This window comes from Streptomyces sp. NPDC048192 (assembly GCF_043202415.1).
In the GTDB taxonomy this organism is placed as follows: domain Bacteria; phylum Actinomycetota; class Actinomycetes; order Streptomycetales; family Streptomycetaceae; genus Streptomyces.
This window is the reverse complement of record NZ_JBIDAL010000009.1, coordinates 57,672-114,754: the sequence shown is the minus strand read 5'-3', so window position 1 is coordinate 114,754 and position 57,083 is coordinate 57,672. Positions and strand designations below refer to the sequence as shown.

The following is a 57,083-nucleotide window of genomic DNA, read 5'->3' as shown; positions in this document are numbered from 1 at the left end:
CGGAAGCCCTGCCGCCGCTGACCGGACACGGGGTCGGACTCGAAATCGACGAGGACCCGCAGTTGGCCCCCGCGGCCATGGGTAAACTGGACGCTTGCGTGCCGGTCACCGTCGAACCGGGGGTCCACCTCCCGGGCCGGGGCGGTGTCCGGATCGATGACACGCTCGTCGTGCGCCCCGAGGCGGACGGCGGACCCGAGCTACTCACCATCACGACCAAGGAGCTGCTCGCGCTGTAGCGGCAACCCACCGCGGCGCCTGCCCCGGGGTCGTACGTCAGTCCAGGAGATTCCGCAACCGTGGCTTCCACGAACGACCTCAAGAACGGCATGGTGCTCAAGCTCGAAGGCGGCCAGCTCTGGTCCGTCGTCGAGTTCCAGCACGTCAAGCCCGGCAAGGGCCCGGCCTTCGTGCGCACCAAGCTCAAGAACGTGCTGTCCGGCAAGGTGGTCGACAAGACCTTCAACGCCGGCGTCAAGGTCGAGACGGCCACTGTCGACAAGCGCGACATGCAGTTCTCGTACATGGACGGCGAGTACTTCGTCTTCATGGACATGGAGACCTACGACCAGCTGCACATCGACCGGAAGGCCGTCGGCGACGCCGCGAACTTCCTGGTCGAGGGCTTCACCGCCACCGTCGCGCAGCACGAGGGCGAGGTGCTCTTCGTCGAGCTGCCGGCCGCGGTCGAGCTGACCATCGCCGAGACCGAGCCGGGCGTCCAGGGCGACCGCTCCACCGGCGGCACCAAGCCCGCCACCCTGGAGACCGGCCACCAGATCCAGGTCCCGCTCTTCATCACCACCGGTGAGAAGATCAAGGTCGACACCCGCACCAGCGACTACCTCGGCCGGGTGAACAGCTAACCGTGGCTGCCCGCAACACGGCCCGCAAACGCGCCTTCCAGATCCTCTTCGAGGGCGACCAGCGCGGCGCCGACGTCCTGACGGTCCTCGCGGACTGGATCCGGCTGTCCCGGTCCGACACCCGGCAGCCGCCGGTCAGCGAGTACACGATGCAGCTCGTCGAGGGCTACGCGGAGCACGCGCGGCGCATCGACGAGCTGATCGCCCAGTACGCGGTCGGCTGGACGCTGGACCGGATGCCGGTCGTGGACCGCAACATCCTGCGGCTCGGCGCGTACGAGCTGATCTGGGTGGACGAGACCCCGGACGCCGTCGTGCTGGACGAGATGGTGCAGCTGGCGAAGGAGTTCTCCACCGACGAGTCGCCGTCGTTCGTCAACGGCCTGCTGGGCCGCCTGAAGGAACTCAAGCCGTCCCTGCGCCGGGACCAGGCCTGAAAGCCCGGTACGACCTCGCCGGAGGGCCCGCAGCACGCTGGTGCTGCGGGCCCTCCGGCGTTGTGCCCCGCCCGTGGCAACGCCCATGAGAACGCCGCCGGGGTGGCCGGAACCGCAAAGTTCCGGCCACCCCGGCGGCACGTTTCTGCTCGGGTGTCGAGCGGCTCAGCTCTCCTCGTGCGCGGCCACCGCGCGGCGGGCGTCCGCGTCCAGCACGCCCCAGCTGATCAGCTGCTCCGTGAGGACCGAGGGGGACTGGTCGTAGATGACGGCGAGTGTGCGCAGGTCGTCCTGGCGGATGGAGAGCACCTTGCCGTTGTAGTCGCCGCGCTGGGACTGGATCGTCGCCGCGTAACGCTGCAGGGGTCCCGCCTTCTCGGCCGGCACGGTGGCCAGCCGCTCCAGGTCCAGGACCAGCTTCGGCGGCGGCTCGGCGGCGCCGCCCGGCGTGGTGCCCGGCAGCAGCTCCTGCACCGGAACGCCATAGAAATCGGCCAGCTCGGCGAGCCGCTGGACGGTCACCGCACGGTCGCCACGCTCGTAGGACCCGACCACCACGGCCTTCCAGCGCCCCTGGGACTTCTCCTCGACACCGTGGAGGGAAAGGCCCTGCTGGGTGCGGATGGCCCGGAGCTTGGCCCCGAGCTGTTTGGCGTATTCGCTGGACATATAGCTCCCCGGACACTGTGTCGACGCGACTGGGCTGGGTTCCCGCCGCGCGGCTGGTAACTCACTGTGAGGTTACGCAGCGTGATTCTTCTGCGTCAAGCCGAATGGTCCACACCGACTCTTCCGTGGTAGTGGCAACCGGTTGGGCCAGGGGGGTGACCGGAGCCCTCCGGATGACCTGCTACGGTGGATGGCGCAAATCAGGCGTCCTTTAAGGTCCGTCCCGTGAGGCGGAGAAGGAGGTCCTTTTCGTATGGACAAGCAGGACTCGCACGCGACTTCGCCCGCGTCCGATGCGCGGCCCGTTCTCGAGGGCCCCGACATCGCGCGGGTACTGACCCGCATCGCCCACGAGATCGTCGAGCGCGCCAAGGGCGCCGACGACGTGGTGCTCCTCGGCATCCCCACCCGGGGTGTCTTCCTCGGCCGGCGGCTCGCCGCCAAGCTGGAGCAGATCACCGACCGCAAGATCCCGGTCGGCTCCCTCGACATCACCATGTACCGCGACGACCTGCGCATGCACCCGCCGCGTGCGCTGGCCCGCACCGAGATCCCCGGTGACGGCATCGACGGCAAGCTGGTCGTCCTCGTCGACGACGTGCTGTTCTCCGGCCGCACCATCCGCGCCGCCCTCGACGCCCTGAACGACATCGGGCGCCCCCGTGCGGTCCAGCTCGCGGTCCTGGTCGACCGCGGCCATCGCGAACTGCCCATCCGCGCCGACTACGTCGGCAAGAACCTCCCCACGTCGCTGCGGGAGACGGTCAAGGTCCAGCTCGCCGAGGAGGACGGTCGCGACACCGTGCTGCTCGGTGTGAAGGCCGGCCAGTAGCACGTCAGGCGCAGGGCGCGCTCCGGCGTACCCACGCACGCGCCCGTCTGCCCCGAATCTCCCGATTGAACTGCCTTACGGAGCCTGACAGATGCAGCGTCATCTCATCTCGGCCGCCGACCTCACCCGCGACGACGCCGTCCTGATCCTCGACACCGCCGAGGAGATGGCCCGGGTCGCCGACCGGCCGATCAAGAAACTGCCGACCCTGCGCGGCCGCACCGTCGTCAACCTCTTCTTCGAGGACTCCACGCGCACGCGGATCTCCTTCGAGGCCGCGGAGAAGCGCCTGTCCGCCGACGTCATCAACTTCTCCGCCAAGGGCTCCAGCGTGTCCAAGGGCGAGTCCCTGAAGGACACCGCCCAGACGCTGGAGGCCATGGGTGTCGACGCCGTCGTCATCCGGCACGGCGCCTCCGGAGCGCCGTACCGCCTGGCGAACTCCGGCTGGATCGACGCCGCAGTCATCAACGCCGGCGACGGCACCCACCAGCACCCCACCCAGGCCCTGCTGGACGCCTTCACCATGCGCCGCCGGCTCGTCGGCCGCGACGCCGGGCTCGGCCAGGACCTGTCCGGCCGGCGGATCACCATCGTCGGCGACGTCCTGCACAGCCGGGTCGCCCGCTCCAACGTGGACCTGCTGCACACCCTCGGCGCCGAGGTCACCCTCGTCGCCCCGCCCACCCTGGTGCCGGTGGGCGTCGAGACCTGGCCCTGCGAGGTGTCGTACGACCTCGACAGCGCGCTGCCCAAGTGCGACGCGGTGATGATGCTGCGCGTCCAGCGCGAGCGGATGAACGCCGCCTTCTTCCCGACCGAGCGCGAGTACTCCCGCCGCTACGGCCTCGACGGCGACCGCATGGCCAAGCTGCCCGAGCACGCCGTCGTGATGCACCCCGGCCCGATGGTCCGCGGCATGGAGATCACCGCGGAGGTCGCCGACTCCGAGCGCTGCACCGCCGTCGAGCAGGTCGCCAACGGCGTCTCCATCCGGATGGCCGTCCTGTACCTGCTGCTCGGTGGCAACGAGCCCGCCCAGACCCGCACTGAGGAGAAGTGACACCCATGAGCAAGATCCTGATCCGTGGTGCGAAGGTGCTCGGCGGGGAGCCGCAGGACGTCCTGATCGACGGCGAGACGATCGCCGAGGTGGGCACGGGCCTGTCCGCCGAGGGCGCCGAGGTCGTGGAGGCCGGCGGCAAGGTGCTGCTGCCGGGCCTGGTCGACCTGCACACCCATCTGCGGGAGCCCGGTCGCGAGGACTCCGAGACCGTCCTGACCGGCACCCGCGCGGCCGCGTCCGGCGGCTACACCGCCGTCTTCGCCATGGCCAACACCTTCCCCGTCGCCGACACCGCCGGCGTGGTCGAGCAGGTGTGGCGGCTCGGCCAGGAGCACGGCTACTGCGACGTGCAGCCCATCGGCGCCGTCACCGTCGGCCTGGAGGGCAAGAAGCTCGCCGAGTTGGGCGCCATGCACGACTCGGCGGCCGGCGTCACCGTCTTCTCCGACGACGGCAAGTGCGTGGACGACGCGGTGATCATGCGCCGCGCGCTGGAGTACGTGAAGGCCTTCGGCGGGGTCGTCGCCCAGCACGCGCAGGAGCCGCGGCTGACCGAGGGCGCCCAGATGAACGAGGGCGTCGTCTCCGCCGAGCTGGGCCTGGGCGGCTGGCCGGCCGTCGCCGAGGAGTCGGTCATCGCCCGGGACGTGCTGCTCGCCGAGCACGTCGGCTCCCGCGTCCACATCTGCCACCTGTCCACCGCCGGCAGCGTGGAGATCGTCCGCTGGGCCAAGTCCCGCGGCATCCAGGTCACCGCCGAGGTGACCCCGCACCACCTGCTGCTCACCGACGAGCTGGTGCGCACCTACAACCCCGTCTACAAGGTCAATCCGCCGCTGCGCACCGAGCGCGACGTGCACGCCCTGCGCGAGGCCCTGGCGGACGGCACGATCGACATCGTCGCCACCGACCACGCCCCGCACCCGCACGAGGACAAGGACTGCGAGTGGGCCGCCGCCGCCATGGGCATGGTCGGCCTGGAGACCGCGTTGTCAGTGGTCCAGGAGACCATGGTCGAAACGGGCCTGCTGGACTGGGCCGGCGTCGCCGACCGGATGTCCGTCAAGCCCGCGCAGATCGGACAGGCCACCGGACACGGCCGTCCCGTCTCGGCTGGTGAGCCCGCCAACCTCACCCTCGTCGACACGGCATACCGTGGCCAGGTGGACCCCGCGGGCTTCGCCTCGCGCAGCCGCAACACCCCGTACGCGGGACGCGAGCTGCCGGGCCGTGTGACGCACACGTGGCTGCGGGGCAAGGCCACGCTCGTCGACGGGAAGCTCACGTGACACCTGTAATCCTGCTGGCCGAGGCGGAGAAGTCGGCCCCGGTCACCGACTGGCCGGCCCGCATCGGCTGGCTCGTCGGACTCGCCCTCTTCGTCGCGCTCGTCTACTGGCTGATGCGCGAGGGCTGGAAGTGGCGCGGCACGCTCCAGAGCGACCTGCCCGCGCCGCCCGGCGCGCCGGAGGAGACCGGCCCGGTGAAACTGAGCATGAGCGGCCGCTACCACGGCTCCACCACGGCCGGCCAGTGGCTGGACCGCATCGTGGCCCACGGCCTGGGCACCCGAAGCCGGGCCGAGCTCACCCTGACCGACGCGGGCCTGGAGGTCGAGCGCCCCGGCGCGAGCGACTTCTTCGTCCCCGCCGCCGCACTGCGCGGCGCCCGGCTGGACAAGGGCATCGCCGGCAAGGTCCTCACCGAGGGCGGACTGCTGGTGGTGACCTGGACGCTGGGCGACAAGCTGATCGACTCCGGCTTCCGCTCCGACCACGCGGCCGAGCACGCCGAGTGGGTCGACACCCTGAACCACATGATCAACGACACGGAAGGCGCACGATGACGACCTCCACAAGGGGAGCTGACAGGGTTCCCGCCGTACTCGTCCTGGAGGACGGCCGCATCTTCCGCGGCCGCGCCTACGGGGCCGTGGGGGAGACCTTCGGCGAGGCCGTGTTCTCCACCGGCATGACCGGCTACCAGGAGACCCTCACCGACCCGTCGTACGACCGCCAGATCGTCGTCGCCACCGCCCCCCAGATCGGCAACACCGGCTGGAACGACGAGGACGACGAGTCCGGCCGCATCTGGGTCTCCGGCTACGTCGTGCGCGACCCCGCGCGCGTGCCGTCCAACTGGCGCGCCAAGCGCTCCCTGGACGACGAGCTGGAGCGCCAGGGCGTGGTCGGCATCTCCGGCATCGACACCCGGGCGCTCACCCGCCATCTGCGCGAGCGCGGCTCCATGCGCGCCGGCATCTTCTCCGGCGCGGCGATCGCCGCCGACTCCGAGCTGGTCGCGCGCGTGCAGGCCCAGCCGCACATGAAGGGCGCGAGCCTGTACGAGGAGGTCGCGACCAAGGAGGCGTACGTCGTCCCCGCGATCGGCGAGAAGAGGTTCACCGTCGCCGCGATCGACCTCGGCATCAAGGGCATGACCCCGCAGCGCATGGCCGAGCGCGGCATCGAGGTGCACGTCCTGCCCGCCACCGCCACGGCCGACGAGGTCTACGCGGTCGGCCCGGACGGCGTGTTCTTCTCCAACGGCCCCGGCGACCCGGCGACCGCCGACGGCCCGGTGGCGCTCATGACCGCCGTCCTGGAGCGCAGGACCCCGCTGTTCGGCATCTGCTTCGGCAACCAGATCCTCGGCCGCGCCCTCGGCTTCGGCACCTACAAGCTGAAGTACGGCCACCGCGGCATCAACCAGCCGGTCCAGGACCGTACGACCGGCAAGGTCGAGGTGACCGCGCACAACCACGGCTTCGCCGTCGACGCGCCGCTCGACAAGGTCAGCGAGACGAAGTTCGGCCGCGCCGAGGTCTCGCACGTCTGCCTGAACGACAACGTCGTGGAGGGGCTGCAGCTGCTCGACCAGCCGGCCTTCTCCGTCCAGTACCACCCCGAAGCGGCCGCCGGTCCGCACGACGCCGCCTACCTGTTCGACCGCTTCGTCTCCCTGATGGAGGGCCAGCGTGCCTAAGCGCACCGATATCCAGTCCGTCCTGGTCATCGGCTCCGGCCCGATCGTCATCGGCCAGGCCGCCGAGTTCGACTACTCAGGCACCCAGGCGTGCCGCGTGCTCAAGGCCGAAGGCCTGCGCGTCATCCTCGTCAACTCCAACCCGGCGACGATCATGACCGACCCGGAGATCGCCGACGCCACCTACGTCGAGCCGATCACCCCGGACTTCGTCGAGAAGATCATCGCCAAGGAGCGCCCCGACGCCCTGCTGCCCACCCTGGGCGGCCAGACGGCGCTGAACACCGCCATCGCCCTGCACGAGAACGGCGTTCTCACCAAGTACGGCGTGGAGCTGATCGGCGCCCGGCCCGAGGCCATCCACAAGGGCGAGGACCGCGACCAGTTCAAGGAGGTCGTGGAGGAGGTCCGCAGGAAGATCGGGCACGGCGAGTCCGCCCGCTCGGTCATCTGCCACTCCATGGACGACGTCCTCAAGGGCGTCGAGACCCTCGGCGGCTACCCGGTCGTCGTCCGCCCGTCCTTCACCATGGGCGGCGCCGGCTCCGGCTTCGCGCACGACGAGGAGGAGCTGCGCCGCATCGCCGGGCAGGGCCTCACGCTCTCGCCGACCACCGAGGTGCTCCTGGAGGAGTCCATCCTCGGCTGGAAGGAGTACGAGCTGGAGCTGATGCGCGACAAGAACGACAACGTCGTGGTCGTCTGCTCCATCGAGAACTTCGACCCGATGGGCGTGCACACCGGCGACTCGATCACCGTGGCGCCCGCGATGACCCTGACCGACCGCGAGTACCAGATCCTGCGGGACATCGGCATCGCCGTGATCCGCGAGGTCGGCGTCGACACCGGCGGCTGCAACATCCAGTTCGCGGTGAACCCCGAGGACGGTCGCGTGATCGTCATCGAGATGAACCCGCGCGTGTCGCGCTCGTCGGCCCTGGCCTCCAAGGCCACCGGCTTCCCTATCGCCAAGATCGCCGCCAAGCTGGCCGTCGGCTACACCCTGGACGAGATCCCGAACGACATCACGGCCGAGACCCCGGCCTCCTTCGAGCCCACGCTCGACTACGTCGTCGTCAAGGCCCCCCGGTTCGCCTTCGAGAAGTTCCCGCAGGCCGACTCGTCGCTGACCACCACCATGAAGTCGGTTGGCGAGGCCATGGCCATCGGCCGCAACTTCCCCGAGGCGTTCCAGAAGGCGCTGCGCTCGCTGGAGAAGAAGGGCAGCCAGTTCACCTTCGTCGGCGACCCGGGCGACAAGCAGGCGCTGCTGGAGGAGTCCCGCCGCCCCACCGACGGCCGGATCAACACCGTCATGCAGGCCATCCGCGCGGGCGCCACCCCCGAGGAGGTCTTCGAGTACACGAAGATCGACCCGTGGTTCGTGGACCAGCTCTTCCTGATCAAGGAGATCGCGGACGAGCTGGCCGAGGCCCCCGAGCTGACCCGCGACCTGCTCGCCGAGGCCAAGCGGCACGGCTTCTCCGACCAGCAGGTCGCCGAGATCCGCGGCCTGCGCGAGGACGTCGTCCGCGAGGTGCGGCACGCGCTCGGCCTCCGCCCGGTCTACAAGACGGTCGACACCTGCGCCGCCGAGTTCGCCGCGAAGACGCCGTACTTCTACTCGGCCTACGACGAGGAGTCCGAGGTCGCGCCCCGCGAGAAGCCGGCCGTCATCATCCTGGGCTCCGGCCCGAACCGCATCGGCCAGGGCATCGAGTTCGACTACTCCTGCGTCCACGCCTCCTTCGCGCTGTCCGAGGCCGGGTACGAGACCGTGATGGTCAACTGCAACCCGGAGACCGTCTCCACCGACTACGACACCTCCGACCGGCTGTACTTCGAGCCGCTCACGCTGGAGGACGTGCTGGAGATCGTCCACGCCGAGCAGCAGGCCGGGCCGGTCGCCGGTGTGATCGTGCAGCTGGGCGGCCAGACCCCGCTCGGCCTGTCACAGGCCCTGAAGGACAACGGAGTGCCGATCGTCGGCACCTCCCCGGAGGCCATCCACGCCGCCGAGGACCGGGGCGCCTTCGGCCGCGTCCTCGCCGAGGCGGGCCTGCCCGCCCCGAAGCACGGCACGGCCACCACCTTCGCCGAAGCCAAGGCCATCGCCGACGAGATCGGCTACCCCGTGCTGGTCCGGCCGTCGTACGTCCTCGGCGGGCGCGGCATGGAGATCGTCTACGACGAGACCCGCCTCGCCGCGTACATCGCCGAGTCCACCGAGATCAGCCCCTCCCGGCCCGTCCTCGTCGACCGCTTCCTGGACGACGCCATCGAGATCGACGTCGACGCCCTCTACGACGGCGAGGAGCTGTACCTCGGCGGCGTGATGGAGCACATCGAGGAGGCCGGCATCCACTCCGGCGACTCCGCGTGCGCCCTGCCCCCGATCACCCTCGGCGGCTTCGACATCAAGCGGCTGCGCGCCTCCACCGAGGCCATCGCGCGCGGTGTCGGGGTCCGCGGCCTGATCAACATCCAGTTCGCGATGGCGGGCGACATCCTCTACGTGCTGGAGGCCAACCCGCGCGCCTCCCGCACGGTCCCCTTCACCTCGAAGGCGACCGCGGTGCCGCTGGCCAAGGCCGCCGCCCGGATCTCGCTGGGCGCGACCATCGCCGAGCTGCGCGCCGAGGGGCTGCTGCCGAAGAACGGCGACGGCGGCGAGCTGCCGCTGGACGCGCCGATCTCCGTCAAGGAGGCCGTCATGCCGTGGTCGCGGTTCCGCGACATCCACGGCCGCGGCGTCGACACCGTCCTCGGCCCGGAGATGCGCTCCACCGGCGAGGTCATGGGCATCGACTCCGTCTTCGGCACGGCGTACGCCAAGTCGCAGGCCGGCGCGTACGGCCCGCTGCCCACCAAGGGCCGGGCGTTCATCTCGGTCGCCAACCGCGACAAGCGCTCGATGATCTTCCCGGCGCGCGAGCTGGTCGCGCACGGCTTCGAGCTGCTGGCCACCTCCGGCACCGCCGAGGTCCTCAAGCGCAACGGCATCAACGCCACGGTCGTGCGCAAGCAGTCCGAGGGCACCGGCCCGAACGGCGAGCGGACCATCGTCCAGCTCATCCACGACGGCGAGGTCGACCTCATCGTCAACACCCCGTACGGCACCGGCGGCCGCCTCGACGGCTACGACATCCGTACGGCGGCCGTGGCCCGCTCGGTGCCGTGCCTGACGACCGTGCAGGCCCTCGCAGCGGCCGTCCAGGGCATCGACGCCCTCAACCACGGCGACGTGGGCGTCCGCTCGCTCCAGGAACACGCGGAGCACCTGACCGCCGCCAGGGACTAGCGGCCGGCCCCGAGGGGGACACCGGAAACGGTGTCCCCCTCTTCATGAGGACTACTGAGGACTTTCCGAGATGTACAAGCTGTTCTTCCGTCTGGTGTTCACCCGGATGGACCCCGAGAAGGCCCACCACCTCGCCTTCCGCTGGATCCGCCTCGCCGTCCGCGTCCCCGTGCTGCGCACCTTCCTCGCCGCCGCCCTCGCGCCCCGCTACAAGGAGCTGCGCACGGAGGCCTTCGGGCTGCGGATGCACGGCCCCTTCGGGCTGGCCGCCGGCTTCGACAAGAACGCCGTCGCCGTCGACGGCATGTCGATGCTCGGCTTCGACCATGTGGAGATCGGCACGGTCACCGGCGAGCCGCAGCCGGGCAACCCGAAGAAGCGGCTGTTCCGCCTCGTCGCGGACCGTGCGCTGATCAACCGCATGGGCTTCAACAACGACGGCTCGCTGGCCGTCGCGGCCCGCCTCGCGACCCGCGAGCCCGTCTTCAGGACGGTCGTCGGCGTCAACATCGGCAAGACCAAGGTCGTCCCGGAGGCGGAGGCCGTCGCCGACTACGTGAAGTCGGCCGAGCGCCTCGCGCCGTACGCGGACTACCTGGTCGTCAACGTCTCCTCGCCGAACACCCCCGGCCTGCGCAACCTCCAGGCCACCGAGGCGCTGCGCCCGCTGCTGACCGCCGTCCGCGAGGCCGCCGACCGCACGGTCGCGAACCGGCGCGTCCCGCTGCTGGTGAAGATCGCCCCCGACCTCGCCGACGAGGACGTCGACGCCGTCGCCGACCTGGCGGTGGAGCTGGGCCTGGACGGCATCATCGCCACCAACACCACCATCGCCCGCGAGGGGCTCGGCCTGACGTCCGCGCCCGCGCTGGTGAAGGAGACCGGCGGCCTGTCCGGCGCCCCGCTCAAGGCGCGCTCCCTGGAGGTCCTGCGCCGCCTGTACGCGCGCGTGGGCGACCGGATCACCCTGGTGGGCGTCGGCGGCATCGAGACCGCCGAGGACGCCTGGCAGCGCATCCTGGCCGGCGCCACGCTGGTCCAGGGCTACAGCGCCTTCGTCTACGAGGGCCCCTTCTGGTCCCGCGCCATCCACAAGGGCCTCGCCGCCCGCCTGCGCACCAGCCCCTACGCCACCCTCGCCGACGCGGTCGGCGCCGACGTGAGGAAGCCCGCATGAGCCCGATGGAGCCCTTCGGCGCCCGGCTGCGCCGCGCCATGGACGAGCGCGGCCCGCTGTGCGTCGGCATCGACCCGCACGCCTCCCTGCTCGCCGAGTGGGGCCTGGACGACGACGTGGCCGGCCTGGAGCGGTTCAGCCGCACGGTCGTCGAGGCCGTCGCCGGCCGGGTCGCCGTGATCAAGCCGCAGAGCGCCTTCTTCGAGCGGTTCGGCTCGCGCGGGGTCGCCGTGCTGGAGAAGGTCGTCCGGGAGGCCCGCGCGGCCGGCGCCCTCGTCGTGACGGACGCCAAGCGCGGCGACATCGGCTCGACCATGGCCGGGTACGCCGAGGCCTACCTGCACAAGGACGCCCCGCTGTTCTCCGACGCCCTGACCGTCTCGCCGTACCTCGGCTACGGCTCGCTCAGCCCGGCGGTGGCGCTGGCCCGGGAGAGCGGCGCCGGGCTGTTCGTGCTGGCGCTGACCTCCAACCCGGAGGGCCCGGAGGTGCAGCACGCGGTCCGCTCGGACGGCCGGACCGTGGGCGCGACCATGCTGGCCCACCTGGCCGCCGAGAACGCCGGGGAGGAGCCGCTGGGCTCCTTCGGCGCCGTGGTCGGCGCCACGGTCGGCGACCTGTCGTCGTACGACCTCGCGATCAACGGTCCGCTCCTCGCGCCCGGCGTCGGCGCGCAGGGCGCCACGGCGGCCGACCTTCCGAAGGTGTTCGGGGCGGCGGTGCGCAACGTCGTGCCGAACGTCAGCCGGGGTGTGCTGCGGCACGGTCCCGACGCCGGGGCGCTGCGCGCGGCCGCGGAGCGCTTCGCCGAGGAGGTCCGGGCGGCCGTTTCCGGTGCCTGAGACCACCGGGGAGCGCTCGGGTGAGCTCTCTCGCGGCGACTTGAGTGTGAATACATCCTCAAATCGGGGGCAGAATGTCGGAAATGTCCGGCCTGGCGGAGGCTGACCAGGACTTTTCCGCTGTTCTCGCTGACTCTGGCGGCCTTGACCGCTAGTCTCCGAGCTGTGGGGACACCCCCACACCCATGAGGTAGTGGGGGAGAACGGGCGAAGCGTGTTGCTCGTAGCTCCCCAGGTGTGGGGCGACTAGGTTCCTCACCGGTCCGTATCCGACAGTTCGACATCCGAGGTGACGTAGGCGTGGCTCTTCCGCCCCTTACCCCCGAACAGCGCGCAGCCGCGCTCGAAAAGGCCGCCGCGGCTCGCCGGGAGCGGGCCGAGGTCAAGAATCGACTCAAGCACTCCGGCGCCTCCCTGCACGAGGTCATCAAGCAGGGCCAGGAGAACGACGTCATCGGCAAGATGAAGGTCTCCGCACTGCTCGAGTCGCTGCCGGGCGTGGGCAAGGTCCGCGCCAAGCAGATCATGGAGCGTCTGGGCATCTCCGAGAGCCGCCGCGTGCGCGGTCTCGGTTCCAACCAGATCGCTTCCCTGGAGCGTGAGTTCGGCAGCACCGGCTCCTGAGCCCGCCTCCCCGCGCAGGGGGAGTCGAACCGGGAGTCCCGGGCACACCGGGATTGCTGGAATAATCGCTGCATGAGTGAACGTCCGCGGCTGACCGTGCTCTCCGGCCCCTCGGGGGTCGGCAAGAGCACGGTCGTCGCCCATATGCGCAAGGAACACCCCGAGGTCTGGCTCTCGGTGTCGGCCACCACCCGCAAGCCCCGCCCCGGCGAGCAGCACGGAGTCCACTACTTCTTCGTCACCGACGACGAGATGGACAAGCTGATCGCCAACGGCGAGCTGCTGGAGTGGGCCGAGTTCGCCGGCAACCGCTACGGCACGCCCCGCGCGGCCGTGCAGGAGCGGCTGGAGAAGGGGGAGCCCGTCCTCCTGGAGATCGACCTCCAGGGCGCCCGCCAGGTGCGGGAGTCCATGGGGGACGCCCAGCTGGTGTTCCTGGCTCCGCCCTCCTGGGAGGAGCTGGTGCGCAGGCTGACCGGCCGGGGGACCGAGCCGCCCGAGGTCATCGAGCGCCGCCTGGAGGCGGCCAGGACCGAGCTGGCGGCCGAGCCGGAGTTCGACACCACCCTGGTCAACACCTCCGTCGAGGACGTGGCGCGCGAGCTGCTAGCCTTGATGGATGTCGTGTGATCACGTTGCGTGGTCATGAATGATCTTTTCCCATCCATCGGAAGGTAGAGTGTGTCCTCTTCCATCACCGCGCCCGAGGGCATCATCAACCCGCCGATCGACGAGTTGCTTGAGGCCACCGACTCGAAGTACAGCCTCGTGATCTACGCGGCCAAGCGGGCCCGCCAGATCAACGCGTACTACTCGCAGCTCGGCGAGGGCCTGCTCGAGTACGTCGGTCCCCTCGTCGACACCCACGTCCACGAGAAGCCGCTGTCGATCGCCCTGCGTGAGATCAACGCCGGCCTGCTGACCTCCGAGGCCGTCGAGGGCCCGGCGCAGTAACCGTTCGTTCTCGCAGACAGGCCCGGCGGCGCGACCGCCGGGCCTGTGGTGTGTCATGGGGTGTGCAGGATTCCGAGTCCGGGGAGTGAGCGTGGACAAGCCGAAGGTCGTTCTGGGGGTCAGCGGCGGCATCGCCGCCTACAAGGCCTGTGAGCTGCTGCGCAGGTTCACGGAGTCCGGCCATGACGTGCGCGTCGTGCCCACCGCCTCCGCGCTGCACTTCGTCGGCGCCGCCACCTGGTCCGCTCTGTCCGGCAACCCCGTGGCGACGGACGTCTGGGACGACGTCCACGAGGTCCCGCACGTCCGCATCGGCCAGCACGCCGACCTGGTCGTGGTCGCGCCCGCCACCGCCGACATGCTCGCCAAGGCCGCCCACGGCCTCGCCGACGACCTGCTGACCAACACCCTGCTCACCGCCCGCTGCCCGGTCGTCTTCGCGCCCGCCATGCACACCGAGATGTGGGAGCACCCGGCCACCCAGGAGAACGTGGCCACGCTGCGCCGCCGCGGCGCCGTCGTCATCGAGCCCGCCGTCGGCCGGCTCACCGGCGTCGACACCGGGAAGGGCCGGCTGCCCGACCCGGTGGAGATCTTCGAGGTCTGCCGCCGGGTGCTGGCCCGGGGCGTCACCGAGCCCGACCTGAAGGGGCGGCACGTCGTCGTCTCGGCCGGCGGGACCCGCGAGCCCCTCGACCCGGTGCGCTTCCTCGGCAACCGCTCCTCCGGCAAGCAGGGCTACGCCCTCGCCCGTACCGCGGCCGCCCGGGGCGCCCGGGTCACCCTGATCGCCGCCAACGCAGGGCTGCCCGACCCGGCGGGCGTGGACGTCGTACCGGTCGGCACGGCCGTCCAGCTGCGCGAGGCCGTCCTGAAGGCGGCGGCGGACGCCGACGCGGTCGTCATGGCCGCCGCCGTCGCCGACTTCCGCCCCGCGGCCTATGCCACCGGCAAGATCAAGAAGAAGGACGGCCAAGACCCCGAGCCGGTCGTCCTCGTGCGCAACCCGGACGTCCTCGCGGAGATCTCCGCCGAGCGCGCCCGTCCTGGCCAGGTGGTCGTCGGGTTCGCCGCCGAGACCGACGACGTCCTCGCCAACGGACGCGCCAAGCTCGCCCGCAAGGGCTGCGACCTGCTCGTGGTCAACGAGGTCGGGGAGCGCAAGACGTTCGGCTCCGAGGAGAACGAGGCGGTGGTGCTGGGCGCCGACGGCAGTGAGACCCCGGTGCCGCACGGGCCCAAGGAAGCCCTCGCCGACGTCGTCTGGGACCTCGTCGCACAGCGCCTGACCTGAGGTGCGCCCGGCGCCGGCGGCAGGTGCACGACAGGCGCAATCGGGGCGTGGCGGGCCTGGCCAATGCCGCCCGGCATTGGGCAGAATGCCCGTGCCGCAGGTCACAGCGCTCCCGAGAGGCGAGACAGGTGGCCCATCGGCCGAGTGCGACCGATAAACTGTTCACGGCCGACGCCGGGCGCAGCCCTGTGCGTCGACCGCAAATGATCAGCCAGCAGCCGCTGCAACCCCAGGGAGCGTTGTGTCCCGTCGCCTGTTCACCTCGGAGTCCGTGACCGAGGGTCACCCCGACAAGATCGCTGACCAGATCAGCGACACCATTCTCGACGCGCTTCTGCGCGAGGACCCGACCTCCCGGGTCGCCGTCGAGACGCTGATCACCACTGGCCTGGTGCATGTGGCCGGCGAGGTGACGACCAAGGCCTACGCGGACATCGCGACCCTGGTCCGCAGCAAGATCCTCGAGATCGGCTACGACTCCTCCAAGAAGGGCTTCGACGGCGCCTCCTGCGGTGTGTCGGTCTCCATCGGCGCGCAGTCCCCGGACATCGCGCAGGGCGTCGACGCGGCCTACGAGGCCCGGGTCGAGGGCGACGACGACGAGCTGGACCGGCAGGGCGCCGGCGACCAGGGCCTGATGTTCGGCTACGCCTCGGACGAGACGCCGACCCTGATGCCGCTGCCGATCTTCCTGGCCCACCGCCTGTCCAAGCGGCTGTCCGACGTGCGCAAGAACGGCACCATCCCCTACCTGCGCCCGGACGGCAAGACGCAGGTCACCATCGAGTACGACGGCGACAAGGCCGTCCGCCTCGACACGGTGGTCGTCTCCTCCCAGCACGCCTCCGACATCGACCTGGAGTCGCTGCTCGCCCCCGACATCCGCGAGTTCGTCGTGGAGCCGGAGCTGAAGGCCCTGCTGGACGAGGGCATCAAGCTCGACACCGAGGGCTACCGCCTGCTGGTCAACCCGACCGGCCGTTTCGAGATCGGCGGCCCGATGGGCGACGCCGGCCTGACCGGCCGCAAGATCATCATCGACACGTACGGCGGCATGGCCCGCCACGGCGGCGGCGCCTTCTCCGGCAAGGACCCGTCCAAGGTGGACCGCTCGGCGGCGTACGCGATGCGCTGGGTCGCCAAGAACGTCGTCGCCGCGGGCCTCGCCTCCCGCTGCGAGGTCCAGGTCGCCTACGCGATCGGCAAGGCCGAGCCGGTCGGCCTGTTCGTCGAGACGTTCGGCACCGCCAAGGTCGACGCCGAGAAGATCGAGAAGGCGATCGACCAGGTCTTCGACCTCCGTCCGGCCGCGATCATCCGCGACCTCGACCTGCTCCGCCCCATCTACGCCCAGACGGCCGCCTACGGCCACTTCGGCCGCGAGCTGCCCGACTTCACCTGGGAGCGCACGGACCGCGTGGACGCCCTGCGCGCCGCAGTGGGCCTGTAAGCCCGGCCCAGCCCGCACACCGAGGCCCGGTTCCCTTTCTCGGGGGCCGGGCCTTGGCGTCTGTCGCGGGACCGGGTCGTCGGTGAAAGTCCGTTGTCGGTGGCGTTTGGTAAGAATGCAAGGGTGAGCAGCGACAACGAGCCGGGGGACGGCGGGGCCGACGGGGCGCCGCCGGAGCAGCTCGCGCTGATCCGGGAGAGCGTGCGCAAGGCACGGGCGCCGCGGGCGAAGCCGCGTACCTGGCGGGGGGCCGCGCTCGCCGAGGAGCTGCCCGTCGCCCGGGTGCTCGTCGACAAGGGCGTGCTGCACCTCGACCGGTACTTCGACTACGCGGTCCCCGCCGAGCTGGACGCCGACGCTCAGCCGGGCGTGCGGGTGCGGGTGCGGTTCGGCGCGGGGCGGCACCGGGTGCGCGAAGGGCGCCGCGAGGGCGGCGGGCTCATCGACGGCTTCCTCGTCGAGCGCCGCGCAGAATCCGACTACAGCGGGCCGCTGGCCGCACTGGCCCAGGTCGTCTCCCCGGAGCGCGTGCTGAGCGAGGAACTGCTCGGCCTCGCGCGAGCCGTCGCCGACCGCTACGCCGGAAGCCTCGCCGACGTCCTCCAACTGGCCGTGCCGCCCCGCAGCGCACGAGCGGAGCAGCGGCCGTCCCCCGCGCCACTGCCCCCGCCCGAAGCCCCCGAGGCGGGCCCCTGGGGGCGCTACGAGCACGGCGCCGCCTTCCTCCACGCCCTCGCCACGGGCAAAGCTCCCAGGGCCGTCTGGAACGCGCTGCCGGGCCCCCTGTGGAGCGAGGAACTGGCCCGCGCCGTCGCCGCCACGCTCGCCTCCGGCCGCGGCGCCCTGGTCGTCGTACCGGACGGGCGGGCCGCCGCGCGCGTCGACGCCGCGCTCACCGGCCTGCTCGGCGCCGGCCGGCACGCGCTGCTCACCGCCGACGCCGGGCCCGAGAAGCGGTACGCGCAGTGGCTCGCCGTTCGACGGGGCTCCGTACGGGCCGTGGTCGGGACCCGGGCCGCCATGTTCGCGCCCGTGCAGGACCTGGGGCTCGTCGCCATCTGGGACGACGGCGACGACAGCCACAGCGAGCAGCACGCCCCGCAGCCGCACGCCCGCGACGTGCTGCTGCTGCGCGCCGCGCTGGACAAGTGCGCCTTCCTGCTCGGCGGCTTCGCCTGCACCGTGGAGGCCGCCCAGCTCGTGGACAGCGGCTGGGCCCGGCCGCTGGCCGCCGGCCGCGACCAGGTGCGCCGGGCCGCGCCCCTGGTCCGCACCGTCGGGGACGGCGACCTCGCGCGCGACGAGGCCGCCCGCGCCGCCCGGCTGCCCACCCTGGCCTGGCAGACGGCCCGCGAGGGGCTGCGGCACGGGCCCGTGCTGGTCCAGGTGCCCCGGCGCGGTTACGCACCCCGCCTGGCCTGCGCCCAGTGCCGTGCTCCGGCCCGCTGCCGGCACTGCTCCGGGCCGCTCCAGGGGCAGGACGCGGGCGTGCTGCGGTGCGGCTGGTGCGGACGCGAGGAGAGCGGCTGGCACTGCCCCGAGTGCGGCGGATTCCGGCTGCGTGCCCAGGTCGTGGGGGCCCGGCGTACGGCCGAGGAGCTGGGGCGGGCCTTCCCCGCCGTCCCGGTGCGCACCTCGGGGCGGGAACACGTGCTGGACACGGTGCCGGGCACGCCCGCGCTGGTGGTGAGCACCCCGGGGGCCGAACCGGTCGCCGAGGGCGGATACGCGGCGGCCCTCCTGCTGGACGGCTGGGCCATGCTCGTACGGCCCGACCTGCGGGCCGGCGAGGACGCGTTGCGCCGGTGGATCGCGGCGGCCTCGCTGGTGCGGCCGCAGAGCGAGGGCGGCACGGTGGTCGTGGTGGCCGAGCCGACCCTGCGGCCGGTGCAGGCGCTGGTGCGCTGGGACCCCGTCGGACACGCGGTGCGCGAACTGGCCGAACGCGCCGAACTGGGCTTCCCGCCCGTGTCGCGGATGGCGGCCGTGTCCGGGACGCCCGCGGCCGTCGCCGAGTTCCTCGCCTCGGTCGAACTGCCGCCGGACGCCGAGGTGTTGGGACCAGTGCCGATACCACCGGCGCCGCCCGGCGGGTCCCGCAGACCGGGAGCGCCGCCGCCGGGTGAGCACTGGGACCGGGCGCTGATCCGGGTCCCGCCGGGCAGCGGATCCGCGCTGGCCTCCGCTCTGAAGGCCGCACAGGCCGCACGGATGGCGCGGGGGAGCGGAGAGCCGGTGCGGGTGCGGATCGATCCCCCGGACATCGGCTGACGGGCGGCAGACGTGCTGCCGGTCGCGGCGCCAGTCGCGCGCTGGCCGGGGGCGTCGACCGGAGGGCGCCGAGCAGGGGGCGTCGGGGCGGCTGGGCCCTCCTGCGCACGCCTGGCCGCTCGGTAGCCGACGCCTGCGCACGCCTGGCTCCGGTCGGCCTCATGCGCAGGTCTGTCTCCGGTCGGCCGCCTGCGTGCGTGTGCTCCCCGCTCGGTAGGCGGCCTGTGCGTGCCTGGCCCCGGTCCGCCGCCCGTGCGCGTCCGTGGTCCCGGTCGGCCGCCTGCGCACGCCTGGCCTGGGTCCGCCGCCTGCGTCGGTTTGCCGCCGGTCCGGCCCCTGCCCAGGTTTGCCCCCCGTCGGCCTCTTGCGTACGTCTGCCTCCGGTCGGCCGCGCGTGCGCGTCCTCCCCGCTCGGTAGGCGGCCTGCGCGCATCCGGCCCCGGTCCGCCGCCCGCGCGTGTCCGTGGCCCCGGCCGGCCGCTTGTGTGGACCTGGCCCCGATCCGCCGCCCGCGCCTCTGTGCGCGCGGGCCCGGCCCTCCAGGACGGCGTCCTAGGCACGTCTGCCCTCCCGGGGGCCGGGAGGGCAGGGAAGGCGTCGGCGGGCGGTGCGCCGTGGGTCAGGGGTTGCGCGGTCCGGGGAAGGCTGTCGGGCGGGCGTCGTCGCGCAGGGACTGGCTGCCCGCGGTCGGCTGCGTCGGCATGGAACGGGCTGCGGGGACCGTCGGGACGGTCGGCAGGCCGGTGTTCGCGCCGACCGTGCGGGTGCCGGACGGCTCCGTGGCCCGCTCGGCCTCGGCCGCCGCCTGGGCGGCGGCGCGGCGTGCGCCGTAACGGCGGTGCACCGCCTGCTTGGTGACGCCGAGCGCCGAGCCCACCGCGTCCCACGAGAAGCCGAGGGAGCGGTCGAAGTCCACGGCCGCCGTGACGAGGGTCTCGACGCTGTCCCGGAGCTCCTGGGCGAGGCGCACCGTCGGGGCGGGAGCGCGTCCGTAGACGACGAAGCCCGTGGAGGGGCCGGAGCGGCGCGGGCGGTAGACGTTGCCCAGCTGGGCGGTGAGCGTGCGCAGCGCGTCCACCTGCCGGCGGACCCGCTCGATGTCCCGCACCAGCAAGTGCAGGCTGGCCCGGGCCTGGGCGTCGTGGGTTGCGTGGTCGGCCATGAACAAGCCTCTCGAACCGGCGTTGAAAGGAATCGGGCCGAGAAAGCGGCCCTGTGTGGTCAACTCTCTCTTGACCAACGCGTGGGCGCTCCGCTGGTCACGGGGTGGGGGCGTACGGGCATATGCATACGCCGGTGCGGTCCGGTGCGCGCCGCCGGTCGGCATAGGGCCGTCCCCGTCGTGGTCATAGACTGGTGCGCTGCCCGGTCAACCCCCGCCCGAGAGGCCCGATCCCGCCCATGAAGCTCGTCTTCGCCGGTACCCCCGAGGTCGCCGTTCCCGCTCTGGACGCTCTGATCGCCTCCGGGCGGCACGAGGTCGCCGCCGTCGTCACGCGGCCCGACGCGCCGGCCGGGCGCGGGCGCAGGCTGGTCGCGTCGCCCGTGGCCGAGCGGGCGGAGGAGGCCGGGATCGAGGTGCTGAAGCCGGTCAAGCCGCGGGACCCCGAGTTCCTCGAGCGGCTCAGGGAGATCGCCCCGGACTGCTGCCCGGTCGTCGCCTACGGCGCCCTGCTGCCCCGCGTCGCCCTCGACGTCCCCGCCCACGGCTGGGTCAACCTGCACTTCTCCCTGCTGCCCGCCTGGCGCGGGGCGGCGCCGGTGCAGCACGCCATCATGGCCGGCGACGAGATCACCGGGGCGTCGACGTTCCTCATCGAGGAGGGGCTGGACTCCGGCCCCGTCTACGGCACCGTGACCGAGGAGATCCGGCCCACCGACACCAGCGGCGACCTGCTCACCCGGCTCGCCTTCGCGGGCGCGGGACTGCTCGCCGCGACCATGGACGGCATCGAGGACGGCACCCTGAAGGCCGTGCCGCAGCCGGCCGAGGGCATCACCGTCGCGCCGAAGATCACCGTCGAGGACGCCCAGGTCGACTGGGCCGCGCCCGCGCTGCGCGTGGACCGGGTCGTGCGCGGCTGCACCCCGGCCCCCGGCGCCTGGACCACCTTCCGCGGCGAGCGGCTCAAGCTCATCCAGGTCACGCCGGTGCCCGAGCGCACCGACCTCGCGCCCGGGCAGCCGGCCGTCGGCAAGAACAGCGTGCACGTCGGCACCGGTTCGTACGCCGTCGAGCTGCTGTGGGTGCAGGCCCAGGGCAAGAAGCCGATGCGCGCGGCCGACTGGGCGCGCGGCGTGCGCATCGGCGAGGGCGAGACGCTCGGCGGCTGAGCCCCGGCGGCAGGAGGCGGGGACGCGCCGACGTACGCTGGGAGGCGCATCCCCTTCTTCACCTCCGGAGCACCTTTTTCGTGAGCGAGCAGCAGTCCCGGCGCCCCCGCAGGCCCGCCAAGCCCTACCGCCGTCCGCAGAAGGACCCCGTGCGCATCCTCGCCTTCGAGGCGCTGCGCGCGGTCGACGAGCGGGACGCCTACGCCAACCTCGTGCTGCCTCCGCTGCTGCGCAAGGCCCGCGAGAAGGGCGACTTCGACGCGCGGGACGCCGCCCTCGCCACCGAGCTGGTGTACGGCACGCTGCGGCGGCAGGGGACGTACGACGCGGTGATCGCCGCGTGCGTCGACCGGCCGCTCGGCGAGGTCGACCCGCCGGTGCTCGACGTGCTCGGCCTCGGCGTGCACCAGCTGCTCGGCACCCGGATCCCGGCGCACGCCGCCGTGTCGGCCACCGTGGAGCTGGCGCGGGTGGTGCTCGGCGACGGGCGCGCCAGGTTCGTCAACGCCGTCCTGCGCAAAGTGGCCCGGGACGACCTCGACGGCTGGCTGGAGAAGGTCGCGCCGCCGTACGACGAGGACCCCGAGGACCACCTCGCGGTCGTGCACTCGCATCCCCGCTGGGTCGTCTCCGCGCTCTGGGACTCCCTCGGCGGCGGGCGCGCCGGCATCGAGGAGCTGCTGGAGGCCGACAACGAACGGCCCGAGGTGACCCTGGTGGCGCGGCCGGGCCGGGCCACCGCCGAGGAACTGCTGCGCGAGGACGCCGCCGTGCCGGGGCGCTGGTCGCCGTACGCGGTGCGGCTCGCCGAGGGCGGCGAGCCGGGCGCGGTCGAGGCCGTCCGCGAGGGGCGGGCCGGCGTGCAGGACGAGGGCAGCCAGCTGGTCGCCCTCGCACTCGCGGGCGCGCCGATCGAGGGGACCGACACCAAGTGGCTCGACGGGTGCGCGGGGCCCGGCGGCAAGGCCGCGCTGCTGGCCGCCCTCGCCGCCGAGCGCGGCGCCACCCTGCTCGCCTCCGAGAAGCAGCCGCACCGGGCGGGCCTGGTCGCCAGGGCGCTGGCCGGCAACCCGGGGCCGTACCAGGTCATCGCCGCCGACGGTACCCGGCCGCCGTGGCGGCCCGGCACCTTCGACCGCGTGCTCATGGACGTGCCGTGCACCGGACTCGGCGCCCTGCGCCGGCGCCCCGAGGCCCGCTGGCGGCGCCGCCCCGAGGATCTGGACAACTTCGCGCCGCTCCAGCGCGCCCTCCTGCGCACCGCCCTCGACTCGGTGCGCGTCGGCGGAGTCGTCGGCTACGCCACCTGCTCCCCGCACCTCGCCGAGACCCGCGCGGTCGTCGCCGACGTCCTCAAGCAGCACCCCGACACGGAGCTGATCGACGCCCGTCCGCTGCTGCCGGGCGTACCCGAGCTGGGCGAGGGCCCGGACGTACAGCTCTGGCCCCACCTCCACGGCACGGACGCGATGTACCTGGCGCTGATCCGCAGAACCGCTTGAGACGCCGCTGGGACCAGCCGACCCGGGGGCGCGGGGCTGTATCGATATCCGGCTCGGCCGCGGGGCGCGGGCAACCCACCACCGGCCCGCAGACAAAACACAACCTCACAGGACCGCCGTTACAGCCCGGCGCAGCGGCATGGCAGGCTTGGGTCATGGCCCAGATCAACCCCAGCATCCTGTCCGCCGACTTCGCCCGCCTCGCGGACGAGGCAAAGGCGGTCCAAGGCGCCGACTGGCTCCATGTCGATGTCATGGACAACCACTTCGTCCCGAACCTCACGCTCGGCGTGCCGGTCGTGGAGTCCCTGGCGCGAGCGACGGACACCCCGCTGGACTGCCATCTGATGATCGAGGACCCCGACCGCTGGGCGCCCCAGTACGTCGAGGCGGGCGCCTCCTCCGTCACCTTCCACGTGGAGGCGGCCGCCGCTCCCGTGCGGCTGGCCCGGGAGATCCGCGCCAAGGGCGCCCGCGCCTCCATGGCGCTCAAGCCGGCGACGCCGATCGAGCCGTTCGAGGACCTGCTGCCGGAACTCGACATGCTGCTGATCATGACGGTCGAGCCCGGCTTCGGCGGCCAGGCGTTCCTCGACATCATGCTGCCCAAGATCCGCCGGACCAGGGAGCTGATCGCCAAGCACGGCCTGCAGTTGTGGCTCCAGGTCGACGGCGGCGTCTCGGCCTCGACGATCGAGCGGTGCGCGGAGGCGGGGGCGGACGTCTTCGTGGCCGGCTCGGCCGTCTACGGCGCCGAGGACCCGGCGGAAGCGGTCCGGGCACTGCGCGCGCAGGCGGAGGCGGCCACCGCCCAGGCGTCCTGGGCATGCGACCACTGAGCCACAGCTACGTGAACGGTTAAGTGAAGGCCGCCCTACAGGGCGGATCAGCAGCGCCGAATCTGCAAGGATGAACGGCGAATCCAGAGTGTGAACAGCAGTGAGGAGATCGCCGTGTCGGGTATGTCGGCGGGCCGGTCAGCCATGCGGATGGGACCCGCTGAGCTGGTGCAGGCGGCGGCCATGGCCCGCCGCTTCTACCTCGAGGGCAAGTCCAAGATCCAGATCGCGGAGGAGTTCGGCGTCAGCCGCTTCAAGGTGGCCCGGGTCCTGGAGACGGCCCTCGAACGGGATCTCGTGCGCATCGAGATCCGTGTCCCGGCCGAGCTGGACGCCGAGCGCTCCGACGCGCTGCGCGCCCGCTACGGCCTGCGGCACGCCGTCGTGGTCGAGTCCCCGGCCGACGCGGAGGAGACCCCCGACCCCGAGAACCTCGGCGAGGTCGCGGCCGACCTGCTCGGCGAACTCGTCAACGAGGGGGACGTGCTCGGGCTGGCCTGGGGCCGGTCCACGATCCACATGGCGGCGGCGCTGGACCGGCTGCCGCCGTGCACGGTGGTCCAGCTGACGGGGGTGTACGACGCCGGGACCTCGGAGCGCGGCTCGGTCGAGGCCGTGCGCCGTGCGGCGCAGGTGTCGGGCGGCGACGCCCACCCCATCTACGCGCCGATGCTGCTGCCGGACGCCGCCACCGCCGCGGCGCTGCGCAACCAGACCGGGATCGCGCGGGCCTACGAGTACTTCGACAAGGTCACCGTCGCCTGCGTCTCCATCGGCTCCTGGGAGCCGGGCATCTCGACCGTGCACGACATGCTCAGCGACGAGGAGCGGGCGCACTACGCCTCGCTCGGCGTCGCCGCGGAGATGGCCGCGCACCTCTTCGACGCCGAGGGGCGCCGGATCGGGCGGGACCTGGGAGAGCGGTGCATCACGGTCAAGGCCGACCAGCTGCGCCGAATCCCTGAGGTCGTCGCGATCGCCGGCGGGCAGCGCAAGGCGGCCGCGATCGACGCGGTGCTGCGCTCCGGGCTGGTCACCAGCCTGGTGACGGACACGTCGGCGGCCGACTACCTGATGACGGCGGGCCCCACCCCCAAGCCGGCCCTCAGCCGAGCGGACCCCGACGGCCACTGACGGGGACCACGGCGACCGGTCGAGCCCCGGCGGGTCGTGGCGCCGTGTGCGCGGGACGGCCGTGGCAGCATCGTCCGCATGTTGCCGCGGTTCGTCCTCCACACGCCCAGACGGCCCCTCCTGGCGCCCCGCACGGCCGGACGGTCCCCGGCCTCACCGCAGGCACCGGGACCGCCCCCCGCGCCCCTGCTCGCGGCGGCCCTGCCGCGCCCGCTCGTGGTGCTGCTGGCCGGCCTGGTCCTGCTGTTGCTCGCCGGGTGCTCGTCCGGTTCCGGGGCGGCGACGAGCGCGGGCACGCACGCGCCCGGGACGAGCGCGGGCACCAGCGCGTCCGCGCCGGCGTGGGCGCGGGGGACGGCGACCGTCGACGCGTCCCGGCTGCCGCCCGAGGCCCGCAGGACCCTCGCGCTCATCGACGAGGGCGGCCCCTTCCCGTACGCCAGGGACGGGGTCGTCTTCGGGAACGTCGAGGGGCGCCTGCCGAAGCACCCGCGCGGCTACTACCACGAGTACACCGTCCCGACGCCCGGCTCCCGCGACCGCGGTGCCCGGCGCTTGGTCACCGGCCGGGGCGGGGAGATCTACTACACCGGCGATCACTACAACTCCTTCCGGGCGGTGCTGAGATGAGCGGGGACCTGACGGATCTGGCCGGGCGGCTCGTGGTCGACCTGGACCTCGGCGGGGTCACCGGCAAGGCCGGCCTCATGGACCGCACCGCCCGCGCCCTGGCGCTGCCCGGCTGGTTCGGCCGCAACTGGGACGCGCTCGCCGACTCCCTCGCCGACCACACGGTCTGGCCCGAGGGCGCGGTCGAGCAGGGGCTGCTGATCGTCGTCCGCGGCTGGCAGCCGTACGCCGAGGCGAATCCGGGCGAGTGGCGGATCGCGCAGGACGTGTTCACCGAGGCCGTGGACCGGACGCCCGCCCTCGCCGTCGTCCTGGCCCTCGGGGGATCGGCCCGCTGAGGATCGGCCCTTGGAGGATCCTCCCAGGTGATCGGCGCGCACCCTGGATGTTCCGTCGGGGCGTGCCGGCGACCCCGGCATGGGACAATGAAGTACGTGCTCTTTTCCCCCCGGCGCACCCGTCGGGGGGTCACCTCTGATCGACTGGGATGTGCAGCACGTGCGTTTCCTCAATGACATCCAGCCCGCGTACGACCTGACGTACGACGACGTGTTCATGGTGCCGAGCCGCTCCGCGGTGGGCTCCCGTCAGGGCGTGGACCTCAGCTCGCCGGACGGCACGGGCACCACCATCCCGCTCGTCGTGGCCAACATGACCGCCATCGCCGGCCGTCGCATGGCCGAGACGGTGGCCCGGCGCGGCGGCCTCGTCGTCATCCCGCAGGACATCCCGATCGACGTCGTCACCGATGTCATCTCCTGGGTGAAGAGCCGCCACCTGGTGCTGGACACCCCGATCGTGCTGGCCCCGCACCAGACCGTCGCCGACGCGCTGGCGCTGCTGCCCAAGCGCGCCCACAACGCCGGTGTGGTCGTCGACGAGGAGCAGCGGCCCGTCGGTGTCGTCACCGACGCGGACCTCACCGGCGTCGACCGCTTCACCCAGCTCGAAGTGGTCATGTCGAAGGACCTGCTGCTCCTCGACGCGGACATAGACCCCCGCGAGGCCTTCAACACCCTCGACCAGCACAACCGGCGCTACGCCCCGGCCGTCGACAAGGACGGCAAGCTGGCGGGCATCCTCACCCGCACGGGCGCGCTGCGCGCCACCCTGTACACCCCGGCCGTCGACGCCGCAGGCAGGCTGCGCATCGCCGCCGCCGTCGGCATCAACGGCGATGTGGCGGGCAAGGCCAAGCAGCTGCTCGACGCGGGCGTGGACACGCTCGTCATCGACACCGCGCACGGCCACCAGGAGTCGATGATCAGCGCCATCAGGCTGGTGCGCGCGCTCGACCCGCAGGTGCCGATCGCCGCCGGAAACATCGTCTCCGCCGAGGGCGTCAAGGACCTGATCGACGCGGGCGCGGACATCATCAAGGTCGGTGTGGGCCCCGGCGCCATGTGCACCACCCGCATGATGACCGGCGTGGGCCGGCCGCAGTTCTCCGCGGTGCTGGAGTGCGCCGCCGAGGCGAGGAAGTACGGCAAGCACGTGTGGGCCGACGGCGGCGTGCGGCACCCTCGCGACGTGGCGATGGCCCTCGCGGCCGGCGCCTCCAACGTGATGATCGGCTCCTGGTTCGCCGGCACCTACGAGTCCCCGGGCGACCTCCAGCACGACGCCGACGGCCGTGCCTACAAGGAGTCGTTCGGCATGGCCTCCGCGCGTGCCGTGGCCAACCGCACCTCGGAGGAGTCGGCGTACGACCGTGCCCGCAAGGCGCTGTTCGAGGAGGGCATCTCCACCTCCCGCATGTTCCTCGACCCGGCCCGCCCGGGCGTCGAGGACCTGATCGACTCGATCATCGCGGGCGTCCGCTCCTCCTGCACCTACGCCGGCGCCGCCTCCCTGGAGGAGTTCGCCGAGAAGGCCATCGTCGGCATCCAGAGCGCGGCCGGCTACGCCGAGGGCAAGCCGCTGCACGCCAGCTGGAACTGATCGCACCGCCTGCGCACGGCCCCCGTCCTCCCGATCGCCGGGAGGGCGGGGGCCGTTGCCGTGCAACGGTCCTCAGCGGACGCACAACGATTTGTCATTCCGGGCCGAGGAACGCAATGATCATGCGGGGACGCGCAAGGTTGCTGCATTACGTCCGTGAAGCCCACCCCCGTAAGGTGCTGCGCTGTACATGGCGTGGCGGGGACCCCGCTCGATGGTTCCTGCCGTCCGCAGGCTCCCTCGGTCCCCTCCGCGAGGCCCGGCAAAGGCGCCGGTCCGCCCCATGTGACCGACGGCAGCGAGAAGGAGCCAGCGCGTGCTCGATCAAGGCGCACCCCCGCACGACCGCACAGCGACCGCCCCCGCGTCCCCGGGCGTCGCCGCGCGCCTCATGCGGCGCAAGCCCGTGGAACGCCTGGTCGCGGAGGGCGGCCACGGCGAGGGAGGAACGCTGCGGCGTTCCCTCGGGCTGTGGCAGCTGACCATGATCAGCATCGGTGCCACGCTCGGCACCGGCATCTTCGTCGTCCTCGGCGAGGCCGTCCCGAAAGCGGGCCCGGCCGTCACCCTCTCCTTCGTGATCGCCGGTCTCACCGCGCTGTTCTCGGCCCTGTCCTACGCCGAGCTGGCGGGCACCATCCCGGTCTCCGGTTCCTCGTACTCGTACGCATACGCAACGATGGGCGAACTGATCGCCTGGGTCTGCGGCTGGTGCCTGCTGCTGGAGTACGGCGTCTCGGTCGCCGCCGTGGCCGTGGGCTGGGGCGAGTACCTCAACGAACTGCTCAGCGGCACCATCGGCGTCACCATCCCGCAGGCCCTGTCGGCCCCGCCCGGCGACGGCGGCGTCTTCAACCTGCCCGCGCTGATCGTCGTGCTCCTCGCGATGCTGTTCCTGCTCGGCGGCGCCAAGGAGTCCGCGCGGGCCAACACCGTCATGGTGTGCGTGAAGATCGCCGCGCTGATCCTGTTCTGCGCCATCGGCTTCATGGGCTTCAAGTCCGGCAACTACTCCCACTTCATGCCGCTCGGCATGGCGGGCGTCAGCGCGGCCGGCGCCACGCTGTTCTTCTCGTACATCGGCTTCGACGCCGCCTCCACCGCCGGTGAGGAGGCGAAGGACGCCCAGCGCGACCTGCCGCGCGCGATCATGCTGTCGCTGGTCATCGTGACCGCGCTGTACGTGCTGGTCGCGGCCGTCGCCGTCGGCGCCAAGCCGTGGCGGACCTTCAACGACTCCGAGGCCGCGCTCGCCCAGATCATGAAGGACGTCACCGGGCAGAGCTTCTGGGGCACCCTGCTGGCCTTCTGCGCCGTCATCGCCATCGCGAGCGTCGTGCTGACCGTGCTCTACGGCCAGACCCGCATCCTGTTCGCCATGTCCCGCGACGGACTGGTGCCGAAGATCTTCGCCAAGGTCCACCCGAAGACCGGTGCACCGCGCGCCAACACCGTGATCGTCTCGGTGTTCTGCGGGGTGCTCGCCGCCGCGATCCCGCTGGGCCAGCTGGCGGACGCCACCAGCATCGGCACGCTGTTCGCCTTCGCGCTGGTCAACATCGCGGTCGTGGTGCTGCGCCGGACCCGCCCGCACATGAACCGCACTTTCCGCGTCCCGCTGTCGCCGGTGCTGCCCGCGCTGGGCTTCGCCTTCTGCGTGTGGATGATGGGCAGCCTGTCGACCGTCACCTGGATCGTGTTCGGTGTCTGGATGGCCGTCGGGCTCGTGTTCTACTTCGTATACGGCTATCGCCGTTCCCGTCTCGCGACCGGTGACGACGTCGCGGTGGCGGCAGAGAAGTGACCGAACCGAAGAAGTGAACCACCCCCAGTGCTGAACGATCTCGACGAACGCATCGTGCACGCCCTCGCCGAGGACGCCCGCCGCTCCTACGCGGACATCGGGCAGATGGTCGGCCTGTCCGCGCCCGCGGTCAAGCGGCGCGTGGACCGGCTGCGGGCCACCGGAGCGATCACCGGTTTCACCGTCCGGGTGGATCCGGCGGCGCTCGGCTGGGAGACCGAGGGGTACATCGAGATCTACTGCCGGCGCAACACCTCGCCGGACACCATTCAGCGGGGGCTGGAGCGGTACCAGGAGGTCGTGGCCGCGTCCACCGTCACCGGGGACGCGGACGCGATCGCCCAGGTCTTCGCCTCCGACATGCGCCACTTCGAGCGGGTGCTGGAGCGGATCGCCGGGGAACCGTTCGTGGAGCGCACCAAGTCGGTGCTGGTGCTGTCGCCGTTGCTGCGGCGGTTTTCCTCCGGGGCGCCGGGGTAACGGGCGGATCCGGCTCTACTCCGCCGTCTTCCGCGCCAGCGCGTTGTTGTCGATCGAGTTCCGCACGCTGAAGCTCACCGCGTCCGAGCGGTACCGGTCGTCCGACCACTCCACCGGGCGCCCCTCACGCGTCGTCGTCACGCGCCGCACCCGCAGCAGCGGACTGGTGCGGCGCACTCCCAGCAGCTCGGCGTCCTGGGCGCCCGCCGCCACCGCGTCGATGATGTGCTCGCCGTAGGCGAAAACCAACCCCGTGTCGTCGTACAGGCGTTGGGTGACCGAGGGACAGTCGGGCTCGATGGACGCCACCGCCGGGGAGATCCAGTCGGCGTACACCGTGCGTTCCAGCAACACCGGCTCGCCGTCCAGGCCGCGTACCCGGAGCACATGCAACACCTGTGTGCCGACGGGCAGTTGGAGGCGCACGGCGTCCTCGGCCGTGGCCGGGCGGTACTCCTGGGCCACCACGCGGCCGGTGGCCTCGCGGCCCATCGCGCGGGCCCACTGGGCGAAGCTGCGCAGTTCCTCGAAGCTCTGGCTGCGGCGGCTGGCGAGGACCACGCGCCGGGCGCCCTGCCGGGAGCCGATGAGCCCCTCGGCGGTCAGGGCCGAGACGGCCTGGCGGACCGTGCCGCGCGAGACGCCGTAGTGCGCGGCCAGCTCCGACTCCGAGGGCAGCCGGCTGCCGACCGTGTACTCCTCGCGGTCGATCGCCCGCCGCAGCTCGTCGGCGATCTCCTCGTGTCGCGCCGTCATGCTTCCCCTCTGCTCAGGTCGCTGTGCACAGCGTGACCAGCCTAATCGAGACCTGAGCGTGATCTGCCCGGGTCTGGATTGTGCAGCCAACCAGGGCCCAGAGTTTCGCTCCCGTTTACAGACAGGACACCGCGAGCGGGCGTACTGTGACGCAACTTGTTCAGACAAGTTCTCCGCAACCCTCGTGCGCCCCCTGGAGAGACCGTGACCGTGTCCCTGCCGAGAAACGCCGCACTCGGCGGCTGCATCGCCGTCGTCGCCGCGCTCGCGCTCAGCGCCTGCGGCGCCGCCCCCGACAACGCGTCGACCACCACCAAGGACGGCAAGAGCGCCGCCACCGCCACCTCCGCGGCCGACTTCGGAGGCATGGACGCCCTGGTCAAGGCCGCCAAGAAGGAGGGCGCGCTGCACATCATCGCGGTGCCCCGCGACTGGGCGAACTACGGCGCGATCATCGACGGCTTCCAGAAGAAGTACGGCATCAAGATCCAGGACGAGAGCCCCGACGGCAGCAGCCAGGACGAGATCAACGCCGTCACCACCCGCAAGGGCCAGGACCGCGCCCCCGACGTCCTCGACCTGGGCTCCTCGTTCGCGCTGAGCGCCGCCCAGCAGGGCCTGCTCGCGCCCTACAAGGTGGCCTCCTACGCCGGCATCCCCGCGGCCCAGAAGGACCCGCAGGCCCGCTGGTACAACGACTACGGCGGCTATGTCTCCATCGGCTGCGACGCCAAGCGGGTCAAGCAGTGCCCGACCAGCTTCAAGGACCTGCTCAAGCCCGAGTACAAGGGCCAGGTCGCCCTCAACGGCAACCCCACCAAGTCCGGCTCCGCCTTCGGCGGCGTCTACGCGGCGGCGCTCGCGAACGGCGGCTCCTTCGACGACATACAGCCCGGCCTGGACTTCTTCGCCAAGCTGAAGAAGAACGGCAACTACACGCCCGTCGAGTCCACCCCGGCCACCGTCGAGAAGGGCGAGACGCCCATCTCCATCGACTGGGACTACCTGAACGCCGGGTACGCCGACGAGTTCCGGTCCAAGGGCCTCGACTGGAAGGTCGTCATCCCGAGCGACGGCCAGTACGCCCAGTACTACTCCCAGGCCGTCACCAAGGACGCCCCGCACCCGGCGGCCGCCCGCCTGTGGCAGGAGTACCTGTACAGCACCGAGGGCCAGAACCTGTGGCTCAAGGGCTACGCCCGCCCGGCCCTGATGCCCGCCATGGAGAAGGCCGGGACGCTGGACAAGGCGGCCGCCGCCAAGCTGCCGAAGGTGACCGGCACGCCGTCCTTCCCGACCGAGGCCCAGCAGAGCAAGGCCAAGACGGCCATCGCGCAGGGCTGGGGGAAGGCCGTCTCCGGATGACCGCCGCCCTCCCGCGCGCGGACGTGGCGCCCGTCGCTTCACCGAAGCGACGGCGCCGCGCCCCCGGCTGGCTCGCCGTCGTGCCGCTGCTGGCGTTCACGGCCGTCGCCTTCGGCCTGCCCGCCGTGGCCATCGTCAACGGCGCCTTCTCGGCCGACGACGCCACCACGGGCGCCACCACCTACACCGGCGCCAACATGACGGCCTCGCTGCAGGGCCCGTACCTCACCGCCCTGCTCGGCAGCGTCAAACTGTCCGCGATCTCCGCCGCGCTCGGCGCACTGCTCGGCCTGCCGCTCGCCCAGGCCGTGGTCTCCTCCCGCTCGCCCCGGCTGCGCGAGGCCGTGCTGACCGCCTCCGGCGTGCTCGCCAACTTCGGCGGAGTGCCGCTGGCCTTCGCCTTCGTCGCCACCCTTGGCAACGCCGGCGTCCTCACCGTGCACCTCGGCCTGAGGGACAGCGGCTGGGACCTCTACAGCTTCTGGGGCCTGGTCCTGGTCTACCTGTACTTCCTCGTCCCGCTCATGGTCCTCACCATCACCCCCGCGCTGGACGGCCTGCGCGTCCAGTGGCGCGAGGCCGCGCTGAACAACGGCGCCACCGGCGTGCAGTACTGGCGGCACGTGGCGCTGCCCGTGCTCGCGCCCACGCTGCTCGGCGGCCTGGTGCTGCTGTTCGGCAGCGCCTTCTCCGCCTACGCCACTGCCGCCGCGATGGTCGGCAGCGCGGTCCCGCTGGTCACCCTGCAGATCGCCGACGCCCTGTCCGGCAACGTGCTGGTCGGCCAGGAGAACGTCGCCCTCGCCCTCAGCCTCGACATGGTGCTGGTGGCGGGCCTGGTGATGGCCGTGTACCTGCCCCTTCAGCGAAGGAGCGCCCGATGGCTCGACGCCTGACCCCGTGGCGCTGGGCCGTCCTCGGCCTCGCCGCCCTGTACTTCCTGGTGCCGCTCGCCGCCTCCGTGGTCTTCACGGTGGACGTGCCCGGCCAGGGCCTGACCTTCGACGCCTACACGAAGATCCTCTCCGCCGACGGCTTCCTCTCCAGCCTGCTGCTCTCCCTGGAACTGGCCGTCGCCACCGTCGCGGTCGTGCTGCTGCTGACCGCGCCCGCCGTGGTCGCGCTCCGGCTCGGCGCGCCCCGGCTGCGCCCCGTGGTGGAGGTGGTGTGCTCGCTGCCGCTCGTGGTGCCGCCCATCGCGTTCGTCGCCGGGATCGCCACCGTCCTGAAGTGGGGCCCGGATCACCTCTCCCAGACGCCGCTGTTCGAGACGTTCGTGGTGATCCAGAACGACCGCTTCCCCGTCGTACTCGTCCTCGCCTACGTCGTGATGGCCCTGCCGTTCGTCTACCGGGCCCTGGACGCCGGCCTGCGCGCCATCGACGTACAGACCCTGGTGGAGGCGGCCCGCAGCTGCGGCGCCTCCTGGCCCAGGGCCCTGGTGCGGGCTGTGCTGCCCAATCTGCGCGGCGCCCTGCTGAACGCGTCCTTCCTCACGCTGGCCCTGGTCCTCGGCGAGTTCACGGTCTCCCACCTGCTGGGCTACGCGCCCTTCGCCGTGTGGATCTACGACGTCGGCGGCGAGCAGGCCCAGATGTCCGTCGCCGTGTCCGTGCTCAGCCTGCTCGTCACCTGGGCCCTGCTCCTCGCGCTCGCCGGTGCCGGCGGCGGACGCACCCGAACCGCTTCTTCCCGGGGATGACCACCATGACCGCCACCACGCTCGAGAAGGCCGTCACCGAACAGGCCGCCACCGTCGAATTCCGCGCGCTGCGCCGGGAGTTCGGGCCCACCGTCGCCCTCGACGGGCTCGACCTGACCGTCCGCCCGGGGGAGCTGCTGGCCCTGCTCGGCCCCTCCGGCTGCGGCAAGACCACCGCGCTGCGCATGCTCGCCGGGTTCGAACACCCCGACTCCGGCGCCGTCCTGGTGGACGGCGAGGACATCACCCACGTCCCGGCCCACCGCCGCGACGCCGGCATGGTCTTCCAGTCGTACAGCCTCTTCCCGCACCTGAACGCCGTCGACAACGTCGCCTTCGGGCTGCGCATGCGCGGCGTGCGTACGGCGCAGCGGCGCGCCCGCGCCGCCGAGTTGCTGGACCTGGTCGGCCTCGCCGACAAGGGCGAGCGCTATCCGCACCAGCTCTCCGGCGGCCAGCAGCAGCGCATCGCCCTGGCCCGCGCGCTGGCCCTGCGCCCGCGGGTGCTCCTGCTCGACGAGCCGCTGTCCGCGCTGGACGCCAAGGTGCGGCTCACCCTGCGCGAGGAGATCCGCCGGCTCCAGCAGGAGCTGGGCATCACGACGCTGTTCGTGACGCACGACCAGGAAGAGGCGCTGTCCGTCGCCGACCGGGTCGCGGTCATGCGCGCCGGACGCCTCGAACAGTGCGCCGAGCCGGCCGAGTTGTACGGCCGTCCCGCCACCGCCTTCGTCGCCGAGTTCGTCGGCACCATGAGCCGCATCCCGGGCGAGCTGAAGGACGGCACGGTCGAGGTGCTCGGACAGCGGCTGCCCGCCGACGGCGAGGCGCCCGACGGCCCGGTGGACGTGCTGGTGCGGCCCGAGGCCGTCCACGTGCGCCCGGACGAGCAGGGCACCGCGCGAGTCGTCGCGATGGCCTTCCTCGGCGCGGTCGTCCGCGTCACCGTACGGCTCGCCGACGGCACCGAGGCCAAGGCCGACCTGCCCGCCCACGAGGCCGCGGCGCTCGGCGCCGGAACCCCCGCCGGCCTGTCCCTGCCGGAGCGGCCGGTGCTCGTGGCCGAACGCATCCAGAAGTGAGGAATCTCCCGAACGTGACCCCCCACATCCCTCAGCTCCCGCTGCAGGCCGTCCTGTTCGACATGGACGGCACGCTCGTCGACACCGAGCGCCTGTGGTGGGAGGCGGTGCAGCACGTCGCCGGACGCCCGCTGACCGAGGCCGACCAGCCGGACGTGCTCGGCCGCCCGGTGGAGCACACCGCCGCCTGGCTCGCGGCGGCCACCGGCAGGCCGGCCGCCGACCTCGCGGCCGGCCTGCACCGGGAGTTCGCCGAGCGCGTCCGCACCGGCATCGTGCCCCGGCCCGGCGCCCTGGACCTGCTGGACGCGCTGGCCGCCCACGGCGTTCCCGTCGCCCTGGTCACCGCGTCCCCCCGCGCGGTCGCCGGCATCGTCCTGGACGCCCTGGGCGCGGAGCGCTTCGCGGCCTCCGTCACCGCCGACGACACCGCCCGCACCAAGCCCGCCCCCGACCCCTACCGGGCCGCCTGCCGCGCCCTCGGCGTCGACCCCGCCGGGTGTGTGGCCGTCGAGGACACCGAGACCGGCGTCGCCTCCGCCGAGGCAGCCGGCTGCGCCGTCCTCGCCGTGCCGTCCCTCGCACCCATCGGCGCCGCCCCTGGCCGGACCGTACGGGACAGCCTCGCCGGGGTGACGATCGAGGAACTGCGGCGGATGATCGAGCCGGAGCTGCGGGTGATGAGCTGGAACCTGTGGCTCGGCGGCAGCCCGGTCGACGACCACCGCGCCAAGCAGCTCAAGGCGATCCTGGACAGCGGCGCCGACGTCGTCGGGCTGCAGGAGACCGGCGGCACCGCCGCCCAGGAACTCGCCGAGGCCCTCGGCTGGCACCACCACCGGGCCGGCGAGAACCTCGGCGTCATCAGCCGGCACCCCATCACCGCCCGCCTCGGCGACCCGGACGTCGGCTTCTACGGCGCCGCGGGCGTCCGGATCGCCGTGGCGCCCGGCCGCGAGGTCGACGTGTGGACCGCCCATCTGCACTACACGCCCTACGGCCCCTACGAGGCGGCCTTCGACGGGCTGCCGGCCGCCGAGCTGGTCGCCCACGAGGAACTGCGGCTGAGCCAGCTGCGGGAGGCGCTGGCCCGCATCGACGCAGCCTCGCGCGACGGCGTCCCGGTCGTCCTCGTCGGCGACTTCAACTGCCCCTCCCACCTGGACCGGCCGGAGGTGCCCTGGCCGGTGACGCGGGCCGCCGAGGCGGCGGGCTTCGCCGACTCCTACCGCGAGGCCCACCCAGACCCCGCCGCCGAGCCCGGCCACACCTGGTCGCCCATCCACCCGGTGCACGAGGACGGCAGCGGCCGGCCCGAACCCCAGGACCGGATCGACTACGTGCTGCACCGGGGCCTGACCGTGCGGGACGCCCGCACCCTCGTCACCGGCAGCCCGCGGCCCTGGCCGGACGTCGCGGACAACGACTGGCCCTCCGACCACGCGGCGGTCCTCACCACCTTCGCGCTGCCGCCGAGGCCCGCCTGAGCGGGAGTTACCGATGGTCACCATTGCGGTACGCGGTGCCGTCCCGTAGGTTGTGCCGGACTTTCTACTGACTGGTAACACCGGTAGGTGCCCCATGCGCTGGCCCCTCGGCCGTCCCACCACCGTCCGCACGCGGATCGTGGCGCTCGCGCTCGCGCCGGCCGTCGCGCTGATGGCGCTGTGGAGCTTCGCCATGTGGTCCGTCACCGGTGAGACCCGCGCGCTGATCCGGCTACAGGGGGTGTACGAGGACTTCGGCACCCCCGTGGACACCGCGGTCGGGCAGATCCAGATCGAGCGCCGGATGTCCGCGGCCTACCTCGGCGCCCGCCTCGACACGGCGGCGGCCGGCCGGCTGCTGGAACAGCAGCGCCGTACCGATCGGGCCGTGGACGCCATGCGGCAGGCGATCCGGGGCGGCGACCGCGGCCGGCTCACGGCACGGCAGCGGCAGGCGCTGGACGCCATGGACGCGGCCACCGGGAAGCTGGACGGGCTGCGCACACGGGTGCTGTCCCGGCGGATCACCTGGGACCGGGCCGTGGACGAGTACAGCGCGCTGGTGGAGCCCGGCTTCGACGTGCAGTCCACGCTCACCGCCCTGCAGGCCGGACAGCTCGCCCGCGAGGCACAGGTCGTCATCGAGCTGGTGCGGGTCCGCGAGTTCGTCTCCCGGGAGGACGCGCTCGTCGCCGGGGCACGGGCGGCCGGCACGCTGACCGGCGGGCAGTACGGCACGCTGACCGCGACCATCGAGGACCGCCGGGTGTTCCAGCGGACGTACGTGCCGGACCTGCCCGCCGACTCGCGCGCCCTGTTCGAGGACTTCCAGCGCGGGGAGCTGTACGGCTCGCTGGTGCGCGGCGAGGACGCGCTGCTGCGGGCCGGGGCCGCGGGCGCCGGGCGGGCCGTCGCGGCGGACACCTGGCGGTCCACCACCGACCGCGCCGTGAAGCGGTACATGCAGCTGTGCACGCGGTCCGCGGAGAACTCCGCCGCGCGCGGCCGGGCCTTCGCCTACCGGGAGCTGACCAAGGCGGCCGTCGTCGGAGCCGTGGGCCTCGCCGCCGCGGCGCTCTCGCTGTGGTTCGCCGTGCGCGGCGCCCGGCGCATCTCACGCCGCCTGGAGACCCTGCGGGACGCGGCGGACCTGCTGACCCAGCGTCAGCTTCCTGACGTGATGCGCCGGTTGAGCGCGGGGGAGGACGTGGACGCGGTGGCCGACGCGCCGCCGCTGGCCGCCGACGAGGTGCGCGACGACGAGATCGGGCAGGTCGGCCGGTCCTTCAACGCCGCGCGGCTCGCAGCCGTCGAGGCCGCTGTCAGGCAGGCGACCCTGCGCAAGGGCCTGTTCGCGGTGCTGCTCAACATCGCCCGCCGCAACCAGGCGCTGGTGCACCGGCAGTTGAAGCTCGTCGACACCCTGGAGCGGCGCACCGACGACCCCGACGTGCTGCGCGAGCTGTTCCGCATCGACCACCTGACCACGCGCATGCGCCGGCACGCGGAGAGCCTGATCATCCTCTCCGGCGCCGCACCCGGCCGCCGCTGGCGCCGGCCCGTGCCGGTCGCGGACGTCGTCGCCTCCGCCGTCGGCGAGATCGAGGACTACGCGCGCGTGGTGGTGCCGCCCATGCCGGAGACCGGCGTGGCGGCGGACGCGGTCGCCGACGTCGTCCACCTCCTCGCCGAACTCCTGGAGAACGCCACGGTGTTCTCGCCCCCGCACACCCAGGTCACCCTGCGCACCGGGCGGGCCGGGGGCGGCTTCGTCCTGGAGATCGACGACCGCGGCCTCGGCCTCGACACCGAAGCCCGCGCCCGCGCCCAGGCCACCCTCAGCGACCCCGACACCTTCGACCCCACCCGCCACGACCGCCTCGGCCTGTACGTGGTCGGCCGCCTCGCCGCCCGCCACGCCATCGAGGTGAGCCTGCGCGACTCCCCCTACGGCGGTACGACGGCGGTGGTGCTCCTGCCGGACGCGGTACTGGCACCGGTCGAGCCTCGCACGTCCGGGGCGGCGGTACGGGAGCTGCCCACGCGGAAGCGGACGTCCGCGTCCGCGCCGAGTCGGCCGTCCGGACCGTCCGGGGGCGCCCTGTCCGCGCCGGGTGAGCCGCCCGGACCGTCCCCAGGCCGCCCGTCCCCGCGGCAGCGCCTCGCGTCCGTGCCGGCGCCGGGCGCCGGGGGCGTGACCGGGGCGGCGTCGCAGCACAGTCCGTCGGCTCCGGGCGTCCCGGAACCGGGAGCCGCCCGCGCGAGGCCGTCGGACGGGAGCACGGCCGGGGCCGGTGGCGCCCCGGGCGCCGGCTCCGCACCGCCGCCCGGGGAAGGGGCGGAGTCGTCGCCCGCGCGCGGAGAGCGGCCGGCATCCGTGCCCGCGCGCGGAGAGCGGCCGGAGCCCTCGCCCGCGCGCGGACACGAGGCCGTGTCCGAGTCGCCCGCGCACCCGCCGGCCCTGCCCACCCGCGTCCGGCAGGCCTCTCTCACCCGGGAGCTCCGGGACGAGCCGCCGGCCCGGGAGAGCGGGGCCGGGACGCGGCTCGACCCCGAGGAGATGCGGGCGGTCTTCGGCGCCTTCCAGCGCGGCCTGGAGCGCGGCCGCCAAGGCCTGCCGGTGACCGGCGAGGCCGCCCGGAGTTCCGGAGCCGCCGGACCGACGGCGCCGCAACCCTCCGGGGGCGCGAGGCCGAGTCCGAATGCGCGGCTCCACCGCCGGGACGCGACCGGCCCCCACGCATCCGCACCCGAAGACGGACCCGCACCCGCCCCCTCGGACGACACGATCAGCGACAGCGCGACCACCCACGCCCACGAAGGGACGGACACCGACGATGCCCGGTGACGAACAGAGGCCCGAGCAACCCGTCGAGACCAGCGCAGCGCCCGGCACGGACCTCGGCTGGCTGCTGGACGATCTCGTGGCGCGCACGGACCATGTGCGCCAGGCCGTGCTGCTGACCGCCGACGGCCTGCCGCTCAGCACCTCCGAGGGGATGCGGCGGCGGGACGTCGAGCACCTGGCCGCCGTCTGCTCCGGTTTCCACGGCCTGGCCCGCTCGGCGGGGGAGCGGTTCGCCGCGGGCGAGGTGCGGCAGACGATGGTGATGCTGGACGACGCCTACCTCTTCATCACCCCGGCCGGCCACGGCAGCCGGCTCGCCGTCCTGAGCGAGGCCGGCACCGACGTCGGCCAGCTCGCCCACGAGATGGCCCTGCTCGTGCGCCGCCTCGGCCGCCACCTGGACGCGGCCGCCCGCACCGCCAGATGATCCCGCGGTGAGCGACGAGCACTGGTACGAGGACGAGACCGGGCCGATGGTGCGCCCCTACACGGTGACCAGGGGCCGCACCCGGCCCTCGGCCGCCCTCGCCGTCGACCTGATGTCCCGCGTCACCGCGCTCGACACCGGCGCGCCCGCACCGGCCGTCGACCACGCCGGCGCCGCGCTGCTCGAGCTGGTCCGGCGCGGCCCGCGGCCCGTCGTGGAACTGGCCGCCGACGCCGACCTGCCCCTGACCGTCCTCAGGGTCCTGCTCGGCGACCTGGCCGAGGCGGGCCTGATCCGCATCGACGCCCCCCGCCGCCACCCGGCCGGCGGCGACCCGGCGACCGATCCCGGGCTGCTGCGGGAGATCATGGAGCGCCTGAAGGAACTGTAGCCGGCCGGGGCAGGGGCAGCGGGCCGAAGGACCCCGGGCACGCCCACCGGCGCGCGCAACGAATCGCCGTTCCGGGGCCGCCGTACGCAACGAACCGCGCACGGGCGCGCAACGGCTCCTTCTTGTCCGGCCGAGCGCGCCGACCGTACCTTCTTCATGGCCCCGAAAAAACGTCGTGGCCGCCCCCGACAAGCCTCTTTTCCGGTGAGGACCCGCATGCGCACCGCCCTGCTCCAGAGCTCCGGCCGCCCCGGCTCCGTCGCCGAGAACCTCAAGGTCCTCGACGATGCCGCGGGCCGGGCCGCCGCCGCGGGCGCCGCGCTGCTCGCCGCACCGGAGATGTTCCTGACCGGGTACGCGATCGGCGAGGCCATCGCCCGCCTCGCCGAGCCCGCCGACGGCGACTCCGCCGACGCGATCGCCGAGACCGCCGGCCGGCACGGCATCGCGATCGCCTACGGCTACCCGGAGCGCGACGGCGAGACGGTGTACAACTCCGCCCAGCTGATCGCCGCCGACGGCACCCGCCTCGCGAACTACCGCAAGACCCACCTCTTCGGCTGCGCCGAGCGCGACCACTTCGCGCCCGGCGAGCAGTCCCTCGTCCAGGCCCGGCTGGGCGGCCTGACCGTCGGCCTCATGATCTGCTACGACGTCGAGTTCCCCGAGAACGCGCGCGCCCACGCCCTGGCCGGCACCGACCTGCTCGTCGTGCCCACGGCGAACATGCACCCGTTCCAGTTCGTGGCCGAGGCCATGGTGCCGGTGCGCGCCTGGGAGAACCAGATGTACGTCGCGTACGTCAACCGGGTCGGGCACGAGGGCGAGTTCGAGTTCTTCGGCCTGTCCGCCCTCGCCGGCCCCGACGGCATCGCCCGCGCCCGCGCCGGCCGCGGCGAGGAACTGGTGGTCGCCGACGTCGACCCCGCCTTCCTGGCCGCCTCCCGCGAGGCGAACCCGTACCTGAAGGACCGCCGCCCCGGTCTGTACGGGTCCCTCGTCTGACCTCCCCCGAGCCCTTCCCCGTACCACCCCGCGCAAGGAGTCCGTACCTCATGACGTCCACGGTGCCCAACGCCGTCGAGCACACCGACGAGCAGCAGCCGCCGATCACCATGTTCGGCCCGGACTTCCCGTACGCCTACGACGACTTCCTCGCCCACCCGGCGGGCCTCGGCCAGATACCCGCGACCGAGCACGGCACCGAGGTCGCGGTCATCGGCGGCGGCCTGTCCGGCATCGTGGCCGCGTACGAGCTGATGAAGATGGGCCTCAAGCCCGTCGTCTACGAGGCCGACCAGATCGGCGGCCGGCTGCGCACCGTCGGCTTCGAGGGCTGCGACGAGTCGCTGACCGCCGAGATGGGCGCGATGCGCTTCCCGCCGTCCTCCACCGCCCTCCAGCACTACATCGACATGGTCGGCCTGGAGACCAAGCCCTTCCCGAACCCGCTGGCCGAGGCCACCCCCTCGACCGTCGTGGACCTCAAGGGCGAGTCGCACTACGCCGAGACCATCGACGATCTGCCCCAGGTGTACCGGGACGTCGCCGAGGCCTGGAACAAGTGCCTGGAGGAGGGCGCCGACTTCTCCGACATGAACCGCGCCATGCGCGAGCGGGACGTGAAGCGCATCCGCGAGATCTGGGCGAAGCTCGTCGAGAAGCTCGACAACCAGACCTTCTACGGCTTCCTCTGCGAGTCGGAGGCCTTCAAGTCCTTCCGGCACCGCGAGATCTTCGGCCAGGTCGGCTTCGGCACCGGCGGCTGGGACACCGACTTCCCGAACTCCATCCTGGAGATCCTGCGCGTCGTCTACACCGAGGCCGACGACCACCACCGCGGCATCGTCGGCGGCTCGCAGCAGCTGCCGCTGCGGCTGTGGGAGCGCGAGCCGGAGAAGATCGTCCACTGGCCGTACGGCACCTCGCTGAAGTCCCTGCACGTGGACGGCGAGCCGCGCCCGGCCGTGACCCGGCTGCACCGCACCGCCGGCAACCGGATCACGGTGACGGACGCGAACGGCGACATCCGCACCTACAAGGCGGCGATCTTCACCGCGCAGTCCTGGATGCTGCTGTCCAAGATCGAGTGCGACGACTCGCTCTTCCCGATCGACCACTGGACCGCGATCGAGCGCACCCACTACATGGAGTCCAGCAAGCTCTTCGTTCCCGTCGACCGGCCGTTCTGGCTGGACAAGGACGAGGAGACCGGCCGGGACGTCATGTCGATGACGCTCACCGACCGCATGACCCGCGGCACCTACCTGCTCGACGACGGCCCCGGCAAGCCCGCCGTCATCTGCCTGTCCTACACCTGGTGCGACGACAGCCTGAAGTGGCTGCCGCTGTCCGCGAACGAGCGGATGGAGGTCATGCTGAAGTCGCTCGGCGAGATCTACCCGAAGGTCGACATCAGGAAGCACATCATCGGCAGCCCGGTGACGGTCTCCTGGGAGAACGAGCCCTACTTCATGGGCGCGTTCAAGGCCAACCTGCCGGGTCACTACCGCTACCAGCGGCGCCTGTTCACGCACTTCATGCAGGACCGGCTCCCGGAGGACAAGCGGGGCATCTTCCTCGCCGGCGACGACATCTCCTGGACCGCCGGCTGGGCCGAGGGCGCCGTGCAGACCGCGCTGAACGCGGTCTGGGGCGTCATGCACCACTTCGGCGGCGAGACCGACCCGGCCAACCCCGGCCCGGGTGACGTGTACGACGAGATCGCCCCTGTGGAGCTGCCCGAGGACTGACCGGACAACGAGCAAGGAACAAGGCGCGGGCGGCCGGAGTCGGACTCCGGCCGCCCGCGCCTTTTGCCGCGGCCCCTGCCGGGTCAGCCGGTGAGCGGGGTCAGCAGCATCCGCCCGGCGAGTCCCACGGCGGCGTCCAGCCGTTCGGTGAACTCCTCGGCGATGCCGCCGCAGTGGCGCAGCGCCCACAGGGTCCGGGCCGCGACCCAGGCGGCGTCCCGGGCCCGCTCCAGGCTCCAGCAGCTCAGCAGGTGGGTGAGCGGATCGGCGAGCTGGAGCAGGTCGGGGCCCGGCATCAGGTCCTCGCGGACGCGCTCCTCCAGCGCGACGAGGAGATCGCCCACGCGGTCGAACTCGTCCTCCAGATCGGGTGGTTCGCAGCCGAGGGTGCGGCAGGCGTCCACCACGGCGAGCGCCAGGTCGTGCCCGACGTGCGCGTTGATGCCCGCGAGCGCGAACTGCAGGGGCCGTACCCCGGGGTGGCGGCGGAGCTGGAACAGCGGGCGCCAGCAGGCGGGCGGACGGAGGTCGGCGGCGGCCGCGTCGACCGCCGCCAGATAGCGCTCGGCGAACCGCACGTCCAGCGCGATCGCCGCACGTGCGTCCGGGAACGCCCCGGTGTCCACGCGCCGGTCGATCTCCTCGGTGACGGCGAGGTAGACGCGGTTGAACACGGCGACGCCGTCCTGTTCGGGCAGCGTCGCGCCGAGGGCGCGCATCCGGGAGACGACCGCGTCGACGGGAGTGGTGAGGTGTTCCAGCTGCGCCATGGGGGAAGGGTCGCAGGCCCGGGACGGCGGGCGCGCCCGACCGGCCCGGTGCTTCGCCGGAACGGGGGAACGGCCCGCGTCCCGGGTCTTCCCCCTGTCGTCGGACTACGACTCGGCGCGCGGCGGCCGCGCGTCGGCGGCCTGCGTGTCGTAGGCGGACGTGCCCTCGTCCAGCAGCGGTTCCTGCGTCTTGAGGTGGGCCGGCGCGAAGGCGCGCAGCGCGTGGTAGCCGGTGATGACGACCAGGGTGCCCAGGGCGATGCCGCTGAGCGAGAAGTTGCCGGTGAACTTCATGCTCACGTTGCCGACGCCGATGATGATGCCCGCGGCGGCGGGCACCAGGTTCAGCGGGTTGCGCAGATCGACCTTGGCGTGCAGCCAGATCTGGGCGCCGAGCAGGCCGATCATGCCGTACAGGATCACGGTGATGCCGCCGAGGACACCGCCCGGGATCGCGGCCACGACCGCGCCGAACTTGGGGCACACGCCGAAGAGCAGGGCGAAGCCGGCGGCGGCCCAGTAGGCGGCGGTGGAGTAGACGCGGGTCGCGGCCATCACGCCGATGTTCTCGGAGTAGGTGGTGTTCGGCGGGCCGCCCACCGCGGTGGAGAGCATGGACCCGATGCCGTCCGCCGAGATCGCCGTGCCGAGCTTGTCGTCCAGCGGGTCGCCGGTCATCTCGCCGACCGCCTTGACATGGCCCGCGTTCTCGGCGACCAGGGCGATCACGACAGGCAGCGCGACCAGGATCGCCGACCACTGGAAGGACGGCCCGTGGAAGTGCGGCAGCCCGATCCAGTCGGCCTTGGAGACACCGGAGAGGTCGAGCCGCCAGTGGTCGGTGACCTTGCCGCCGGCGCTCATGGAGTGGATCTTGCCGAAGATCCGGTCGAAGGCCCAGGAGACGACGTAGCCGAAGACCAGCCCGAGGAAGATGGCGATACGGGACCAGAAGCCGCGCAGACAGACCACGGCCAGCCCGGTGAACAGCATGACCAGCAGGGCGGTCCACTGGTCCTGGGGCCAGTAGGTGGAGGCGGTGACCGGGGCGAGGTTGAAGCCGATCAGCATCACGACCGCGCCGGTGACGATCGGCGGCATGGCCGCGTGGATGATCCGCGCCCCGAAGCGCTGCACCGCGAGCCCCACCAGGAACAGCACCACGCCGACGACGAACACCGCGCCGGTCACCGTGGCGCTCGTGCCGCCCTGGGCGCGGATGACGGCGGCCACACCCACGAACGACAGGGAGCAGCCCAGGTAGCTCGGCACCCGGCCGCGGGTGGCGAGCAGGAAGATCACGGTCGCCACACCCGACATCATGATGGCCAGGTTCGGGTCCAGGCCCATCAGCACGGGCGCGACGAAGGACGCGCCGAACATCGCGACCACGTGCTGGGCGCCCAGGCCCAGGGTGCGGGGCCAGGAGAGCCGTTCGTCGGGGCGTACCACCGCTCCGGGCGCGGGCGTGCGCCCGTCACCGTGCAGTTTCCAGCGCACGCCGAGGTCCATGTGGGTTTCGCTTTCTTACGTACGTGAAGTCGGTCCGAACCATTGTCAGGGGTGACGAGCGGCTCTACGCTCACCCGGTCGCGTTCATGAATGCTGTTCACCTATCTGATTCCCGATGATCGGAGAGCCCATGAGCGGAAGACCCCGTGCGGCCGTGCTGCTCGCGGCGGTGGTGGCCTTCACCGCCGTGCTCGTCCCCTCCGCGCAGGCCGCGCCCGCCCGATCCGCGCACGCCGCACCCGGCACGCCGCGCACCGCCGTCCTGGACGGCACCCGCCTCCGGCGGACCCGCGCCGGCCTGGGCCGGGACCCCCGGCTCCGGCACGCGCTGCGGGACCTGACCGCCCGCGCCGACACCTGGCTGGACCAGGGCCCCTGGACGGTCGTCGACAAACCGCGCCCCGCACCCGGCGGCGACGTCCACGAGTACCTGAGCCAGGCCCCCTACTGGTGGCCCACGACGACCCCCACCGCCGGCAACCCCTGGGGCTGCCCGTACGTCCAGCGCGACGGGCAGCGCAACCCCGAGGTCGACAGCGGCACGGACCGGCAGGACGCGGAGAAGGTCTTCGACTCGACGTACGACCTCGCGCTCGCCTGGTACTACACCGGCCGGCGGGCCTACGCCGAGAAGGCCGGACAGATCCTGCGCACCTGGTTCCTGGACCCGGCCACCCGGATGAACCCCGACCTGGACCACGCCCAGTTCATCCCGTGCAAGTACGACGGCCGGGCCATCGGCGTCATCGACTTCTCCCAGTCGTACACCAGCGTCCTCGACGCCCAGGCGATCCTCGCCGCCGGCGCCCCCGGCTGGAGCACCGCGGACCGCACGGCGATGGAGAAGTGGAACGCCGGCTTCCTGAACTGGCTGGAGAAGAGCGACTTCGGCAAGGAGGAGGGCGCCGCGGCCAACAACCACGGCACCTTCTACGACATGCAGCTCGCCGCGCTGGCCTACGCGACCGGCGACACCGCCCTGGCCCGGCGGACCGTGCTCGACGCGCGCGCCCGGCGGATCGACCCGCAGATCGCGGGAGACGGCAGCCAGCCGCAGGAGCTCGCCCGCACCCGCAGCTGGCACTACTCCACCTTCGACCTGGTCGCCTACACCCGGCTCGCGGCCATCGGCCGGCACGTGGGCCTGAACCTGTGGGCGTACCGGGGGCCGGACGGGCAGAGCCTGTTCAAGGCGGTCGACTACCTGCTCCCGGCCGCGACCGGCGCCGCCGCGTGGCCGCACCCGGAGCTGGAGTTCCACCGGTACGCGGCCACCGACGTCGTCCACGCGGCGGCCGACGCCGGGGACCCGGCGGCCCGGGCGGCCGTGGCGAAGCTGGAGGCGCCGCCCGGGGGAGACCTGTGGGCGCTGCGGCCGGCCGCCGAGCAGCTGGACTCCATCGCGGGCTGAACGGGTCCGCGGGCTGAACAGGTCATCGGCCAGGGCTTCTGAGCGGTCGCTTAGTATGGATCGTCCGCACCAGCGATGCTCAGGAGCCCCACCCGTGACCGCCGAAGCCCCGATCGCCCCCGTCGTCTCCTACGGCCGGCTCATCCCCGTCACCGTGCACTTCGACGACCTCGACGCGCTCGGCCTCCTGCACAACGCCCGCTACCCGCTGCTGGTCGAGCGGGCGTGGACCGAGCTGTGGAGCGCGTACGGCGTCCGCTTCGACGGCGACTGGCACGCGGCCGGCGACGCCTGCAACGCCGTCCGCGAACTGCGCATCAGCTACGAGGCGCCGGTGACCAGCCCCGGCACCTACGCCGTGCACCTCTGGCTGGACCGGCTCGGCACCACCGGCCTGACCTACGGCTTCCGCTTCTGCTCGGCCGACGGCACGCTGACCTACGCCCAGGGCGCCCGGGTGCTGGTCCGGCTGGACGCGGCCACTCTGCGCCCGGCGCCCTGGTCCGACGCCTTCAGGGCCGCGGGTCGGGAACTGCTGCGGCCGGCCGGCTGACCTCGCTCCGGCCGCCGCGCTCGGCGCTGCGCAGCACCCCCGCGAACACCGAGAGCCCGCAGGCCAGGGCCGTCACCACGCAGAACGACACCACCAGGCTGGTCGCCTGCGCCACCCCGCCGATCAGGCTCGGCGCGATCAGACCCGAGGTGTAGGTGATCGTCGCCACGCCGGCGATGGCCTGGCTCGGATTGGGTCCCGCGTGCCCGGCCGCCGCGAAGCACAGCGGTACGACCACGGCGATGCCGAGCCCCATCAGCGCGAACCCGCCCATCGCCACCGCCTCGTGCCCGGCGCACACGATCAGCACGCCGCCCACCACCGCCAGGCCGCCGCCGGCCCGCACGGTCCGCACCGCGCCGAACCGGTTCACCACCGCGTCCCCGGCGATCCGGGCCACGGCCATCGTGAGCATGAACCCGGTGGTGCAGGCCGCCGCGAGCCCGGCCGAGCTGCCCAGCCGGTCCCGCAGGAACACCGCCGACCAGTCCAGGCTCGCGCCCTCCGCGAACACCGCGCAGAAGCCGACCGTGCCGATCAGCAGCGCCGAGCGGGGCGGCAGCGCGAACCTCGGCGGCGGCTCCTCGTCCTCGGCGGGCTGCAGGTCCAGCACCCAGGAGCAGGCCGTCAGGCCGAGCGCGGTGAGCACGGCCGCGGCGAGCACGAAGTGCAGCCGGGCGTCCGAACCGAGATGGGCCGCCAGGGTGCCGGCCGCCGAGCCGACGAGGGCGCCGGCGCTCCACATGCCGTGCAGGCCCGACATGATCGACCGGCCGAGCAGCCGCTCGATCTCGACGCCCAGCGCGTTCATCGCCACGTCGGCCATGCCCGCGCTCGCGCCGTAGGCGAACATCGCCAGGCACAGAGTGTACAGGTTCGGCGCGAGGGACGGCAGGACCAGGGAGAGGGTCCACAGCGCGATCAGTCCGCGCAGGGCCGTTCGGCTGCCGAAGCGGTGACTGATCCGGCCCGCCAGCGGCATCGAGCACGAGGCGCCGAACGCCGTGAAAGCGAGCGCGAAGCCCAGCTGGCCCGCGCCGAGCGAGGCGTGGTCCTGGATCCACGGCACCCGGGTGGCGAACGAGCCGGTCACGGCGCCGTGCACGGCGAACACGGCCGCCACGGCGTACCGCGCCCGCCTGACCTCACCGCGCGCGTCACTCAGGTCACTCATCTTCCGCCCCTCCCGGGAGTTCCCGTCCCGCCTCGAGCCCACGCACCCGCCGTAAACTATCAGGGAGCCTGCCTGATAGATAGTGGTTTTCAGGGCCGCCGTCGGGGCGCGTCGATCTGGGAGGATCCCGTCATGCCCGCATCACCCAGCACCGCCCGGGCCATCAACGACCGCCTGGCCCTGCGTCTGCTGCAGCACGAAGGCCCGCTCACGGCGGGCCAGTTGAAGCAGCTGACGGGTCTGTCCCGGCCGACCGTCGCCGACCTGGTGGAACGCCTCGCCGCCGCCGGCCTGATCACCGTCGTCGGCGAGTCGGGCGAGCAGCGCCGCGGCCCCAACGCCCGCCTCTACGGCATCGTCGCCGACCGGGCCCAGCTGGCCGCGCTCGACGTCCGCACCGGCGGTGTCGTCGTCCTGGTGTCCGACCTGGTCGGCCGGGTACTGGCCGAGGCGTCCGTGCCGATCGGCGGGGACACCGGCACCGGGCCCGCCGTCGAGCAGGCGGTGACCGCGGTCGAGCGGACGGTGAAGGAGGCCGGCGCCGACCGGCTGCACACCGTCGGCATCGGCGCCCCCGGCCTGATCGACCCGGCCACCGGAGACCTCAGGGACTCCGGGGGCCTGCCCGCCTGGCACCGCAGTCTGGCCGCGGCCCTGCACGACCGGCTGCCGGGCGCCCGGGTCACCGTGGAGAACGAGACCAACCTCGCCGCCCTGGCCGAGCAGCGCGAGGGCGCCGCCCGAGACCGGGACACCTTCGTCCTGCTCTGGCTCGGCCACGGCGTCGGCGCGGCGGTCGTCCTCGACGGCACCCTCCGCCGCGGCGCCTCCGGCGGCACCGGCGAGATCGGCTTCCTGCCCGTCCCGGGCACCACCTCACTCCCTTCGGCGCGGGACTGCGACGGCGGCTTCCACTCCCTGGCCGGCGCGGCGGCCATCGGCCGACTGGCCGCGCAGCACGGCCTGCCCGTCCCGGCCCCGATGGACGGCCCGGCCGCGGCGTCGGTGGTCGAGAGAGCGGTCCGCGAAGCGGAGGAGGCGGCGGCGGGGGCTCCGGGGACCGGAGCACCGGGTGCGGCGCAGGGGGTTCAGGGTCCGGGGAGGCCGGGTGCGGAGGTGGCGCGTCCGGTGGCTTTGGGCGTGGCGGTGCCGGGTGCAGAGGTGGTGGCTCCGGGTGTCGCCCGTGGCGAGGCGGTGGCTCCGGGGGCGGGGGCGCCGGGTGCGGCGCGAAGGGTCCAGAGTGTCGAGACGCCGGGTGCGGGGGAGGGGCGCCCGGTGGATTGGGACGCGGACGCGCCGGCGGCCGTCCGGCCGGACAACCAGTGGCGTGCCGGAGCCTTTCTTCATGCCCTCGCCGACCGGATCGCCGTCGGCGCCGCGTCCGTCGTCGCCGTGCTCGACCCCGGCTGCGTGGTGCTCGGCGGAGAGGTCGGGCAGGCCGGCGGGCCGGTGCTGGCCGGGCTCGTCGAGGACCGCCTGAGCCGTATGTCGCCCCTGGTCACCGAGGTGCGCGCGAGCACCCTCGGCGGGGCGGCGGTGCTGCGCGGGGCGCTGCTGACGGCCCGGGACCGCGCACAGGACGACCTCTTCGCGCCCCCGGACCGCAGCTGACCGGACGCCGGAGTGCCCGTGGCGAAGTCGGCGGTCCGGCGGCGGGCAAGGGCCGTCGTCACCGCCGCCGGACCCGCCCGCACGATAAAAGGACTAGACCAGTCGGGTCAATGGGTTCGAGCCAAGGTCAACTGGCTTCCCATGCCGGTGAGTTATGCGCGGCGGCTGCGTCGCGCAAGGCCGGAGACACGCACTGTGAGGGAACCCACACCCTCCGCCTGTCTGCACGGCCGCCCGGCGTGGCAGACTGGCCCTGTACCAGAAGCAGCGCACTCCGGGGTCGGTGAAAGTCCGAACCGGCGGTTACAGTCCGCGACCCGGTCGCTTCCAGCGGCCGGTTGACCAGGTGAAATTCCTGGACCGACGGTTAAAGTCCGGATGGGAGGCAGTGCGCGGCGGGCGGGCACACCTACGTGTGCGCGTCGCCGTATCTGGGGCTCGTCCATACGCGGACGGCCCTTGCTCGGCGTCGCCCCGTTGTGCTCACCCGTTCATTCTGTCGTCATCGACAGGCCCCGGAGTCCGTGCCCGAAGAGGCAGGAGGACCCGGGAAGTGTTCACCGGAATCGTCGAAGAGCTGGGTGAGGTCACCGCCGTCGAGAACCTCGGCGACGCCTCCCGCTTCCGGCTCCGCGGCCCCGTGGTGACCGAGGGCGCGCGGCACGGCGACTCCATCGCCGTGAACGGGGTCTGTCTCACCGTCGTGGAGCACGAGGGGGACGAGTTCACCGCCGATGTGATGGCGGAGACCCTGCAGCGTTCCAGCCTCGGCGCGCTCACCGTCGGCTCCCGCGTCAACCTCGAACGCCCCATGGCCGTGGGCGCGCGCCTCGGCGGGCACATCGTGCAGGGCCATGTCGACGGCACCGGCGAGGTACTGGAGCGCAAGCCCTCCGAGAACTGGGAGATCGTGAAGATCTCCCTCCCGGCGGACCTCTCCCGCTACGTCGTCGAGAAGGGCTCCATCACCGTCGACGGCATCAGCCTCACCGTCGTGGACGCCGGCGCCGACCACTTCACCGTCAGCCTGATCCCGACCACCCTCGCCCTGACCACGCTCGGCCGCAAGCAGCCCGGCGACCCGGTCAACCTCGAGGTCGACGTCGTCGCCAAGTACGTCGAGCGGCTGCTCGGCGACCGCGTCCAGGGGGCCGCCCGGTGAACTGGCTGAACTCCGAGGCCTTCACCCTCTTCGGCCAGCGCATCATCTGGTCGGACATGACCGGCAACATCCTCGGCCTGATCACCCTCGCCCTCGGCTGGCGCCGCTCCCTGTGGACCTGGCCCGTGCAGTTCCTCTCCGGGCTCGTCCTGTTCGCCGCCTTCTACGGCCATCTGACCGGCAGCGCCGGCAAGCAGGCCGTCGTCATGGCCGTCGCCCTCTACGGCTGGTGGCAGTGGCGGCGCAACAAGGACCGCGCGGACGACGGGCACATCGCCCCCCGGTTCGCCACCTGGCGCGAGCGCGCCGCCATGCTCGGCGCGGCCGCCGCCGGCACGGTCGCCGTGGCCCTGCTCTTCACGGCCTACCCCTCGCTGTCCTGGGACCCCTGGCCCGACGCCTACATCTTCGTCGGCACCATCGTCGCCATGTACGCCCAGGCCAAGGGCATGGTCGAGTTCTGGATCGCCTGGCTGCTCGTCGACCTCGTCGGCGTGCCCCTCAACTTCGCCAACGGCTACGCCTTCTCCGGTTTCGTCTACGTCATCTACGGCGCACTCGTCCTGTGGGGCATGCGCGACTGGTGGCTGCGCTCCCGCAGGAACACGCAGCCCGTCCTGGAAGGAGCCCCGGCATGACCTCGGCACCGCCCCTGTACGACACCGACGCGATCGAGAACTTCGGCCTCGACCCCGTCGAGCAGGCCATCGCCGACATCGCGGCCGGCCGCCCGGTCGTCGTCGTGGACGACGAGGACCGGGAGAACGAGGGCGACCTCGTCATCGCCGCCGAGAAGGCGACCCCCGAGATCGTCGCGTTCATGATGAGCGAGTGCCGGGGACTGATCTGCGCGCCCATGGAGGGCGGGGAACTGGACCGGCTCCAGCTCCCTCAGATGGTCCAGGACAACACCGAGTCGATGAAGACCGCGTTCACCGTCTCGGTCGACGCCTCCGCCGCGCACGGCGTGAGCACCGGCATCTCGGCCTCCGACCGCGCGACGACGCTCCAACTGCTCGCGAGCGGCACGGCCGGGCCCACGGACTTCGTCCGGCCCGGCCACATCTTCCCGCTGCGCGCCAAGCCCGGCGGCGTCCTGGTCCGCAACGGCCACACCGAGGCCGCCGTCGACCTCGCCCGGCTCGCGGGGCTCCGCCCGGCCGGCGCCATCGTGGAGATCGCCGGCGAGGACGGCCGGATGCTCCGCCTGCCCGAGCTGATCCCGTTCGCCCGCAAGCACGGCCTGACGATCATCTCCATCGAGGACCTGATCGCCTACCGCCGCAGCAGCGAGCCCACCGTCCGCCGCGAGGCCGAGACCCGTCTGCCCACCCGGCACGGCACCTTCACCGCCTACGGCTACCGCTCCACCGCCGACGGCGTCGAGCACGTCGCCCTCGTCCACGGCGACATCGGCGCCGGCGAGGACGTCCTGGTCCGCGTCCACTCCGAGTGCCTCACCGGGGACGTCTTCGGCTCCCTGCGCTGCGACTGCGGCCCCCAGCTGGACACCGCCCTGCGGCGCATCCAGGAGGAGGGCCGGGGCGTGGTGGTCTACCTGCGCGGCCACGAGGGACGCGGCATCGGCCTGTTGTCCAAGCTGCGGGCGTACGAACTCCAGGAGCGGGGCCGGGACACCCTGGACGCCAACCTCGAACTGGGCCTGCCCGCCGACGCCCGCGACTACGGCGCGGGCGCGCAGATCCTCGCCGACCTCGGCGTGCGAAGCGTCCGGCTGATGACCAACAACCCCGACAAGACCGACGCGCTGCTGCGGCACGGCCTGAAGGTCACCGGCCGCGAGTCGATGCCGGTCCAGGCCGGCGAGCACAATCTGCACTACCTGCGCACCAAGCGCGACCGTATGGGACACGACCTGCCCTGGCTGGACACGCCGGCCGTGGCGGCCAACCAGTAAGCCGGTCGATCAGCAAGCGAACAGGCACGACAGCAAGGCACTGAGGAGACACGTGAGCGGCAAGGGTGCACCGGAGTTGTCCGTACGCAACGCGAGCGACCTGCGGGTCGCCGTCATCGCGGCGCAGTGGCACGAGAAGGTGATGGACGGTCTGGTGAACGGCGCCCTGCGCGCCCTGCGCGAGCTGGGGATCGACGAGCCGACCCTGATCCGGGTCCCGGGCAGCTTCGAACTCCCGGTCGCCGCCAAGGTGCTGGCCGGACGCGGCTACGACGCCGTGGTCGCCCTCGGCGTCGTCATCCGCGGCGGCACCCCGCACTTCGACTACGTCTGCCAGGGCGTCACCGCCGGACTCACCCAGGTCAGCGTCGAGACCGGCGTGCCCGTCGGCTTCGGCGTGCTCACCTGCGACACCGAGGAGCAGGCCCTGGACCGGGCCGGCCTGGAGGGCTCGAACGAGGACAAGGGCCACGAGGCGGTGACCGCGGCGGTCTCGACCGCCGCCACGCTGCGCTCGGTATCCGAACCCTGGCACTGAGGCACCGGCCGGAGCGCGTAGGGTAAGGACCACCATGTCCAAGAAGACGTTCGAGGAGCTCTTCACCGAGCTCCAGCAGAAGGCCGCCCACGGCGACCCCGCCACCTCCCGCACCGCCGAGCTGGTCGGCAAGGGCGTCCATGCCATCGGCAAGAAGGTCGTCGAAGAGGCCGCCGAGGTCTGGATGGCCGCCGAGTACGAGGGCAAGGAGGCGGCCGCCGAGGAGATCTCCCAGCTGCTGTACCACGTCCAGGTGATGATGGTCGCCCGCGGGATCTCCCTGGACGACGTCTACGCCCACCTGTAACCCGCCCCGCCGCACAAGCCGTAGAAACCCCCTTCACGCAAAGGAAGCCGACCTCATGCTGCGCATCGCCGTCCCCAACAAGGGTTCACTGTCCGGCCCTGCGGCGGAGATGCTGCATGAGGCCGGCTACCAGCAGCGCCGCGAGTCCAAGGAACTGCGGATCGTCGACCCGGTGAACGAGGTCGAGTTCTTCTACCTCCGCCCCCGCGACATCGCGATCTACGTCGCCTCCGGCCGCCTCGACCTGGGCATCACCGGCCGCGACCTGCTGATCGACTCCGGCGCCGGCGCCGAGGAGATCCTTCCGCTCGGCTTCGCCCGCTCCACCTTCCGCTTCGCCGCCAAGCCGGGCACCGCGAACGGCGTCGAGGACCTCAAGGGCAAGACGGTCGCCACCTCCTACGAGGGCATCGTCGCAGGTCACCTCGAGGACAAGGGCGTCGACGCCTCCGTCGTCCACCTGGACGGCGCCGTGGAGACCGCCATCGAGCTGGGCGTCGCCGAGGTCATCGCCGACGTCGTCGAGACCGGCACCAGCCTGCGCAACGCCGGCCTGGAGGTCTTCGGCGAGCCGATCATGAAGTCCGAGGCCATCGTCATCCTCCCCCAGGCTCGAACGCACTCGCCCGGGGGGACCCCCACCACCGGCGCCGACGCCGAGGAGCCGAAGGTCCAGCAGTTCCTGCGCCGCCTCCAGGGCGTCCTGGTCGCCCGGACGTACGTGATGATGGACTACGACTGCCGGGTCGAGCAGCTCGAGAAGGCCGTCGCGCTCACCCCCGGTCTGGAGTCCCCGACCGTCTCCCCGCTGCACAACGAGGGCTGGGTCGCGGTCCGCGCCATGGTCCCCGCCAAGGAGGCGCAGCGGATCATGGACGACCTGTACGCCATCGGCGCCCGCGCCATCCTGACCACGGCCATCCACGCCTGCCGCCTGTAAGGGGTACGCACCGAGATGTCCGACACGCCCACCCTTCCCGACCTCCCCGTCACGTTCCGGCCGGGTCACACCCGGGCCATCCTGCTCACCGCCGGTGTGCTGATCTTCCTGACCATCTCCGGGATCGCGCTGCTGCTGGAGCAGCTCGGCCCGGGGGAGCGGGCCAGCTTCGTGGTCACCGGCGCGCTGATCTTCTGGGTGCTGGCCCGGATCTCCCGGGTGAAGGTCGTCGCCGACGAGTCCGGTGTGACGGTGGTGAACATCGCGAGCCGGCGGCGCCTGGAGTGGCCGGAGATCCTTCAGGTGAACCTCCGTCCGGGGGATCCCTGGGTCTTCCTCAACCTCAGCGACGGCACCAGCCTGCCCGCGCTCGGCATCCAGCCGGGGCTCGCCAAGCAGCGCGCCATCGCGGACGCGGGGGCGCTGCGGGCCCTCGCCGAGGCCCGTGCGACGGCCCACCCGGCGGACGGCCGGGGCTGACCCGGAAGACGCGTCAGGGGTGATTCGGGGCTCACTCCGGGTCGCCCACCCTGCCCCATCGGGCGCCGTCTTGATTAATCTGGTGGCGGAGGCCCTTTCGCCGGGCCTTCGCCCCTGGACGCCGCCCGGCGCACAGGGGTTCCTGCTACCCGAGGAGTGACTCCCTCCAGCGATGGACGGATCGTCCTGTAGTACCTGCGCCGCCCCGACCCGACATACCGGGAAGGCGGTGGCAGCGTGACCATCTCCCTGCTGCTCCTGGGAGCGGCTTTCCTGCTGATCCTCGCCAACGGCTTCTTCGTGGCCGCCGAGTTCGGCCTCGTGACCGTCGAGGCGACGGAGGCCGAGAAGGCCGCCGCCGAGGGCGACCGACGGGCCCGTAGGGTCGCCGAGTCGCTCAAGGAGCTGTCCTTCCAGCTGTCCGGCACCCAGCTCGGCATCACCATCACCTCCCTGGTCGTCGGCATGCTCGCCGAGCCCGCCCTGGCCCGGCTGCTGCGCGGCCCGTTCGCAGCGCTCGGCATCCCCGGCGGCGCCGTCTCCGGTGTCGCCGTGGTCGTCGGCATGCTGCTGGCCTCCGCCGTCCAGATGGTGATCGGCGAGCTCGTGCCCAAGAACTGGGCGGTGTCCAAGCCGCTGCCGGTCGCCCGGTTCGTGGCCGGCCCGCAGGCCGGCTTCTCCCGCCTGTTCCGCCCGGTGATCGCCGCGCTCAACACCGTCGCCAACCGGCTGGTGCGGGCCCTCGGCGTCGAACCCGCCGAGGAACTGGCCTCCGCCCGCACCCCGGGCGAACTCGTCTCCCTGGCCCGCCACTCCGCGCAGGCCGGAGCCCTGGAGCAGGACACGGCCGACCTGTTCGTGCGCACCCTGTCCCTGGGCGAACTGACCGCGCAGCACGTCATGACCCCGCGCGTGAAGGTCAGCGCGCTGCAGGACACGGCCACCGCCGAGGACGTCGTCAACCTCACCCGGGCCACCGGCCTGTCCCGCTTCCCCGTCTACCGGGAGAAGATCGACGAGATCGTGGGCATGGCCCATCTGAAGGACGCCCTCGCCGTCCCCGTGCACGACCGCCTGCGCACCCCCGTCGGCCGCATCGCCCGCAAGGCGCTCCTGGTCCCCGAGACCCTGCCGGTCCAGCCCCTGCTGGCCCGGCTGCGCTCCGAGCAGCCCATCGCGGTCGTCGTCGACGAGTACGGCGGCACGGCCGGCGTGGTCACCCTGGAGGACATCGTCGAGGAGCTCGTCGGCGAGGTCCGCGACGAGCACGACGCCAAGGACATGCCCGAACTGGCCCCGGCCCCGCCCGAGGACGGCCGGCCCGCCTGGGACGCCGCCGGCAGCTGCCGGGTCGACATCCTCCAGCGCATAGGCCTCGACGTGCCCGAGGGGCCGTACGAGACGGTCGCCGGACTCGTCGCCGACCTGCTGGGCCGCATCCCGGCCCCCGGCGACCGGGCCGAGCTGCCCGGCTGGCGGCTCTCGGTCCGCCAGGTCGGCCACTACCGCGCCGAACGGGTCCGCCTGGTCCGTACGGCCCCGGCGGCCAATGTGATGGAGGCCGCCCGATGAGCGTCCTCCAACTGGTCTTCGCCGCGCTGCTCGTGCTCGCCAACGGCTTCTTCGTGGGCGCCGAGTTCGCGCTCGTCTCGGTGCGCCGCAGCCAGATCGAACCGCTCGGCACCGCCCGCGCCCGCCAGGTGATCCACGGCCTGGAGCGGCTGCCGCAGATGATGGCGGCGGCCCAGTTCGGCATCACGGTCTGCTCGCTGACCCTCGGCGCGGTGGCCGAGCCGACGGTGGCGCACCTGCTGGAGCCGGTGTTCGCCGTGGTCCACCTTCCCGACGGCATGGTCCACCCGCTGGGCTACGTCATCGCGCTGGCCGCGGTGGTCTTCTTCCACCTGGTCGTCGGCGAGATGGTGCCCAAGAACCTCGCGATGGCGGCCCCCGAGAAGGCGGCGCTCTGGCTCAGCCCCGGGCTGGTCTGGTTCGCCCGCGTCTGCAAGCCGATCACCGTCACCCTCGGCGCCTGCGCGCAGGGCATCCTGCGGCTCTTCCGGGTCGAGCCGAAGGACGAGGTCGAGGCCGTCGTCACCACCGAGCAGCTCAACCGCCTGCTGGAGGACTCCGGCCAGGCGGGCCTGCTCGACCCCGAGGAGCGCGAGCGCCTGGAGGACGCCCTGGAACTCGGCTCCCGCCCGGTGACGGACGTCCTGCTGCGCCGGGAGTCACTCGTCACGGTGACCCCGGCGGTCACCCCGGGCGAGATCGTCGAGCTGACGGCCCGCACCGGCTACTCCCGCTTCCCGGTCGCCGCGTCGGACAAGGGCCCCTTCATGGGGTACCTCCACGTCAAGGACGTGCTGGACCTGGAGCACTCCGACCGCGCCGTCCCGCAGCACGTCTGGCGCCCCATGACCACGCTGCGGGCCGAGCTGCCGCTCGACGACGCGCTGACGGT

Annotated in this window: 54 protein-coding genes and 1 riboswitch (2 of these 55 cut by a window edge); of the genes, 48 read left to right on the top strand and 6 right to left on the bottom strand. The window is 72.6% G+C overall.

The window, feature by feature from the left end; genetic code table 11:
- The 3 genes in view from ACGFZN_RS20575 to nusB are tightly spaced (at most 60 nt apart) and all read left to right on the top strand, a layout consistent with a single transcriptional unit that may run on beyond the window.
- Positions 1–239, top strand: partial view of an aminopeptidase P family protein gene (locus tag ACGFZN_RS20575; protein ID WP_393859903.1) — the final stretch only. Its footprint begins 868 nt before the window's first position; the window shows 239 of its 1,107 coding nt (coding positions 869–1,107); its start codon lies off the left edge, out of view; its stop codon occupies positions 237–239.
- Positions 240–299: 60 nt separating this feature from the next.
- Positions 300–866, top strand: a complete 567-nt coding sequence (gene efp, locus ACGFZN_RS20570; RefSeq protein WP_014671526.1) for an elongation factor P — start codon at positions 300–302, stop codon at positions 864–866.
- A gap of 2 nt (positions 867–868) precedes the next feature.
- Complete coding sequence (gene nusB / locus ACGFZN_RS20565) at positions 869–1,303, top strand: transcription antitermination factor NusB (RefSeq protein ID WP_351813130.1); 435 nt, start codon at positions 869–871, stop codon at positions 1,301–1,303.
- 165 nt (positions 1,304–1,468) lie between these two features.
- On the opposite strand, the gene bldD is transcribed toward nusB, so the two are convergent.
- A complete protein-coding gene (gene bldD, locus ACGFZN_RS20560) occupies positions 1,469–1,972 on the bottom strand; it encodes a transcriptional regulator BldD (RefSeq protein ID WP_043498969.1) in 504 nt (167 codons plus the stop codon).
- A 253-nt stretch (positions 1,973–2,225) separates the two neighbouring features.
- On the opposite strand from bldD, the gene pyrR reads away from it, so the two are divergent.
- The 14 genes from pyrR to ACGFZN_RS20490 all read left to right on the top strand — a co-directional run bounded on the left by pyrR (position 2,226) and on the right by ACGFZN_RS20490 (position 18,768).
- Positions 2,226–2,804, top strand: coding sequence for a bifunctional pyr operon transcriptional regulator/uracil phosphoribosyltransferase PyrR (gene pyrR, locus ACGFZN_RS20555; protein ID WP_393859902.1), 579 nt, complete (start codon positions 2,226–2,228; stop codon positions 2,802–2,804).
- A gap of 91 nt (positions 2,805–2,895) precedes the next feature.
- Positions 2,896–3,867 carry an aspartate carbamoyltransferase catalytic subunit gene (locus ACGFZN_RS20550; RefSeq protein ID WP_393859901.1) on the top strand — a complete coding sequence of 324 codons (972 nt, stop codon included), beginning with the start codon at positions 2,896–2,898 and terminating at the stop codon, positions 3,865–3,867.
- A 5-nt stretch (positions 3,868–3,872) separates the two neighbouring features.
- Positions 3,873–5,159, top strand: a complete 1,287-nt coding sequence (locus ACGFZN_RS20545; RefSeq protein ID WP_393859900.1) for a dihydroorotase — start codon at positions 3,873–3,875, stop codon at positions 5,157–5,159.
- A complete protein-coding gene (locus ACGFZN_RS20540) occupies positions 5,156–5,716 on the top strand; it encodes a hypothetical protein (protein WP_393859899.1) in 561 nt (186 codons plus the stop codon). Before ACGFZN_RS20545 ends, ACGFZN_RS20540 begins: the two co-directional genes overlap by 4 nt.
- Positions 5,713–6,855, top strand: a complete 1,143-nt coding sequence (gene carA, locus ACGFZN_RS20535) for a glutamine-hydrolyzing carbamoyl-phosphate synthase small subunit (protein ID WP_393859898.1) — start codon at positions 5,713–5,715, stop codon at positions 6,853–6,855. Before ACGFZN_RS20540 ends, carA begins: the two co-directional genes overlap by 4 nt.
- On the top strand, positions 6,848–10,156 hold the full coding sequence (gene carB, locus ACGFZN_RS20530; RefSeq protein WP_393859897.1) for a carbamoyl-phosphate synthase large subunit: 3,309 nt from the start codon (positions 6,848–6,850) through the stop codon (positions 10,154–10,156). The genes carA and carB overlap by 8 nt, the downstream gene beginning before the upstream one ends.
- Before the next feature lie 70 nt (positions 10,157–10,226).
- Positions 10,227–11,333 (top strand): quinone-dependent dihydroorotate dehydrogenase, encoded by a 1,107-nt coding sequence (locus tag ACGFZN_RS20525; RefSeq protein WP_393859896.1) that lies wholly within the window; start codon positions 10,227–10,229, stop codon positions 11,331–11,333.
- Positions 11,330–12,175 (top strand): orotidine-5'-phosphate decarboxylase, encoded by an 846-nt coding sequence (gene pyrF / locus ACGFZN_RS20520; protein ID WP_393859895.1) that lies wholly within the window; start codon positions 11,330–11,332, stop codon positions 12,173–12,175. The genes ACGFZN_RS20525 and pyrF overlap by 4 nt, the downstream gene beginning before the upstream one ends.
- Positions 12,176–12,475: 300 nt before the next feature.
- Entirely contained in the window at positions 12,476–12,799 is a 324-nt protein-coding gene (locus tag ACGFZN_RS20515; protein ID WP_003977346.1) for an integration host factor, read from the top strand.
- 72 nt (positions 12,800–12,871) lie between these two features.
- Positions 12,872–13,429 carry a guanylate kinase gene (gene gmk, locus ACGFZN_RS20510; RefSeq protein ID WP_393859894.1) on the top strand — a complete coding sequence of 186 codons (558 nt, stop codon included), beginning with the start codon at positions 12,872–12,874 and terminating at the stop codon, positions 13,427–13,429.
- Between the two features lie 51 nt (positions 13,430–13,480).
- A complete protein-coding gene (gene rpoZ, locus ACGFZN_RS20505; protein ID WP_003982715.1) occupies positions 13,481–13,753 on the top strand; it encodes a DNA-directed RNA polymerase subunit omega in 273 nt (90 codons plus the stop codon).
- A 91-nt stretch (positions 13,754–13,844) separates the two neighbouring features.
- Complete coding sequence (gene coaBC / locus ACGFZN_RS20500) at positions 13,845–15,047, top strand: bifunctional phosphopantothenoylcysteine decarboxylase/phosphopantothenate--cysteine ligase CoaBC (protein ID WP_393859893.1); 1,203 nt, start codon at positions 13,845–13,847, stop codon at positions 15,045–15,047.
- Between the two features lie 241 nt (positions 15,048–15,288).
- On the top strand, positions 15,289–16,497 hold the full coding sequence (metK, locus tag ACGFZN_RS20495; RefSeq protein ID WP_393859892.1) for a methionine adenosyltransferase: 1,209 nt from the start codon (positions 15,289–15,291) through the stop codon (positions 16,495–16,497).
- 123 nt (positions 16,498–16,620) lie between these two features.
- Positions 16,621–18,768 (top strand): primosomal protein N', encoded by a 2,148-nt coding sequence (locus ACGFZN_RS20490; protein ID WP_393859891.1) that lies wholly within the window; start codon positions 16,621–16,623, stop codon positions 18,766–18,768.
- A gap of 619 nt (positions 18,769–19,387) precedes the next feature.
- Here the strand turns inward: ACGFZN_RS20490 and ACGFZN_RS20485 are convergent.
- Entirely contained in the window at positions 19,388–19,930 is a 543-nt protein-coding gene (locus tag ACGFZN_RS20485) for a hypothetical protein (protein WP_393859890.1), read from the bottom strand.
- A 239-nt stretch (positions 19,931–20,169) separates the two neighbouring features.
- Here ACGFZN_RS20485 and fmt point away from each other — a divergent pair, with 239 nt between their 5' ends.
- The 9 genes from fmt to ACGFZN_RS20440 all read left to right on the top strand — a co-directional run bounded on the left by fmt (position 20,170) and on the right by ACGFZN_RS20440 (position 29,432).
- A complete protein-coding gene (fmt, locus tag ACGFZN_RS20480) occupies positions 20,170–21,102 on the top strand; it encodes a methionyl-tRNA formyltransferase (RefSeq protein WP_393859889.1) in 933 nt (310 codons plus the stop codon).
- An 80-nt stretch (positions 21,103–21,182) separates the two neighbouring features.
- Positions 21,183–22,604 carry an RsmB/NOP family class I SAM-dependent RNA methyltransferase gene (locus ACGFZN_RS20475; RefSeq protein ID WP_393859888.1) on the top strand — a complete coding sequence of 474 codons (1,422 nt, stop codon included), beginning with the start codon at positions 21,183–21,185 and terminating at the stop codon, positions 22,602–22,604.
- Positions 22,605–22,759: 155 nt separating this feature from the next.
- Positions 22,760–23,443 carry a ribulose-phosphate 3-epimerase gene (gene rpe, locus ACGFZN_RS20470; RefSeq protein ID WP_393859887.1) on the top strand — a complete coding sequence of 228 codons (684 nt, stop codon included), beginning with the start codon at positions 22,760–22,762 and terminating at the stop codon, positions 23,441–23,443.
- 90 nt (positions 23,444–23,533) lie between these two features.
- Positions 23,534–24,577: a sugar-binding transcriptional regulator gene (locus ACGFZN_RS20465; protein ID WP_393859886.1), complete on the top strand. Its 1,044-nt coding sequence runs from the start codon at positions 23,534–23,536 to the stop codon at positions 24,575–24,577.
- Positions 24,578–24,763: 186 nt separating this feature from the next.
- Positions 24,764–25,207, top strand: coding sequence for a ribonuclease domain-containing protein (locus tag ACGFZN_RS20460; protein ID WP_393860199.1), 444 nt, complete (start codon positions 24,764–24,766; stop codon positions 25,205–25,207).
- Positions 25,204–25,545: a barstar family protein gene (locus tag ACGFZN_RS20455; protein ID WP_393859885.1), complete on the top strand. Its 342-nt coding sequence runs from the start codon at positions 25,204–25,206 to the stop codon at positions 25,543–25,545. The genes ACGFZN_RS20460 and ACGFZN_RS20455 overlap by 4 nt, the downstream gene beginning before the upstream one ends.
- Before the next feature lie 160 nt (positions 25,546–25,705).
- A complete protein-coding gene (locus ACGFZN_RS20450) occupies positions 25,706–27,148 on the top strand; it encodes a GuaB1 family IMP dehydrogenase-related protein (RefSeq protein WP_393859884.1) in 1,443 nt (480 codons plus the stop codon).
- A gap of 316 nt (positions 27,149–27,464) precedes the next feature.
- On the top strand, positions 27,465–28,952 hold the full coding sequence (locus ACGFZN_RS20445; RefSeq protein WP_393859883.1) for an amino acid permease: 1,488 nt from the start codon (positions 27,465–27,467) through the stop codon (positions 28,950–28,952).
- 27 nt (positions 28,953–28,979) lie between these two features.
- Positions 28,980–29,432 carry an Lrp/AsnC family transcriptional regulator gene (locus tag ACGFZN_RS20440; protein ID WP_031174468.1) on the top strand — a complete coding sequence of 151 codons (453 nt, stop codon included), beginning with the start codon at positions 28,980–28,982 and terminating at the stop codon, positions 29,430–29,432.
- A gap of 15 nt (positions 29,433–29,447) precedes the next feature.
- Here ACGFZN_RS20440 and ACGFZN_RS20435 read toward each other — a convergent pair whose 3' ends face one another.
- A complete protein-coding gene (locus tag ACGFZN_RS20435; RefSeq protein WP_393859882.1) occupies positions 29,448–30,188 on the bottom strand; it encodes a GntR family transcriptional regulator in 741 nt (246 codons plus the stop codon).
- A gap of 204 nt (positions 30,189–30,392) precedes the next feature.
- On the opposite strand from ACGFZN_RS20435, the gene ACGFZN_RS20430 reads away from it, so the two are divergent.
- The 10 genes from ACGFZN_RS20430 (at position 30,393) to ACGFZN_RS20385 (ending at position 42,243) form a co-directional block, all read left to right on the top strand.
- On the top strand, positions 30,393–31,553 hold the full coding sequence (locus ACGFZN_RS20430) for an ABC transporter substrate-binding protein (protein WP_393859881.1): 1,161 nt from the start codon (positions 30,393–30,395) through the stop codon (positions 31,551–31,553).
- Positions 31,550–32,449, top strand: coding sequence for an ABC transporter permease (locus ACGFZN_RS20425; protein ID WP_393859880.1), 900 nt, complete (start codon positions 31,550–31,552; stop codon positions 32,447–32,449). The genes ACGFZN_RS20430 and ACGFZN_RS20425 overlap by 4 nt, the downstream gene beginning before the upstream one ends.
- Positions 32,434–33,255 (top strand): ABC transporter permease, encoded by an 822-nt coding sequence (locus tag ACGFZN_RS20420; protein WP_393859879.1) that lies wholly within the window; start codon positions 32,434–32,436, stop codon positions 33,253–33,255. Before ACGFZN_RS20425 ends, ACGFZN_RS20420 begins: the two co-directional genes overlap by 16 nt.
- Positions 33,256–33,260: 5 nt before the next feature.
- The gene (locus tag ACGFZN_RS20415; protein WP_393859878.1) at positions 33,261–34,337 is read left to right on the top strand and encodes an ABC transporter ATP-binding protein; all 1,077 of its coding nucleotides are present in this window, start codon (positions 33,261–33,263) and stop codon (positions 34,335–34,337) included.
- 14 nt (positions 34,338–34,351) lie between these two features.
- A complete protein-coding gene (locus tag ACGFZN_RS20410) occupies positions 34,352–35,824 on the top strand; it encodes an HAD-IA family hydrolase (RefSeq protein WP_393859877.1) in 1,473 nt (490 codons plus the stop codon).
- 94 nt (positions 35,825–35,918) lie between these two features.
- Positions 35,919–38,672 carry a nitrate- and nitrite sensing domain-containing protein gene (locus tag ACGFZN_RS20405; protein ID WP_393859876.1) on the top strand — a complete coding sequence of 918 codons (2,754 nt, stop codon included), beginning with the start codon at positions 35,919–35,921 and terminating at the stop codon, positions 38,670–38,672.
- Complete coding sequence (locus tag ACGFZN_RS20400) at positions 38,662–39,099, top strand: roadblock/LC7 domain-containing protein (protein ID WP_393859875.1); 438 nt, start codon at positions 38,662–38,664, stop codon at positions 39,097–39,099. The genes ACGFZN_RS20405 and ACGFZN_RS20400 overlap by 11 nt, the downstream gene beginning before the upstream one ends.
- A 7-nt stretch (positions 39,100–39,106) precedes the next feature.
- Positions 39,107–39,490: a DUF742 domain-containing protein gene (locus ACGFZN_RS20395; protein WP_393859874.1), complete on the top strand. Its 384-nt coding sequence runs from the start codon at positions 39,107–39,109 to the stop codon at positions 39,488–39,490.
- A 216-nt stretch (positions 39,491–39,706) separates the two neighbouring features.
- A complete protein-coding gene (locus ACGFZN_RS20390; protein WP_393859873.1) occupies positions 39,707–40,495 on the top strand; it encodes a carbon-nitrogen hydrolase family protein in 789 nt (262 codons plus the stop codon).
- 50 nt (positions 40,496–40,545) lie between these two features.
- Complete coding sequence (locus tag ACGFZN_RS20385; RefSeq protein WP_393859872.1) at positions 40,546–42,243, top strand: flavin monoamine oxidase family protein; 1,698 nt, start codon at positions 40,546–40,548, stop codon at positions 42,241–42,243.
- An 83-nt stretch (positions 42,244–42,326) separates the two neighbouring features.
- Here the strand turns inward: ACGFZN_RS20385 and ACGFZN_RS20380 are convergent, their stop codons facing one another.
- Both ACGFZN_RS20380 and ACGFZN_RS20375 read right to left on the bottom strand, forming a co-directional pair.
- The gene (locus ACGFZN_RS20380; protein WP_393859871.1) at positions 42,327–43,013 is read right to left on the bottom strand and encodes a DUF5995 family protein; all 687 of its coding nucleotides are present in this window, start codon (positions 43,011–43,013) and stop codon (positions 42,327–42,329) included.
- Positions 43,014–43,118: 105 nt separating this feature from the next.
- A complete protein-coding gene (locus tag ACGFZN_RS20375) occupies positions 43,119–44,525 on the bottom strand; it encodes a uracil-xanthine permease family protein (protein WP_393859870.1) in 1,407 nt (468 codons plus the stop codon).
- 130 nt (positions 44,526–44,655) lie between these two features.
- On the opposite strand from ACGFZN_RS20375, the gene ACGFZN_RS20370 reads away from it, so the two are divergent.
- Positions 44,656–45,936: an alginate lyase family protein gene (locus ACGFZN_RS20370; RefSeq protein WP_393859869.1), complete on the top strand. Its 1,281-nt coding sequence runs from the start codon at positions 44,656–44,658 to the stop codon at positions 45,934–45,936.
- A gap of 94 nt (positions 45,937–46,030) precedes the next feature.
- On the top strand, positions 46,031–46,489 hold the full coding sequence (locus ACGFZN_RS20365; protein ID WP_393859868.1) for an acyl-CoA thioesterase: 459 nt from the start codon (positions 46,031–46,033) through the stop codon (positions 46,487–46,489).
- Here the strand turns inward: ACGFZN_RS20365 and ACGFZN_RS20360 are convergent.
- Positions 46,449–47,663 (bottom strand): MFS transporter, encoded by a 1,215-nt coding sequence (locus ACGFZN_RS20360; RefSeq protein WP_393859867.1) that lies wholly within the window; start codon positions 47,661–47,663, stop codon positions 46,449–46,451. The two genes, ACGFZN_RS20365 and ACGFZN_RS20360, sit on opposite strands and share 41 nt — an antisense overlap.
- 132 nt (positions 47,664–47,795) lie before the next feature.
- Between ACGFZN_RS20360 and ACGFZN_RS20355 the strand changes: the two genes are divergently transcribed.
- The 10 genes from ACGFZN_RS20355 to ACGFZN_RS20310 form a co-directional block, all read left to right on the top strand.
- On the top strand, positions 47,796–49,274 hold the full coding sequence (locus ACGFZN_RS20355; RefSeq protein ID WP_393859866.1) for an ROK family transcriptional regulator: 1,479 nt from the start codon (positions 47,796–47,798) through the stop codon (positions 49,272–49,274).
- A 265-nt stretch (positions 49,275–49,539) separates the two neighbouring features.
- A riboswitch (FMN riboswitch) is annotated at positions 49,540–49,670 on the top strand.
- A gap of 157 nt (positions 49,671–49,827) precedes the next feature.
- The gene (locus ACGFZN_RS20350; RefSeq protein WP_393859865.1) at positions 49,828–50,436 is read left to right on the top strand and encodes a riboflavin synthase; all 609 of its coding nucleotides are present in this window, start codon (positions 49,828–49,830) and stop codon (positions 50,434–50,436) included.
- Entirely contained in the window at positions 50,433–51,074 is a 642-nt protein-coding gene (locus ACGFZN_RS20345) for a nicotinamide riboside transporter PnuC (RefSeq protein WP_393859864.1), read from the top strand. Before ACGFZN_RS20350 ends, ACGFZN_RS20345 begins: the two co-directional genes overlap by 4 nt.
- Positions 51,071–52,354, top strand: coding sequence for a bifunctional 3,4-dihydroxy-2-butanone-4-phosphate synthase/GTP cyclohydrolase II (locus ACGFZN_RS20340; protein WP_393859863.1), 1,284 nt, complete (start codon positions 51,071–51,073; stop codon positions 52,352–52,354). The genes ACGFZN_RS20345 and ACGFZN_RS20340 overlap by 4 nt, the downstream gene beginning before the upstream one ends.
- Before the next feature lie 52 nt (positions 52,355–52,406).
- A complete protein-coding gene (gene ribH / locus ACGFZN_RS20335; protein ID WP_360157598.1) occupies positions 52,407–52,892 on the top strand; it encodes a 6,7-dimethyl-8-ribityllumazine synthase in 486 nt (161 codons plus the stop codon).
- Positions 52,893–52,926: 34 nt separating this feature from the next.
- Positions 52,927–53,199, top strand: coding sequence for a phosphoribosyl-ATP diphosphatase (locus ACGFZN_RS20330; protein WP_023552153.1), 273 nt, complete (start codon positions 52,927–52,929; stop codon positions 53,197–53,199).
- A gap of 55 nt (positions 53,200–53,254) precedes the next feature.
- The gene (gene hisG, locus ACGFZN_RS20325) at positions 53,255–54,139 is read left to right on the top strand and encodes an ATP phosphoribosyltransferase (protein ID WP_393859862.1); all 885 of its coding nucleotides are present in this window, start codon (positions 53,255–53,257) and stop codon (positions 54,137–54,139) included.
- 15 nt (positions 54,140–54,154) lie between these two features.
- The gene (locus tag ACGFZN_RS20320) at positions 54,155–54,619 is read left to right on the top strand and encodes a PH domain-containing protein (RefSeq protein WP_393859861.1); all 465 of its coding nucleotides are present in this window, start codon (positions 54,155–54,157) and stop codon (positions 54,617–54,619) included.
- A gap of 237 nt (positions 54,620–54,856) precedes the next feature.
- A complete protein-coding gene (locus tag ACGFZN_RS20315; RefSeq protein WP_393859860.1) occupies positions 54,857–56,191 on the top strand; it encodes a hemolysin family protein in 1,335 nt (444 codons plus the stop codon).
- Positions 56,188–57,083 carry the 5' portion of a hemolysin family protein gene (locus tag ACGFZN_RS20310; RefSeq protein ID WP_393859859.1) on the top strand. The gene runs 178 nt beyond the window's last position, so the window shows 896 of its 1,074 coding nt (coding positions 1–896); it begins with the start codon at positions 56,188–56,190; its stop codon lies beyond the right edge, outside the window. The genes ACGFZN_RS20315 and ACGFZN_RS20310 overlap by 4 nt, the downstream gene beginning before the upstream one ends.

What these genes read in the sequence shown, in the direction of transcription:
- bldD (WP_043498969.1), bottom strand. Translation starts at nt 1,972, where the DNA reads ATGTCCAGCGAATACGCCAAACAGCTCGGGGCCAAGCTCCGGGCCATC.
- pyrR (WP_393859902.1), top strand. Translation starts at nt 2,226, where the DNA reads ATGGACAAGCAGGACTCGCACGCGACTTCGCCCGCGTCCGATGCGCGG.
- ACGFZN_RS20550 (WP_393859901.1), top strand. Translation starts at nt 2,896, where the DNA reads ATGCAGCGTCATCTCATCTCGGCCGCCGACCTCACCCGCGACGACGCC.
- ACGFZN_RS20545 (WP_393859900.1), top strand. Translation starts at nt 3,873, where the DNA reads ATGAGCAAGATCCTGATCCGTGGTGCGAAGGTGCTCGGCGGGGAGCCG.
- carA (WP_393859898.1), top strand. Translation starts at nt 5,713, where the DNA reads ATGACGACCTCCACAAGGGGAGCTGACAGGGTTCCCGCCGTACTCGTC.
- ACGFZN_RS20525 (WP_393859896.1), top strand. Translation starts at nt 10,227, where the DNA reads ATGTACAAGCTGTTCTTCCGTCTGGTGTTCACCCGGATGGACCCCGAG.
- pyrF (WP_393859895.1), top strand. Translation starts at nt 11,330, where the DNA reads ATGAGCCCGATGGAGCCCTTCGGCGCCCGGCTGCGCCGCGCCATGGAC.
- gmk (WP_393859894.1), top strand. Translation starts at nt 12,872, where the DNA reads ATGAGTGAACGTCCGCGGCTGACCGTGCTCTCCGGCCCCTCGGGGGTC.
- ACGFZN_RS20485 (WP_393859890.1), bottom strand. Translation starts at nt 19,930, where the DNA reads ATGGCCGACCACGCAACCCACGACGCCCAGGCCCGGGCCAGCCTGCAC.
- fmt (WP_393859889.1), top strand. Translation starts at nt 20,170, where the DNA reads ATGAAGCTCGTCTTCGCCGGTACCCCCGAGGTCGCCGTTCCCGCTCTG.
- rpe (WP_393859887.1), top strand. Translation starts at nt 22,760, where the DNA reads ATGGCCCAGATCAACCCCAGCATCCTGTCCGCCGACTTCGCCCGCCTC.
- ACGFZN_RS20455 (WP_393859885.1), top strand. Translation starts at nt 25,204, where the DNA reads ATGAGCGGGGACCTGACGGATCTGGCCGGGCGGCTCGTGGTCGACCTG.
- ACGFZN_RS20435 (WP_393859882.1), bottom strand. Translation starts at nt 30,188, where the DNA reads ATGACGGCGCGACACGAGGAGATCGCCGACGAGCTGCGGCGGGCGATC.
- ACGFZN_RS20425 (WP_393859880.1), top strand. Translation starts at nt 31,550, where the DNA reads ATGACCGCCGCCCTCCCGCGCGCGGACGTGGCGCCCGTCGCTTCACCG.
- ACGFZN_RS20420 (WP_393859879.1), top strand. Translation starts at nt 32,434, where the DNA reads ATGGCTCGACGCCTGACCCCGTGGCGCTGGGCCGTCCTCGGCCTCGCC.
- ACGFZN_RS20415 (WP_393859878.1), top strand. Translation starts at nt 33,261, where the DNA reads ATGACCGCCACCACGCTCGAGAAGGCCGTCACCGAACAGGCCGCCACC.
- ACGFZN_RS20405 (WP_393859876.1), top strand. Translation starts at nt 35,919, where the DNA reads ATGCGCTGGCCCCTCGGCCGTCCCACCACCGTCCGCACGCGGATCGTG.
- ACGFZN_RS20400 (WP_393859875.1), top strand. Translation starts at nt 38,662, where the DNA reads ATGCCCGGTGACGAACAGAGGCCCGAGCAACCCGTCGAGACCAGCGCA.
- ACGFZN_RS20390 (WP_393859873.1), top strand. Translation starts at nt 39,707, where the DNA reads ATGCGCACCGCCCTGCTCCAGAGCTCCGGCCGCCCCGGCTCCGTCGCC.
- ACGFZN_RS20385 (WP_393859872.1), top strand. Translation starts at nt 40,546, where the DNA reads ATGACGTCCACGGTGCCCAACGCCGTCGAGCACACCGACGAGCAGCAG.
- ACGFZN_RS20380 (WP_393859871.1), bottom strand. Translation starts at nt 43,013, where the DNA reads ATGGCGCAGCTGGAACACCTCACCACTCCCGTCGACGCGGTCGTCTCC.
- ACGFZN_RS20375 (WP_393859870.1), bottom strand. Translation starts at nt 44,525, where the DNA reads ATGGACCTCGGCGTGCGCTGGAAACTGCACGGTGACGGGCGCACGCCC.
- ACGFZN_RS20370 (WP_393859869.1), top strand. Translation starts at nt 44,656, where the DNA reads ATGAGCGGAAGACCCCGTGCGGCCGTGCTGCTCGCGGCGGTGGTGGCC.
- ACGFZN_RS20360 (WP_393859867.1), bottom strand. Translation starts at nt 47,663, where the DNA reads ATGAGTGACCTGAGTGACGCGCGCGGTGAGGTCAGGCGGGCGCGGTAC.
- ACGFZN_RS20355 (WP_393859866.1), top strand. Translation starts at nt 47,796, where the DNA reads ATGCCCGCATCACCCAGCACCGCCCGGGCCATCAACGACCGCCTGGCC.
- ACGFZN_RS20340 (WP_393859863.1), top strand. Translation starts at nt 51,071, where the DNA reads ATGACCTCGGCACCGCCCCTGTACGACACCGACGCGATCGAGAACTTC.
- ACGFZN_RS20330 (WP_023552153.1), top strand. Translation starts at nt 52,927, where the DNA reads ATGTCCAAGAAGACGTTCGAGGAGCTCTTCACCGAGCTCCAGCAGAAG.
- hisG (WP_393859862.1), top strand. Translation starts at nt 53,255, where the DNA reads ATGCTGCGCATCGCCGTCCCCAACAAGGGTTCACTGTCCGGCCCTGCG.
- ACGFZN_RS20320 (WP_393859861.1), top strand. Translation starts at nt 54,155, where the DNA reads ATGTCCGACACGCCCACCCTTCCCGACCTCCCCGTCACGTTCCGGCCG.